Origin of the sequence: Nocardia sp. 2TAF39 (genome assembly GCF_052114905.1) — a bacterium.
Classification (GTDB): domain Bacteria; phylum Actinomycetota; class Actinomycetes; order Mycobacteriales; family Mycobacteriaceae; genus Nocardia.
In genome coordinates this window covers 1-57,671 of record NZ_JBFRFQ010000009.1, presented here as the reverse complement: position 1 = coordinate 57,671, position 57,671 = coordinate 1, and the positions used below count along the sequence as shown (strand labels likewise).

At 67.5% G+C, this 57,671-nt stretch carries 2 protein-coding genes (1 of these 2 running past the window's edge); both read right to left on the bottom strand.

From position 1 onward, the window contains the following. Nucleotides 1-53,268, bottom strand: the 5' portion of a protein-coding gene (locus AB4Z47_RS07600) for a LacI family DNA-binding transcriptional regulator (protein WP_441949028.1). 11,286 nt of this gene lie to the left of the window's left edge; 53,268 of the gene's 64,554 nt are visible here — the first part of the coding sequence; its start codon is at nt 53,266-53,268; the stop codon falls past the left edge of the window. Between the two features lie 476 nt (nt 53,269-53,744). Continuing rightward, entirely contained in the window at nt 53,745-57,599 is a 3,855-nt protein-coding gene (locus AB4Z47_RS07595) for a hypothetical protein (protein WP_441949026.1), read from the bottom strand. Between the last annotated feature and the right edge of the window lie 72 nt (nt 57,600-57,671).

Sequence of the window (57,671 nt, the reverse complement as noted above, 5' to 3'; positions counted from 1 at the left end):
GATGTCCGAGCCCGGGTTCAGCAGCTCCGGCACATCCTTCGCCGGCACAACGCCTTCCAACTCGCCGTGCATACGGCGCACATCCGCCTCGGCATTGCGCCGCATGGTGACCAACGGCTCCGGCAACTCGACGTTCGCCTCGGATCGGGTGCGGCGGAAGATCTTCCGCCGCAACCACTCCGGATCCGGCCGCGCACCGGCCGACGACAAGGACTCCGAACCGGTCGAGGACGACGAGTCCGGTGACCGAAGCTGCTCTGCCCGGCGCGATAGGGCATTCTGCTTGTTGCGCGCGGCGTCGAAACGGTCGGCGGTATCGACTAATTCGTCGATGAGGGGGGTCGCCTCGCCTGCCCGCGACAATGTGCGCAACTGGACGGTCAGTGCATCCAATTCCGCTTTCGACGTCACGTTTCGGAACTCCGGGAGCTGCGCAGCCTTGGCCGCGAACTCGGTCTGCAGCCGCAGGAGTTCGGTTCTCGCGTCGAGGTATTGCGGCCAGATTCGCTCGAGTTCGTCGCGCACCGCCTCGGTCAGCGAATCCTGCGCCGCGCCTTCGGCGTCGAAAACAACTCCCTCCCATTGGATCACCGACTCGGCGTCCGCTGGCGGGAAATCATGCAGCACGATCCCCCCGTCATCGGAATCGATCACCCGCGGCCGACCGTTGTCGTTGTAGACGACAAAGGTGTGACCATTGGGACCGTCATTGGAGGCCTCCTGGAAAATCGCGTTCACCACGATCAGGGCGCCGTCCCCCAGGGTTAGAAGCTCCTGTTCCACCTCATCGGGTCCCTCGAACCTACGGTGCCGCCCGCCGAGCGCGGCCTCGGCCATAAAGCGCACTGTCCCGCTGAGCGCGACATCCAGCCGTATCGGTCGAATGTTCGGATTGCCGGTGAGGGCCGCCGCCAGCAGAACAGACTGCGGCACACACGAATCGATTCCGAGCTTGCGTACCGCGAGGTTGTCTGGGAGCGGCCGCCGGGCCGCGAACTCGTCCGCCAGCGCGTCCGCGAGACGAAGGACCTCTGCTGCCGCCGCACGCGCCTGCGCCGGCGACGCGTGGTCCCGGTGAGCGACCACCTGCGCCCTGCAGAACTCCCGATAGAGCGCGCTCAGCCTGGTGATCTCGCCGGCAATTTGCTCTCGCCGCAGAAACTCGTCGACGAGCAGATTCGGATCTATCCCAGGCTGCCGCCCCAACGTTCGGACGGAGGCGTCGATGCGCGCGTGCTCGATCGAGGCAGCGTAGAGCCCCATCGTGGCCTTCAGCCAGTATTCCGAGACACCGTGTTCCACTGCGGAATCGACTGCCGCCGGGCCACCGGCATCCGTCGAGTGCTTCGCCGCGCCATCGGCGACGTCTCGGCCGCCGCGGCGGCTGTCGCGGGCACCCAGGTTGGGCGGCTGCGGGGGACGCTCTCGCCGGCTGCGCCAGTCCGACAGGTCGGTGACACCCGACGGCGATTTCGGGCGGGCGCCGTCGTCGGGGCCCGATGGCCGCTGGGATGGCTCGGGGTCCTCGCCGCTGTCGGAGGGCAGCAGGTAGCCGTAGACCCGGACCCGGCCGTTGGCGTCACGGAAGGCGCGGGTCACGACGAGGCGGGCGTCGCGGCCGAGCGCCAGCTCCGCGTTTGCAGCCTCCCGGGTCAGCGCGCCGGTCCACAGTGCCGGGGTGCCCGCGGGCACCCGCACGGTCAGGACAGCGCGTACGGTGCGCATTTTGTCGGTCGGCTCGTCGGCGAGCTGGGCGGCGAGGTAGTCGGGGATGGTGACGGTACGGCTCTGCAGGCCTTCCGGATTCGCCAGGTCCTTGTCGCTCAGCTCGATCTCGGTGGTCACGATGACATCGCTGTTCAAGGGGCTGGCCGCGAGCGCCTGGTCCACACGTCGAATCTGCATGGCTTCTGGATCATTCGAGGAGCGCTGGTCCTCCGGTAGGTTCAGGTAGTCGTTGGCGGCCCGGTATCCGCCGAAGGTGCCGCGGGCCCAGCGCAGCGCGTTCTTCAGCTCATCCCGGATGTGCTGGAAGCCCAGGTTCCACATCTGGACAAAACCGGCCCGCGCCGCGTCATCCGGCAATGACACTGCGCCGTCGCTGATTTCATCGAGTGCGACCTCGCACTTCACCACCGGGGGCAGTGCGGCGAACTCATTCGGCGACATGCTCAACCGCACCGGCGACGACGGCGCGGGATCGGGCTGCGCAGGCGGGAAGTCGGACTGGACCTGCGCGTCGAGGCGTTGCGCCCGCTCGTCGAGACTGGTGAAATCCTTGATGCTGTTGATCAATTCGCCCAGCGCCGAGTGCCGACGACGGATGGCGCGCTGTTCGGGGTTCAACTCACTGGCGGCGCGGCCCCGCAGCTCGAGCACCTGCGGTGTCAACTCTCGATGTTCGTTCTCCCAGCGTTCCAGCCCCGCCGGGTCGTCGGGATTCTCCGTCAGGTCCGCGGCCGCCTGGTCCCGCCGGACCCGGAACTGCTCGCGCTGTTCGTAGGCGCTGACCACCTCCGCGCGCTTGCGAATCTCCTCGTTCAACCTGGGCTTATCCAGGGCGGCTCCGGCGGCAGGCAGTTGATCTCGTCTGGTCACGGCATCGGCGTGCTCCCGGCGGGCCTGGTCCAACCGTTCCGGCCTGCTCCAATCCGGCTGCAGCGCACCGAGGTTCTTGCGTGGACCGTGTTCGGCCTGTTCGGCCTCGTCGAACGGGACGTGGTCTGGGTGTTCCTCATCGGCGACAGCCACATGCACATCGCCGCCGCTGCCCGCCCAGTCGATCCAGTCGTCCACCTGCTTGCCGCGCAGGATGACGCCGGGGGCGCCGATATCGCACACCACCACTTCGCCGACCTCGAGCTGCGGGTAGCGGGTGCGGAACTCCTCGGTCACCTTCACCACCGCGAACGCGTGCGCGCCGACTACCAGGTCGTGCCGATCCTCGATGCCCTGCCACTCGATGGCTCCGGCGAGCAGCTGCGGCCCGTCCTCGGCGCGCACCATCTCGACCGCGGCGCGCAGACCGACGGCTCCCGCTCCGACCGGGTCCGGCAGCCACCCCGCGTTCAATCCGCGCGCGAACTCCAGGCCGGATATTCCATTCGTCCGCACCATGTCGTCGAACAGCGCGGGCACCACATTGCGTCCTGCCACCGGACCCAACGCGTCCTTGACGATCCACTGCACCCAGGGACCGCAGGCATTCCTGCTGGTCGTCGGTGACGACTGGAGTTCGTTCAGCGGAGGAACCTCCGGCTCGCGCATCTCCAGGATCTGTTGGGTACGCTGCAACAGGTCGTCCATCTGCTGCTCGAGGTCGTCCAATGTCACGCTGAGCAATCCGAACTCGGGATCATCGGCCTGCAACAAGGTCGGATCCACGTCGGTCTGCCAGGCAAGCTCGTCGAGTCGGTCCTCCACCTCGACGAGGCGTCGGCGCGTTGTGCGCCACCGGGCGCGCACCTCATCGAGTCCGCTGCGCGCCGCACGCAGCAGGACCAGTCGTTCTCGCCACTGTTCGGACACCTCGCGCGCGGGCACCAACTGCGCCTGCGCTACCGGGTCGTGCGGAGCGAGGCCGAGGGTGGCGGCCTGCCTGGCGGCGTCCCACCGCGACTCATGCGCGCTGCGCAAGGCCTGTTCCAACCGGTCGAGCAACATGATCCGGTCCGTTGCCGCGAAGAACTCAGTGGTGAACTGGTACGCCTCGTCCAGACGTTGCACCGCTCGGAGGATGTTCATCTCTTCCGGACTGCGCCCGCCCTGTGCCAGCAGTTCCCGGACTCGACGAGGGGTGAGCTCCCCCACGCTGAGGCCGGTGCGGTCCAGCTGAACGAAGTGCTCGACCAACGGAACCCGATCGCTGTCCAGCCGCTCCAACTCACCGGAATTGTGGGGGTTGGCTCCGCGGGTCTGCATCTGGACGCTGCAGACGGCCAGCCAGGCAGCCTGCAAGTTCCGGAATACGACCAGCTCGGGGCCTAGGCCGGTGAAGACGGTGACGGACCGCTCGGCGGTGGACCAACGCTGCGCCGCGCCGGCCAGACCGTCATCCAGGGCGACCCTCAGGTCGAAGACGGCGACCTGCTCACGCAGCTCCACGAATTGCGCTGCCTGCACCTGGAGAATCGGGTCGTCGGGCAGCAGCTCGACCAACTGCTCGCGGGTCACCGTCTCCAGGTCGACTCCCTGCGGCAGGTCGGTGGCCATCAGTACTCCGGCCAACGCGAACCGTTCTCGCAGGGCTGCTTCGCTCTCGACATCGGGCACCTGACCGGACTGCGAAAGTCGATCCTGTATCTCGCGCAGCTCGTGCGCCACCCGGCCGAGCCGAGCCGCCTCCGTGGCCACCGACCGGAAGGTGTCGGCATGCTCGCCGCCCCGCCAAGACTCCGAATACGCCTCGAACAGCGCTGCTTCCAGTGCGGCGATCTGCCGCACCCGCTCGGTGTACCGGTCGGCCGCGGCGAACATGGCCACATCGCCGTGCAAGTCCATAAATTGCGCTGCGGCCGAGTCCGCTTCGCCCGAAAGAGATCCCTGCGTTTGCATTGTCGCCAGTTCCGCGATGAGCAGATGCGGGTCGGGGAAGCGCTGGCCCAGTCTCCGCTCCAGCCGCTCATGTGCCTGCTGGTACGCAAAGCCCAGTTCCAGTCGCGCCGGGGAGCTCGGGTTACCGAAATCCTCGATATCGAACGCCTGCAACAGGTTCGCCTGCAATTCCTCCGCCTGACGCTCGGCGGTGCGCCGCATGCCGATCAGCGTCGGGTGCACTCGACCCTCGGCGAACTCCGGTGAATCCTCCGGCTGCGGTGACGGCGGACCGTCTCCGGTACCGTCGCCTCTACCGCGACCGCCGGAATCCGGTGGCTGCCCGTCGCCGCCCCCGGCCGAGCCGTCGAATATTCCCGCAGGGGTGCGCGCCCCCGGACCGTCGCCGGAGACCGACGCCACCACCCGCCCCGCACCGTCGAGGTGAACGACATTGCCGTGCCGGTCGATCACCAGGACCTCACGCAGCCCCGCAATCGGATGACGGCGCAAGACCGCAGCCAATTCGTGCGGCCCGACGGCACTGTCGGCCAGGGTGAGCACTACCCGGTCCGCGCCGCGCCGCGCCACCCGGCTGTGGAGCGCCTCGACATCCGCGGTCATCGGCGCAAGATGCGCGAAAGTCTCTCCTTCGATCCGGAGGCCGGCGTCGTGGTGTTCCACCAGGAAACCGGCCTGCGCCAATCTCGTCGCCGCGACGATCCCCTGCCGCAGCCGCCACCGCCCGATCGCATCGAGATCGGCGGAGATACCCGCCGGAACCCCCTCGGGGACCGCGGCCTGGTTCGGTCGATTCGAGGCACGGGTGTGTTCCGCCGGGTCGGCCTCGGTGACCGCGTCCGGCCGTGCACCGAGGTTCTTGCGCGGGCCACGAGTCGCCTGTTCCTCGGCGCGGAACGGGACCTTCGCGGGATGGTCGTCGACGACAACGATGTGCACATCGCCCGCACCCTCGCCGGCCTTCTCGACCCAGGCGTCGACCTCCGCACCGCTGATCAGCCCGCCCGCGGCATTGTCGAACACCACCACGTCGCCGGGTCGAAGATTGTGTTCCGGGAAGAGGTCCCGGATCCGCTCGGTCACCCGAACCACCGCGAAGGCGTGCGCCCCGACGGTCGCCTCGTCATCGGCGATCATCCCGGGGAACTCCATGCCGCCCGCGACCACCGAAGGTCCGTTCGATGCGCGCACCATCTCCACCACGGCCCGCAGCGCCGCACTGCCCTGGCCGACCGGTTCCTCGAGCCAGCCGGCTTTCAACCGGCGCGCGAAATCGACCTTGTCCATCCCGACCAGACCGATGCCGACATCGTGCGGATCGGCCGGATTCACCTGGATCAGCGCGAACGGCCCCAGTACATGCTGGATGAACTTTTGCACCAGCGGACCACAGTTGGCCGGCCCGGACACCAGATGGGCCGACAGCGATCGGTCGCGTTCTTCCTCGGATTTCACCGCCTCGGAGCGACTATCCGAATCGGCGCCGTCCCCGACACCGGCTGGTACCGGCTCTTGGTTGCCGTCGCTGCCATTCCGGCCGACCGGGAACTGCTTCTCCACCAGTATCAGTGGCAGATTCGCCCAGCCGTCGAACCGGGCTGAATATCCGAATAGCCATTCCGGGAAGACCAAGTGTCGGAGCTTATGCACCACCCTTGCCCCGGCGCCGGTGGCAGTCTGGAGCCGGCCGCCGAGTACCGCGGTGATGACATCCGGCGCCACCCGGGTGCGCATGCCGATGGCGTGCATCGCGGCCGACATATCATTCCAACGCAGCAGCACCGCTGCGGTCAGGATCAGCGCCAGCTGCTCATGATCGGGATCCTTACCGGCCAGGACCTCGGCCACCTCGGTTTCCGATACGCCAGCGGCCGTGGCCACCACCTCGATGCCGGTGTGCAGCAGGGCATCTTCCGCTAGCGCTCGCCACGTCGGGTCCTGCAACTCCAGGTCGAGTCTGCGAGCAGCTACCCGGATCCGTTGCAGCGCATCACCATCGGCCAGCAGCCCGGCGGTGGCCGCCCGCACCGCCCGCACCGACACCTGTGCTTCCTCGGCAACCGCGACCCACACCGGCAGTTGCGGATGGCCAACCTCAGCAGAATCCGACTGCGCCTGGGCAGCAACGATGTCGGCCGTACCATCCCCGACTCCCTCGGGCGGCTCGGCCCGCTGCCCGCGATCGGTCGTAGCCGTCGGGTCGACGAGCGCGCCCGCCTCGACCGGGGCGGACTGCCGGTCTTCCCGTACCACAACAGAATCGAGCTGCACCGCAGGTACGCCGGCCAGCAATTGATTTGCCCGTTCCAGTACCTTCGGAAGCACCGGATCCGAAGCGGCCGGCCGTTGCGGCACCGCGGGGAATCCGGACTTCCGTGCTGCGTCTGTCGCCTGGCGGGATTCGGCGAGGATGCGAGTGAACTGCTGCCCCGTGACGACCGTGTCCCGGAATTCCTGTCGGTCCATCCCGGCCTGAGTGGCCGCACGCACCGGCTCGCTCAGCTGCCGGCCCAACTCGAGCAAGCTGCTGCGGCTGTCGTCGGGCAGCGGCAACCCGGATATGCCCTCCGGGCTGAGTACGAAGGCAGATAGTTTCCCGCGCAACGGGTCATACGGGATCGGCGGGAAGTCGCGCACGAGGATACCGTTGTTGTCGAGCACAATGTGATATCCGCCCAGCGAAACGATCACATAACCGTGACCGCCGATGCCGTAGCCTTCGGCTACACAGGTGATTCCGATGTCCGGCAGGGATTTCCGGAGTTCTTCGTAATTGTCGAACTCTTGCGGGAGGGCGCCCAGCGCTGCCATCAACTCGAAAGTGTAAGTACCCGACAGTGAGGTATCACGTTCCATCGGTATGATTTGCGAATTGCCGGTCAGCGCCAACGCTGCCCTGACCGTCATGGGACCACAGTAATTCTTGAACAGTTCTACCGAATCGGCTGCTCCGGGCTCTGGCGCGAGTCGGTCCAACCGCTCGTCCAACGCCTGGTCGGCGCTTTCCACATCCCGGCTCGCTTGGATGAGCGCATTCTGCAGCTTTTCCGGCTCGGCAAGCGACGGTGGCGTCGGCACCGCGGTTGCCGCCTCCACTCGGGCAGACACGATGTAGTGCACCAACACCGCCTGCGATCTGACTCGGTCGAGCTCGGTCAGCTCAGCAAGGTCGGCCGTGATCTGCTGATGCCGAACCAGCGCATCGCGCAGTTCCCGCATCCACCCGGCCCGCGGCTCATCCCCGTCGGGGAGCTTCGCCAGCGCGGCCAGAACCTCTTCGCTGTCCTCTGGGCGCAGCAGGTGCTGTCGCCACCCGAGTTTGTCGGCATGTTGCCGAGCCCGCTGCCATTCATTACCACGTTCGACATCGAGGGCATATATCCGTAGCGCCTGGGATACGCGCTCCGGAGGTACGACCGGTTCCAACGGGAACGGGAGGTTTCCGACCAGTTCGGCCGGGTGTAGTAGGGCCCCGCCGTCGCGCGCAACGATCCCGTACAACTGCGTGGTCCGCGGGCGATCCGGGAAATTCGGGTCGAATTCCTCGTAGACCCCGTCGGCGGGATCACACTTGATAATGATCCCCTTGTAATTGATGAGCGTGTAACGCTGCGGAAACCCGTAGCTCTTGTCCACAACGGCGATCGAAGAACCCGCGGGCAGCGCCTTCAGCAATGCGTCCATTTCGCCGTAGCCCGGCAAGTACACCATGCGACCACGCAGCCGAGCCTGCAAGCGCTCATCCTGGATAATCCTCCGCAGGTGATAATCCTGATCGAGCCCGGACCTGTCGCTATCCGGGAGACTGTTCTCGGCTGATTCCACTGCCGCGGGTCCGTACATATTCTTGAATGTGCGCACCACCGTGTAGGTGTTCAGCTCGTCGGCTGCTTCGCGATTGAACAGTTCCAGTTCGGCCAGGTCGACCAGACCTTCATCCAACGCCATCGCGACCCGATTCACCTCGGTGTCGGCCTCCCGCAAGTTTTCGACGAACCGATCCAGTTCGGCCAGCTCGGCGGATTTCTCCTGCCGCTGCACGGCATCCCAATCCCGGATTCCGTCCGCCAGCTGCTGCGCCAGCGTGACCTTCCGGCTCGCGGTTTCGGATTCGGTGTGGACATCGATGCCGAGTGCTCGGATTCTGTGTGCCAACGTGCTCGCCCAGTAGGTACGCGCCAGCACCGCATCGTGCAGCTCGGCACTCACCGCGTCCAACCAGGCGTGTGCCTGTTGCAGGTAGTGGTAGCGATGCACGGCCTCGATGTGAGCGCGGCGCTGCTCGCTGCGTACCTCGGCCGGATCACCCAGCGCGGCAACATGTTCGGCTACAGGACGGGTCGCGTCCAAGCGCAGCTTCGCCACCGCGTCCCGGAATTTCTCGGCCGCATCGAGCCGCCACTTGTCCGCGCCCCGCTGCAGATTCGCCAACCGGCGGAGGCTCCCGCTTCGGTAGTACCCGGTCCCGTACTGACCGTCTTCATCCGACGGCCAACCACGGGCAAAAGGTGCCGCGAGCTTCCGTTCGTAGTGACCACCGCGGCCCGGCAACTGTGACAATTGGATGTCCAGCCACTCGCGTATCCGCGGCAGCAAGGCCCCGAGGTCCTTGTCCGGGCCACGCTGTGCTGGAATCTGTCCCTTCGCCAATTGCTGAAGCGCTACACCGTCTTTATCGAACCCGGCCGCATGCAGGTGTTCCACCACTGCGCCGACATCGTGGCCCCACTGGTCCACCGCTGCGCGCCCGACCACAAAGCCGTGTTCGTCGGCACCGGAGTAGGCATTGTCGTACACCACCACCTGACCGCGGTACTTCTTCAGATGTGCATAGCGGTCGATCAGCTTCTGGTTCACCTCGACCACCAAGACCGCATGCCCCAGGGCGTGGTCGCCTTCCAACGCCAACGCCATCATGCCCACGCCACCGCTGCGGTCCCGCACCCGGGCAATCACCTCGGCCAGCCCCAACCGCCCCGGCCGCAGCGCCTCCGGCAACCAGTCCGCAGCCAACCCCTGCACGAACCTGGTGCCGGACATCCCGGCCCGTACCACATCCGGATCCTGGGGCGACACCGGATCCATCAGCGCCGCCTGCTCCGGCGCCACCCAGATCTCCGCCACCCCCTGCACCAGGGCCGCGCAGTTGTTCTCCTCCGGATGATTGTCGAAGTAGTCGTAGGCCGCCACACCAGGATCTACGTCGGGCACCTCTACCGCCGCAGGCTGGGCACCGCTGTCCGCCAGGCCCGCGCCCCAGGCAGCCTGGTTCCAGGGCGCCTGGTGCCTGGACTGGGGTTTGCGCACTGGATCTGGATCGCCCTCGCCGGTCGGGCGCGTTGCGGTGCCGTCGGCCTGCCCTTCCGCATCGGCGGCGTCCTCCGCCTCGCCCATACCGATGACCGTGCGATATTGCTCGATCAGTTCCGGAAGTGCCTGCAGTGCGGTTTCCTGCTGACGGAGTTTGCGCGAGCGCGTGCGACACACTCCGAGGTACCCCGTCGGCATGGGGTGCCCGGCCTTCTCGAGCTTCTCGAACCTGTCCACTGTCATGGGCTCTTTGACGCCATTGCGGTTCAGGACGCGCTCCCTGACGACATCGCGGTTCAGTTGGGCGCGTCGGGCGGACACCGATTTCGTTTGTGTCGCAATCGTGTCGCGCCATGTCTGCCCAGTCGGATCGCCGTTCAACATCTGCTGGTCTGTGATCCCGAGCAGCTCGGCCAGTTTCTCGATCTGCCGCACCAACTCGGCGACCATCCTGGGCATGAAGTCCGGTGTCGTGCTGTCCTGCGCGTGCCACTCTCTCGCGGCCAGCCGTTCCACCAGAGTGGCGTGCAGGGGACCGAGACCCAGGCGCTGGAACTCCGTCGTCAGGTCGATGCCGTGCTGCACGAATGCCGCTATGTCCGATTGCGGGATATTCCGCAGCCACTCTGCGATTTCGTCGGCGGGGACAGGCCCGTCGTTGAACGCCAGATCGGTGCCGACCACGTCGCCGTCGGCACTACGCAGCCACTCGCCGTGCAACCGGTGCCCGGGCGACCCCTGCCTTCCAATGTTGTGAATCAGCGCCACGAAGGCACGGAAACGCCGGCCGCTGGAGGACTCGACCAGAGCCGCCTGCTCGGCGAAAGACAGGTCGGACCCTGGTGTTCCCGGCACGCACTCGGTGTAGGTGTCACAGTCCCCATCCCGATGCACCTGCTGCGCCTTCACCCCGAAGGCGTCTGCGACTACCGGCACCACCGCCGCGTCGGCGGCGGCCTTGGGATTGAGGTACCGGCGGCGGATCAGGCGAGTGCCGTCGCGATAGATATCCTCGTGCGCCTCGACCTCCATGCCGGTCGGCCGCTGCGGCCTGGACCCGACCCGTCCGGATTTGATCGCCGCTTTCACGATCTCCGAGAACGACCGCGTTTCGGTGAGACCGTTCAGCAACGTGATCAGCCCAGTATCGGTGCTGAATTCACCTGTCTTCTCGAGCCATTCGCCTACGGCAGGTCCTTGCCCGCCGGATTCCGGCTGGAGTACCAGATCCTCGGCCGACTGTCGGCCGGCCTGATCGACCTTCACCTGTACGTGCCGGATCAGGACACCACTGTTCTCCGCCTCGGCGCGCAACCCTGGCAGTTTCGCGTCCAGCAGACCTCGCGGATCGTCGAGCGGCGACACAACCCAGATGGTGGACGGCTCGCCGAGCACGATCCCGACACCGTCCGCTATCGGCACCGCGCGGTTGGCAGCGAGCCAATCTCGTGCGGCCACTATGTTCGCCGCGACCAGGACATCGTCTGCGCGGTCGCGTGCGGCCACGAGGGCACTTATGATCGGCTCGATCACAGAGCTGTTGATCAACAGCCGCGTCAACTGGTCGAGCCTGGCGTTCACCTCATCGTCGACGACATTCTCGCTGCGGTTACGCTGGGCACCGAACCACAGCCGGGACCTCTCCGCCTCCATCCGCGCGCGCAATTCGCGCACGGCCTGTCTGATCTCGTACACACTCAGGCCGCCGTGCGCTACCCCGAGCGCCTCGAGCCGCTCGACGAGATAGCCGTGGATCTCCTCGGTGTGCTCGGCCGCCGCCTCGATCTGCTTGCGCACACTCGCCCGCGGCTCGCCCAGTGGAGTCTCGGGGTCCAGCTGCCACTGCCTCCAGGCCGGTTCGCTCCCCTCGTCGGGTCGGGTCGGGTCGGCCGGCAGCTCGAGCTCGGCTATGGCCGAGTCGGGGTTGTGGTTCAGCTGCTCCTGGCGCGATTCGAGGGACACCGCAGTCCGCGTCTCCACCTGCAGGCGGGTGGGTAAGACCGCTGATCCCTTCGGGGACGCTTTCGCAATCCGCGACACCAGCCGGTTGAGCTTTTCGTCTGACCAGCCACTGAACAATTCCGACACCACGAAGTCGACACTCTCGCTGCCCGCAGGGGGCTCGGCGACTTGAGGCCATTGAGGCAAACCCGGGGCGCCCGACCAAATCCAGACGGTCACCGGGATGCTGCCGATCCTGAGCTTGACACCCCTCGTGCCGATCGGACGGTCCGGTGCCGGCAAACGCCTCATACCGACCGAATCCGTGCGGCCGGAGAACAGCCCCCGCGCAACCTCCCATGGTCCGAGCGGGTCGTCGGTTTCCGGCATGTCACGTGCCATCGCGAGCACGACGGACTCCTTGAGGTCGCCGCGCTCGATTCCTTCGCGCCCCTTCACATCCCGCGCACGCCAGAAGGCGACATCGCCGAACTGCCTGAGCCACTTCTCGAAGCTCATTTTGGGCGGCAGCAACTCCAAACCGTTGAAGGTGGAGTATGTGCGGATCAGTGCGGCGCGCAGGTCCTCGGCAGCCGGCTCCGTGGATCGGGCGGCAACTGGCACAGTGACATCCGATTGCACCTCCCGATGAATGATGTCGAAGGGGCTGAGGTTCGCGTATTCCTTGTCCCTGGCCAAATCGAGCAATGCCAGACTGTGTCGGCCCGGCATCGCCACCACAACCAGCAGGTCCCGGCCGTCCGTACCGGCGCCGGGGACACGCACGACATGGTCGTTGACCGGCTTTGTGCCCGGACTCTGTGGCAGATACTCGTTGAGAACACCCTCGAGGGTCTGTTTCGACGCGGCGGCGTCGATGGCGCGGGCTTTCACCGCCGCGTCCTCGACGGTCTGTTGATGCAGACCGACAGCCTCGGAGAGCCGCGTGAGCTTCTCGTCCTGACGGCGCAGGTTGGTGCGCCGTACCTGCAATGCCCGCAGATTCTCCAATCCGTCCCACAGCGAGATCTCTTGCAATGTCAACGGATCGGCGGCGCGAAGGTCACCTGCCAGGGCCGTCCATTCGACGGCCAGCTCCCTGTGACGCTTCTCGATTTCCGCCCGCCACACCTCGGGATCCGCTGTGTCCGCAACGAAAACGAACAACTCCCTGGCCAGCCGGGCACGCTCCTGTTCCCGCTCGTGAACCGGCGCCACGGCAGCCCGCAGATCTTCCGCCGAGTTCTCACGAGCCGGCTGCCGGTCCACCGGCAGCGGTGCGCCGGCCTCTTCCGGCTGATCGCGGTGCCTGGTCGATTCCGTGCGTACGTCGCCGATTCGTTCCGGCACAATGCGATCCCCCGACCCCTGCCTGAGTGCCGCCGCCACCACAACCATCACCGCCGCGCGATGCCGCTCGACGACATCACGCAGCTCTTCGATGGCGGGTTCTCGCCCACTGATGTCGGTCAGGCGGTCTTGGAGCACGTGGTGGTACATCAACGGCAGCTCGAGTTGGGGTTGGGCGAGCTGTTCGGGATCGATGCGGAGTGTGGCGAGCTCCCCGAGCAGGGCAGTGCGATCCTTCGCCACCGAATCCGCCGCCGCCGCCAGCGCAACCTGCCACGCCTCCCCGGTCACGTCGTCGTCCAACACCCGCATATCCGTGATACCCAACCGTCCCGCCAGCTCGGCGCGGCGGCGTTCCAGCTGCGCCACACGCTCGGCGTGCAGTCCCGCCCGCCTCGTCGCGGCATCATTCGCAGCGAGCATGTCATCACCATCGGGCACCGAGGCGCTGGTTTCGGCTCGAATCCCCGACGGCACCAAGGTCGCATCGATCCGACTGTCGAGGGAGGCCACCCGCTCCGCGGCCGCATCGTCGACCCACCCCGGCGGCTGTTGCGCATGGTCCAGCACCGCATCCAGATGCTCCCGCCCCAGCGCCCGCAGCCGCTCGAGAACACGCTGTCGCCACTGCTCGTCGGACATCCACCCGAACGGTTCCCCAGGCCCTGGATCAGGGGGAATCTCGTCCATGCCGATGTTCACGGTCGGCAGCGGGTCGTTCTCCATCTCCGGTGTCAGTTCCTCCACCGGACGGCCGTTCCTGCCGAATTCCGCCGCCCATCTGCCGACCACGACACGGTCGGTGGCCGGTGGGTACGAGTGGTACCGGTTGCGGCCCGGGTCGAACACCATGACCTCGCCGCGCACATTCACCAACCGGAAAGCATGCGCCCCCACCCGTTTTCCGTCGACATCCTCGTGATGCTGTCCGGCGTATTCCTCGACGATCACCGCATGCGCGCCATCACCCGCATCCAGCAGCCGCTGTTTCACCGCCGCAAGCGGATCACCCGGATACGCCGAATCCGCGTCGACCTGAACCAGCCGGGCACCCAAAGCTTTCCGGAACACCTTCGGATCCACCCCGGCCAAGCCGACCTCACCCAGATCACCGACCCGCACCCCCGCTGCTTCCAACTGGGCCAACACCAAGACCGCGCACTGGTTACGCAGATGCTCCACCAACTGCGGCGGAATCCAGTCGGTGTCGCTGTCGCCAGTCGACGCGGCCGAGACCACCTGCGCCGGCTGGGTGTCCAGATGCGCCAGATCCGCCGCGACCACAGCCTCCCAAGCCAACGCGTCCAGGCGCTGGAATTCCTGGCTGTAGTAGTCCATCTGCTGCGCAGTCCGCGACACGGTCGCCGACTGCGGCGAGCGTGCCAGCTGCTGGACGGTGGCCGCGCCATCGCTGTCGACCGAAACATGGTGATAGGTCACCGCGACACCGAAACGCGCCAATTCCTCGCGGGTCATCCCAGTAGCGTTCTGCAGCAGCGTATCCAGGTTCGGAACCGGTGCGGCGACCACGATCCGCAGGAACCTGCCCGCCACCAGGCCGACGCCTTCAGCCAGCGGCACCGCACCCTCGGCAGCGAGCACATCCCGAGCCGCCAACACCCCTGCAGCCAACCGAGCTTCCGGATGATGCAGCCGAGCGGTAACAGCCTCCGGCCAGGCACGCCTACCCGCAGCCGGTTCCCATGCCGGCCGGGCCGGCGGCAGATCCACCATCCTATCTCGGTGCTCCGGAATATTTCCCGGCTCCCCGGGCCGTCGCGGCTCGATCTTCTCGTCGCGGTAGGCCAACCGGAGTTTCATGGCCGACTCACTGCTGATGTCCACGTCGAGCTTGACATGCACCACCTGATAGCGCGGGTTTTGTCCCCACACGTCCGCAAACTCCGGGTGGCCGGCGACCAGCTCGTCGAGTGCCACCTCGGGACGATCATCGGTCGTGAAGACCAGCAGCACATCACGTTCCGACTCGGCGGTGGCGACATACACGACATGGTCGTTCACCGTGCGAGCCCGCTCCGGGTCCAGACCGTAATGCGGGCCGATCTGGGCCGTGATCTTTCCGCCGAGGATCATGCGCCGCGACATCTCACGGTTGAACAGCTTCTGCTCGTGCTGACGTTTCGTGACCAGCCCGTCGAACCGACGGCGTTTCTGAATTTCCTCCCGCCGCTGCGCCAGATCCCGCAGCCGCAAGGCCAGCCGCGTGGACTGCACGGTCTCGTCGCCCGGAATGGTCTCCAGGTCGATATCGAGCAATACGGACGGATCGACCCACAATTCGGCGGCCAGGGCCGCCCAGTCGGCCCTGGCGCGACGACGCAACTCGACCAGCTGCTGCGGGCCCACCTCACTACTGACATTCATTTCCGGTGCCAGTAGTTGTATTTCGGTGGTCAGTTCATCGATCCGCCGCTTCAGCGACACGACACCCGGTGCCGGAGACACGTAGTCGATGGCCATTCCGGACAATTCCTGCGCCCGGTTCGACATCCTATTGACCGTGTCGACCATTTCGAAGTAGCGGCCAGAAGCCGCCGCGAAATCGTCGATAAACCGAGTCGACTTGCCTTCCCACGCAACGTCGCGCAACCGTTCGATCGCCGCGTACCATTCCGATTGCAAAGTCGTCTCCGCTTGCGCAGTCGCCAGGGAAGGTGGCAACTGGCGTAGAAACTCGTCCACCTCTGTCTTCCGCCGCGTATGTTCGGCGTCCGCTTCGAGGTATTGCGGCCAGAGCTGTTCCAGCTCGGCACGTGCCGCATCGGTCAACGGCGACACTGGGACGTCAGCGCCGAAAACAGTTCCCTCCCACGACGTCGCTTCCTGGTCGAGTTCCGACGGGAAGTCATACAGCACCGTACCGATGGTGAGGTCCACAGCATCGATCCCACGAATGCGGCCGTTGTCGTTGAATACGACAAAGACATGACCACTGCCATCGCGAAGTGTCCGGCTCGCCAACATCAGAGCACCGTCACCCAAGTCATCCAAGACTTGCGCTATCTCATCGGGCCCCGAAAACGGACGCAGTCGGCCACCGAGAGCAGCCGCGTCCACGAAAGGATGGGTTCCGGTGAGGCTGACATCCCGCTGGATCGGTCGAATATCGGGATTGCCAGTGAGTGCCGCCACCAACAGAATCGACTGCGGCGCGCAGAAGTCATACAGCACGCTGTCGAGGGCAAATTTGTCCGGCACCCGTCGGCGGGCTGCGAACCCTTCACGCAACACCTTTCCGAGGCGATGTACCTCTGTGGTCGCCCGCTGAACCTGATCCGCTGTCGCGTCATATCGGCGAGCCGCCATCTGCGCCCGGACATACTCCCGATATACCGCATTCAGCCAGGTAAGTTCCTCGGTGACCTGTTGCCGCAACGCAATCGCCTTGTCGAAATCGGCAACCAACTCTGTCACCGGCGAATCGGATCGTCGTATGTTGTTGGCGTCATCCAGTTGTTCTGCCAGCTGCTGGATATGGGCCTCGATCCGCCCCAGTTCGATCGAGGTGGTATAGAGCCGCACGGTAGAAAGCATCCACGGCGGCGAACCACCCTCCGTGCTATCCGAGCCGGTGTCCACATCGCTCGTATTCCGTACGACGCGGCCTTCCGACTGCGAGGGCTGCTCGTAGGGGCCAATGGCTGTTGACCGTTCCGGCTCGTCGGCGAACTCGAATTCCTCGAGTTCGTCGTACAGCTCCTGACTGCCCTCGGCTGGAGAGTAATCGGGCGCTACCGTCACGCTGGGCCCATACAGCGCATCGCCCGCCGCCAAATCAATGCTGCGAGCTACGTCCAATGCCGTGAGATAGTCCATGGCAGCACGTTCGAGCCGATCCAGACGCTCATGGCGCGCCAGATCGGTCGGCGATGATTCCCGCCGCAATTGTGCGACCTCGTCGGCCAGACTCGCTCCGGAAGCCAGCTCCACATCCGGATCGGATACCAGTCCCTCAGCCAGTCGGTTGCGCTCCTCCCGCGCAGCCCGCGCCTCTCGCAACACGCGGTCTCGCTGCGCGGCAAAATTTTCCAGCTCCGCACGCACAGCGTCGGCCATCGAGTGCAGCGCCGAACCGTTCACGAACGCAATGCCTTCGATCAGGGTTGTCTCACTCGCACCCCGTGGCGGGAAGTCATGGACCAGAGCGCCGTTCCAGTCGACGACCACGATCCGGCCCCGGTAGTTGGTGATGACATAGGGATGACCGCCATCGGTGCCGAGCACCACGATCGTGTCGCCGTGCGATACCAGCACCTGCGCCATCTCGTCGTGTCCGCCACGGAAATTCCGCGGTTGGGCACCGAGCGCAGCGGCGGTCAGGTAATGCTCGATGCCGGACATTGAGTCCACATCCCAGCCGGCCGGCCGAATATTCGGGTTGCCCGTCAACGCCGCGGCAGCCAACACCGCTGCCGGGGCAGCGAAGTCCCGCACCTCGCCCGCGCTGATCACCGCCGGATCGCGAGCGGCGAAACCGTCGGCCATCGCCTGGTCGAGGCTACGCACCTCGGCATCGCATTGCGCGACCCGGGCGGCAAGCTCGGCCAATTCCGTGATATTCAGACGCGCCACCTGCTCCAGGCTCAGCGCCGCCGGATTCAGTCCGAGAGTGGTGGCCAGTTCGGTGAATTCGGCGGTGGCGGCATGGTGGGCCACTATCGCCTGCACCCGTTCCGCGTTCACCGGGTTCAGCCCAGCGAGTTCGTCGGTGAGCTGTTGGTGGCGGCGCAGCAGCTCGGCAAGCTTGCCGAGCGCCGGGTCCATGTCAACCTGCTCCTGAGCCAGATCCAGCTGCTCCGGATCGACGCCGTGCTGCTGCGCCAACTCCATCGCCTCGGCGTGCACCCGATCCCGTTCGAATGCCGTGGCATACAGCTGCTGCGCCTGCTCGTACCGGTGGTCGGACACTTCCCCGGAGTCGAACCGCGGCACCAGTTGTGGCTCGACGTCGGCCGGGAAGACCTGGTCGACAAGCGTCTGCCGCGCCGCGAGCGCTTCGGAGCGCGGCAGCTCAGTGTCATCGGGTTGGAATCCCCACTCCGCCAAAGCATCCACCAGACGCGCCTTCAGCTGATCCACGGCGATCATGGCCTGGACGACGGCCTTGGCAGCTTCAGGCGATTCACCGGCCTTGCTCAGCTGGTAGTCGTATTCCAATAGCGCGACACAATATTGGCGAGCGAGGTCCCCCAGCCTGTCGTGCCACTGCTCTGCCGCACGGATTTCGGCCAGAATGGAGCGCGACGCACCTTTGGGCGCAGCGGACAACAGCTCCGCAGTCGACTGATCCCGATCGGCTTCCCACCCGAGACCGCGAAGTTCGTCGTACAGGGACCGCCGCAGCGAACCGTAATGGGTGTCGGCTACACCCAGCGCCTGCGCCAACGCAAAAGGGCGCCCTCCGTGGACCAAGGGGCCGCGGGCTCCTACCAATACCGGCGCATCCGCATCGGTATCGGCATACAGCGGCGCTGCATCCTGTCCCGACCCATACAACAGGTCGAAGCCCGCGGTGTCGAGCGAGTTCTGCGCGTTCACGGCCTCGATGTATGCGGCGGCCGCTGCCTCACATGTTCCGATCAGCTGCAGCCGCCGCGGATCGGTGGTGTCCTGGCGCAGCTGTGAGAAAACCGCGACAGTCGCTGTCGGGAATCCCAGGAAACTTTCGGGGGCGATGCCGAGCTCACCGGCCGCGGCTTCCGCCTCGGCTTGCGCATCCCGAGCCAGTCGTATCTGACGCTTATGCCGCCGCGTGATATCGGTGATCCGCGATCGTGTCCGCTCCGGCATCGGATGCATGGCAACATCGTCGACAAACACCAGAGCTTCGACGAACGGCGCTTTGGGGGTGTGATCCGGCAGCCAGTAGAAGTCGTGGACGTACGCGCCCGCCCAGTCCACCACCAGAATCCGGCCGCCACGGTTGATCGCCACATTGGTATGACCCGCAGTGTCACCGTCGCGGAAGAACATCTGCATCGAGGCACCGGGGCCGAGGTCGGTCAGAACCTGTTTCACCTCATCGAAACTGGTGAACCGGCGCGGATAGGCGCCTGCCGCGGCAGCGGACTCAAACTGCGCGGTGCCGATTTTCACCATATCCGCTTCAGTCGGCCGCATCCCGGTATTGCCGGTCAGGGCCGCCATCGACAACGCGGCCGAAGCCCCGCAGACGATGTCGTACAGATCGGCCGGATCTATCTCGGGCACCGGCAAATTCGCCAACCCATCGGCCAGTTCTCGGTCCAGCTCCGCCACCTGGGCAGCCAACGCCGTTACCCGGTCGACGGGGGCGGCCAATTCAATCACGCTGTCTTCCAGCGGCGGGCCCTGCGCCAGCTCACGCAGCCGCGCCAGGTGCGCCAAGCCTGGCAAGCCCGCTCGCGGATAGCTAGCCTCGTAGTAGTCCACCAACACCAGCAGCCGCCGCTGTACGAGGGCGTGCAGCCGCTGCAACTCGGCGTCTAGGTGACCGTACCGATCCAACTGGTCCACCGTGGCCGCGAACAATACCCGGTGCTGCTCATCTCGCATCTCCGACTTGGCTATCGGGAGAATCGGCGCCATCGGCCAGTCAGCATCGGCCGGATGCACCTGCGCGCCGTCGGCATACAGTGTCGCCTGGTAGGTCCGGGAAACATCCCGGACCGGGACGAATTCCTCGACCACACCGATGGTGCGGTCGATCCGCATGATCGTGCCGTCGTAATTGGTCAGCACATAGGCACTCGGACCGGTGTCGGTGAACTCTGTCACCGACGCCGTCGCACCCGGTCCCCGGTCAATCAGGTCAGCAACCAGCAGATCCGGTTCCGGATAAGGCAACTCACGCCCGGCGGCACCGTTGGATAAATCCTGAAGCATGGCGGAGAAGTTGTCGTATTCCGATCCCAGCACCGCCTCGTCACCGTGCAGGTCGGCGACCGTGACCAGCGCGGCGACCGTCTTGGGACTCACGCCCGCGACGGCTTCCTCGGGTCGAATATCCAACTCCGCCAATGCTTCGCCCAGCCTTCGGTCGGCCTCGGCCACCTGCGCCGCGGCCTGGGTCGTGTCCTCGCCACGGCCGGCCAGGCGCGCGTGCTCCAGCACCGCGGCCAGGTGTGCTCGACTGTCAGCCCGCATCCGCTTATGCCGCTGCTCATCCTCCTGAATTGCCTGCAACCGCGGGTCATCATCCTGCGCAAGCAGTTCCGCCGTGGACCGGTTCGGGTCCGCGTTCAGCTCGGTGAGCACCTCCCGGCGCTGCTGCCGCAGCCGGCCGCGGTCGAGGTCGGCGGCGTGCTGTGCTCGCGCCAGCTCCGCAAGCCGCGGGTCACCCTCGGCGGGAGTGTCCTCCGACATACCGATATTCGTCGACGGCAATGGAGCGTCGACATGCTCCTCGGTCAACCGGTTGACCGGGACCCCGAACTGGCGGAATTCGGCCGACCAGGAACCAACGACAACCCGATCAGACACCGGTGGGTACGGGTGGTACCGGTTACGGCCCGGATCGAACACCAGGATCTCGCCGTTTACGTTCACCAACCGGTAGGTGTGCGCACCCACCCGTTTCCCGTCGATCACCTCGTGCTCATGCTCGGCGTACTCGTCGACGATCACCGCCTGGGCACCGTTGCCCAATGCCAGCAGCCGACGCTTCACCGCGGCGTAGCGGTCCGTCGGCTCCTCTGGGTCCGTCGGGATCGGAACCAGCTGCGCCCGAAGGGCTTTCCGGAAGTCTTTCGGGTCGACACCGGCCAGACCGACGTTCTCCAGTTCACCGAACTGGAAATCGCTCCATGCCCGCAATTGTGCCAACACCTGTACCGCACACTGGTTGCGCAGGTGCTCCCCCAGCGGCGCGAGCCAGGCGGTGTCGCCGTTGTCGGTCACCACTACCGAATCCGGTTGTACTGGTTGGGTATCCAGATGCGCGAGGCCGGCCTCGAGTGCGGCGTCCCAGGACGACGCATACATCCGCTGGTAATGCGGCTCGTAATAGACAGCCGGCGCCTCGGAGCGACTACCTCCAGTCCGTGGGGGCCAGGGCAGCCGGGTCACAGTGCGCCGACCCTGCTCGTCGACGGTGACATGGAAGAAGGTCACGGGGACGCCGGCACGGGCCAGACCCGCCTGGTGCAGCACCGCATCCAGGTTCGCGACCGGGCCGGCGACCACAATCCGCCACGGTTTGCCCAGCACGATCCCGACGCCTTCGCCGACCGGGACCGCGCCTTCGGCGGCCAACACATCCCGAGCGGCCAGCACCCCGGCGGCCAGCCGGGCCTCGGGATGGCGCAATCGGCTGACGATGGCCTCAGGCAACTCCTGCGGGCCGGAGGCCACCGCCCACCTCTGCCAGGCCGTCGCCAGGCTGTCGACCTTTTCGGCGAACCGCTCCTGCCAAGCATCCTCAGGCAACTCATCCGGTAGCGATGCGGGGGCGATCTCCGTCGCCGGATCGAGCAGGGCCGCGGTGATGGTCTGGGCCAAGGCTTCCTCGTCGGCGCCGTGCCAGCCGTCGAACCGGGACGCCAACACCCTGGTAGGCCCGTTACCCGACGAGTCCTCCCCATAGTTGACCCAGCAGGTACCGTCCCAATCGCGGACGTATGCGATGTCGATCGGGAATCCGGCGACCTCGGTCCGAACCGAACCCCGCTGATGGTTCCTGCGCGGCGGAGCGTCGAAATGCAGGTGCTGGCCGCCGAGTTCACCGCGAACCAACCGGCGGGCCACGGCTCGGGCGGTGAACCGATCGCCCAGCTCGTCGACCTCGTCGGCCGGCACCCGACGGGCCAGGTCGCCGAGGGTGGTGTCGGCGGTGATCGGCCCTACCGAGGCCAGCCAGGTGTCGAATCCGACCCCGGGCAGCCGCCCATAGCTCAGATAGGCGTCGAGGAAGGCGGCCCGGATCTGCGCATTGCTGGGTTCTGCATACCGCGGCGCAACCTCTTCGATGGCGTCGACCGCGATCGCGGGCTCGCCGGGCCACCGCGTCGACAACTCGAACTCGTCCACGCCGAGCCGGACGAACACCACTCGGTAGGGCGGATTCGGTCCCAGGACATTCGCGAACTTCCGATGGTGGGCGACCAGATCGTCGAGTATCGCGTCGGGGCCACCGTCGGTGCCGAGGAGCACCAGCACATCGGGTTCGGACTCGGCCGTAGCCACATGCAGGACATGCCCACGCAGCGGTTCGGCGTGCCGCAAGTCCAGGCCGGTCCGCTCGGCGATATCCGCCGCCAGCTCCGCATCGTCCAACGCACGCCGCGATATTTCGGCATCGAGCATCATCCGGGCGTGCTCACGTTCGGTGACCAGCTCGACGAAGCGCAGCTGTCGCTGGATCTCCGTACGCCGATCGTCCCACTTCATCGCGCTCGTGATCAACGGTGTTCCCGCCCCGAAGGACTGCAGCCACTCCAGGTCGATATCGGCCACATCGGCCGGATCCACCTTCATCTCGGCGGCCAGCGTTGCCCACTCCCACTCGGCGCGCCTGCGCAGCTCGACCAGCGCCGGCGAGACCTCGCGTAGCTCGTCGACATCCTCGTCGATGCGAAGCCGCCCCGCCAAGGTGTCTATCTCGGTGGACAGGTCGTCGATACGCCGCTGCAGCAGAGAAAGTTTCGGGCGGGCGTTCTCGACCGGGCTGCTCTTACCGTGCCACCAGGCCGAGACCAGGAACTCCGACTGCCGCCGCACGCCGAGTTCCGCGGCGAGTTCTTCGTAACGGTCCTGTATCCGCGATAAACGCTTCAGGTCGTCGAGCATGGTGCGCAGTTCGCCGCGGTTGTCGAGGTCGCGCAGACGGGTACTACCGAACAAGGTGACATCGTCGAGTATGTCAACCGGAACCCCGAGGCTGGTCGCCAACGCGACCCGCTCGGTCGCGATATAGCGCAGCATCGAATCGATCGCCTCACGCACCGGAATCCGCGGCGACCCATCGTCCACGTGCATCCGCAGCGCGCGCACCTGCTCGTCGCGGCGGCGCTCCAGCTCCGCGAACTCGGGCGTATACGACGGCGGCTCGTTTCGGCCTGCGCCGTAGAGCAGATCGCGGACAGCGCCAGCGCTCCGCTCGAGCGCTTCCGTCGCCTCCAGATGCGTCAGCGCAGCCTGCTCGAAGCGTGTGACACGGCGCTGCTTCGGCTCGGTGTCGGCCCACTGTCGAAGCCGTCCAACGATATTCGCAATGTCCTCGCGAGATTCCAGGCGATATCCAGGCTCGAGTGGAAGGAGGTCGGCCAGTCCGTCGCGGAACTCGAGCGCCTTCCGGAGCGTATGCAAATCCCGGTCCTGTTGGGTGACCAGGCTTTCCAATTCCGCTCGTACCGCCTCCGGCAGCGGGTGCCGGGCCGAACCACCAGGCCTGAAAAGGAAACCGCCGGAGGCTACGGCATTGACGACAGCGCGGTGTCGGGAGCCGTAGACCTCGCCACTGGCCAAGTCGACGACCACGATCCGGCCGTCCCTGCTGGTCAACGCATAGGTGTGCGAAGGAGCACCCTCGTAGCTGTCGGTCACCACGATAACGGCGCCGTCCGTGAGCAGTTGCCGTATCTGGTCGTGCCCGCCCGGGAACTGCCAGTGCTGCGCCCCGAGCGCGGCCGACAGCGCATAATCCGGAGTACCGCCGACGTGATTCACATCCCAGGCGAGCTGCCCGATATCCGTGTTCTCGGTGAGGGCCGCAGCCGCCATCACCACCGCCGGTCCACAAGGGCCGCCGCGCCGACCGATGGCGGCCTTGGGCAGCTGCGCGACTCCGTCGGCGATCGCCAGATCCAGCCGTCGCACCTCGGCATCCGCCCGCACGACCGCGGCGACGACCCGGTTCAGTGCCGTCCGTCCGTCCTCCGCAATCGGTCGGCGCGACATCCGCTGTAGCTCGGAAAGCTGTTGCAGACCGAAGGTATCCGGATCGAACCCGAGCTCTGCCGTCAACTCGCGGTACTCCGCGGTGGCCACATGGTGGTCCACCATCGCCCGCACGCGCCCCGCATGCAGAGTGTGCAGTCTGGCTAGTTCGGCGTCGATCTGTCCCGTGCCGTTCAGCTGCGTGCGAGTGGCGGCATAGAGCCGGAAGGTTTCTTGTGCTCGCGTTCCCATCGCGATCAGGGCGTCGGTGGAATTCGCGGGCGGGGTCTGCGGCACGGTCTGCCATTCGCCGTCGACCGGGTGCACCGGCCCTTCGTCGGCATCGAAATGCACTGCTTCGACAATCCGGCCATCGCGACGTTCCGGAGCGAACTCCTCGACCACGCCCGAGTCTCGGTCGATCATCATGATCGTGCCGTCGATGTTGGTCAGCACATAGCGGCGCACCCCGGATCCGGTGTGGTCGATCAGCAAAGCCGTTGCGCCCGAGCCTCGATCGATCAGATCCTGCCGCACATACCACTGATCCGGATACCGCAGCACCCGCCCGCGGGTGGCCTCTGGCAGAGCCTCCGGTGACGCGCCGAATGCGACGGTATCCGGCCTGGCGACCACATCGTCGCCGAGCAAATCGGCCAGTGTCTGCACCGCCGCCACCACGTCGCCGTGCAGCACCCGCCCAATGGCGCCAGAGTGAATTCCCCACAGCGCCAACAGGTTCTCGATCTGCCGGTCCAGTTCGGCCACGCGCTCCGCAGCCGCATCCTTGGCCGGCCCCGGCACGCGCCGCGCGTGCTCCAACACCGCGAGCAGATGGCGGCGACCCAGATCCCGCAGCTGTTCGAACCGCTGCTCGTCCTGCGCGATACCCCGCAGCTCGTTCGACAGCTCGGTGTCCTCGGGCCCGCGTTGCACCAGCGTCGCACGCCGCTGACGCAACCGGCGGTACGCCAGATCCGCGGCATGTTGGGCTCGGGTCAACTCCGCCAAGCGTTGCGGTGAACCCCCGACCGGCTGGGCAGGTGTGCCGGCGACATGGACGTCACCACGAACATCACCCAGCTGGTCTTCCTTCGACACCAGCGGTTCGGCGTCGACGTCCAGGTCCGCGTCACCAGTCGCCGAGACCTCGACGGAATCCTGTTCCGGCAACGGCGGCCGATACTCGTCCGTGCCATCCGAAACCGAGCCGTCTGCAGAACTTTCGCTGTCGGCATCCAGCGTTTCAGTCTCGACGTTGTCGTGTGACATCCCCTCTGGGTCTGTCGTTACCGGCGCCGTCGGCTGCGCATCGTTCTGCAGCACCGTCCTGAGAGTGCGCTGCAGTGTGTCGTCCAAGTCCTGTTCGCGCTGCTGCAATTCGGTTTGCAGCGCGCGGTACTCGAGATCGTTGAGCCGGACCAGGTCCAATTCGGTCTCGGTCTGCTCGGCCTCCAGTTTCAGCCGAGCCTCGATGTCGCGGAGTCGCTGCTGCGCCATCCGTCGCCCCGCGACGACGTCGGTGAGCTCGGCACGCGCCTCGCGCAGCCGGATCAGTGTGCGGTTGTGGCGCTGCACCACTGCCTGTGCCTCGGCCTCGCGGCTGGTTCCGGCCGCGGCGGACCTGACGGTGCGGTTGTGGTCAACATGCGCCTGCAGGAGCGCGTTCTCCAGGATCTCGACGGCCCCGATTCGGGAATGTCGGCGTGCGGCAGTCCAGGCGTGGACCATCGCCTGGTCCTTGGCTAATACCTGCCCCAGCGCCGCAGTGGCCGGATCGTCCGCGGGCAGTTCCATGGCCAGCACTGCGGCCGCCAAGACGTCGAACTCCGCCGGGACATGGCCGTCGTACAACCGTTTGAATTGTTCGACCAGCTCGGGGCGCTCGCCCTGCAACCGGTTGTACTCGGTGTCCGGCGATGCCGGGTCGATACCGTGCTTTTTCAGTGTGGCGCGTTCCCTGTCGCGGCGCCGCACTTCCTCGACGTGGAATCCGGCCAGCTCGGCACCCAAGCCGACCGGGACATCGGCGACCGGTTCGGCTGCGGGCCACCGCTGCATCGCATCCGACAGTCCGTCGTCCAGCTGCGCGTGCAATCCCGCCAACGTTTCTTGGTCGTCGCGGATAAGCCGCATGGTGCGGGCCAACTCCTGCAGCTGAGCCGCTTCCACCACGAGCTTGTCGATCTGCAACCGCACCAGCGGATCCGCCTGATCCAACAGCTCCCGGAACTCCTCGCGGGACATCGACCCCGGGTCCTGACCCAAGATGTCGATCAGGTCCGTCACGGTGTTCATCGAACGCTGGAGCAGCTTCACTTCGGATTCGGCCGGATGCTCGGGATCCCACTCGGCGTAGTCGACCAGCTCGATATCCGCACCGGCCACCTGTTCCGGCTGCCGGGGGAACTGTTCGAGGGTGTGCGCCTGGTCGGCGATCCGGCCCAGACGTGCGGCCTCCTGCGCCAACTGCCGGAATTCGAACATAGCCAGGACATCTCGCCGGGCGCGCCGATATTGCTCATGCAGCGCCTGCGCCAGGGTGTCGATCTGCCGCATCCGGGTCTCGTGGTGATCGACTTCGGCGAATATGGCCATCCGATCGTGCAGCGACCGCAGGTACTTCTCGGCGGAGTCCACCTCCGACGACTTGTCCGCCTGCGCACGCAGGGTCTCCAACTCCTGTTCGAGCCGGGCCGGGTCATCGAGTGTCCCCTGCGGAAGTCCTTGCACCGACTCCAACAGCTCGACGGCCTGCGCATGTTCGGCTTCCAGGTCGGCCCGGGTACGCGCGGGGTCGGCCAAGTCGGCGACGTCATAGAACCGCAGCAGCCGCGCATGCAGCCTGTCCCGGTGCCGTTCTGCGGCATGCCGCAATTCATGCATGGCCAAGCGGAGTTCACCCTCGGAGAACTCCGGCGAATCCTCCGGCAGCGACAGCGCTCCTTCCGCGCCGTCACCATTACCGCCCCCCTGGCTGTCCGAGTCCGGCTGCGGTGGCTGAGCGGGTAGCTTCTGGTCAGCCGCGCTGTCCGAGGTCGAGTCCGCAGCCGAGGCGTCGCTGTCGGTGTCGGTGTCATCGAGGCCGACCGCGGTCACATCCGCCGAGCCGGTGCCCAGGTCATGCTGCGCCGTGCCGGCCGATTGGCCGGGTCGCGTCACCTTCACGGTTGTCCGCACCGCGGCGAGGGTGAGCTCCTTGTCGCGTTGCCGGCTTTCGATGCGCAGCATTCCGTATTCGGTGTTGCGGTAACGCGACTCGTTCAGGTCCGCACCGGTCTCGTCGGCCTGCTCGGCAAGCTGTTGCTCGAGTGCGACGAGTCGTTGCCGGGTTTTCCGCCAACGGACAACCACCTCGGTGAGCTCGGTGCGTGCCTGCCGCAGTGTCGCCAGCCGATCACGGCTGCGCTGTGCCTGCTGCTCGGCGGCGGCCTGCCGACTGCTGCCCTGGGCCGCGGCCGCGGCGCGCTCCGCCACCCGATGCTGCTCGTGCGCCTCCACCAGCGCCTGTTCCAGCAATGTCGCGACCGTGACCGAGTTCCTGGTGCGGGCACGGTCACCGAGCAGGGACAGTTTGATATCGACCGCACGCAGCTCGAGCACCGTCTCGGTCTCCGGCGTGCCGCCCGCACCAGGCGTCAGACCGGCGGCCTCCGCTTCGATCAGGTACGGCGTCAGTGTCACCGTTGTCGTGCCGCGCAACCGGGCGAGTTTGTCGGCCAGCCGGTTCCGGTCGCGTTCCAGGTCGGCGATCTCCTCGGGGTCGCCATCCGGGTCGAGAGCACGATCCACCAGTTGGACGCGTGCCGCTTGGTGCTGCAGCAACTCGATGCCACGGAGCCGGACCAGCATCGGCCCCAATCCGACCGGGGTATCGCTGACCGGCGCGGTCGTGGGCGATGCGTCCGCGGCCAGCGACAGAGCCTGGTCCAGATCGTCCCGCAGTCTCGGCAGCCCGGCCAGGCGTTGCTCCCGGGATTCGATCCGGTCGAGTGTGTCGAGCAGCTCCCGGATCTCCGCCCGCTGCTGGAACAGGTCTTCGAGCTTGAACCGACGCAGCGGATCACTCGCACCGTCCAGCAGCTCTTGGCGGCGCCGACCGGTCACCGCATCCGGATCCTCACCCGGGGACAGAAAATCGGCCAGCTCAATTCCGTTGATCACCAACCGTTCTTCCAGTCCCGTCCGGGTTTCCGCAGGCCGGCTGGGATTCCAGTCGTAAGTGATCAGGTCGATGTCGGCGCCGTTCACCCACTGCGGCCGCGGTGGATTCTCCATTTCGCGGAGTTCCACGGCCAGCTGACCGATCCAGGCGAAATTGTCGGCCATCCGCCGGAAAGCCTCGACGTGTCCCGGGTCGCGGCCGGCCCGCAGGAAGGACTCGTGCAGCGCCGCGTCCATGGTGTCGATCTGTCGCATCCGCTGCGCCATCCGGTCGGCTTCGGCGAAGCCCTGTACCCGGCGGTGCAGGCGACGCAGCTGCGCCTCGGCAGCGGCGAACTCGGTGGATTTGCCGTCCAGCTCCTGCAGGAACGCGAGCTCATGCAGCAGCGTGACCGGATTACTCAAAGTGCCCGGCAGCAGATCCCGCAGCCGTTCCATCACCGAACACACAGTGACGAAGTCGCGGAACAGCTCGCGCCGCGCCGCCGATTCCGGCAGCAGGTCGTCGGGCTCATAGTCCTGCAGCAGATCCGCCAGCAGCTGCTCGCGCCGTCGTTCCGCAGCGCGGCGCAGCTCACGAAGCGCCGGATTGATCTCGCCCGCAGTGAATTCCGATGGCTCCGGTTGCGTGGGGGTGCCCGCGACATCGGCGTCGCCGAGCCGGGAAGCCGTCGCCTCGTCCGGGACGGTGCCGATCTCGTGCGCCGGGTCGCCGAACTCGTCGAGTTCGATGAGGTGGCTCTCCTTGACCGTCCCGACCGCCATAGCCGGGTGGAATTCACCGATCACATTGCCGTGCAGATCGAGTTTGATCAGTTCGCCGCCCTCGTTCACCACGAGGTAGGCGTGCACCCGGTTACGTTTGCGTTTGCCGCCCCAGCCCGGCACATCGTCGTAGTAGGTGTCGATGACCAACGCCCCGTGGCCCTGCTTGGTGCGGCGCTGGTCCTCACTCGGACCGTCCTGCGGCTGCTTCGGCAGCGGGCGGCCTTCCGGCATCCCCAACAGCCGGCCCGCGATCAGCTCATGCCCGGCGGTCCCTTCGCCCGCGAAGTCGATGCGACCGCCGGCCAGCCAGCCCAACGCGGCGGCGGGGGCACCGTCCTTGTCCATCACGACATCCGGGATCGCCACCGCGCGAACCGGTTTGCCCTCTTCGCCCTCGGGCCGTGCCGCCTCGCGGGCCTTGCGCACCTCGTAGTAGTAGTCATTGGCCGTCAGCCCGGTCGTCGGCACACAGTTGCCGTCCTCGGGTGCGGGCCCGACCGCAGGGACCAGGAGGGACTCCGCGGGCTCACCGTTCTCCCGGGCCTGGCGCGCGAGTTTGATGCGCTCGGCCAGCGCGACGACCCGGATACGCATCTGCGCCGCACCGTCCTCGTCGGCCTCGTCGATCTTCGCATCGAGCCGATGGTGTTCGGCGACCAGGCCCGAAATGAGGGCGAGTGCGCTCTCATCAGACCCGTTCTCCCGCAACATATTCAGCGTTTTGTCCGGTTGCCGCAGCAGCGCGTCCACCGTCTCCAGCACCGGCAGCACCACCGGGTGGCGTTGGTTGCGCAGCCCCTCGGGCAGGGTGTCGCGGGCCTCCCGCACCGCCTTGGTCAATGCCTGGCGGACTGCGCCGCGGTCGATCTCCAGCTGCGGCCGCCTGCTGCGGGGATCGGCGGTGGGCGGCTGCCGGTCGACGAGATCGTCCACTATCGCTTCGATATCGTCACCGACATCACCCAGTCCGCCTGCGCTGTATGCGGTGACCGCCGCAGTGATCTCCCGCGCGAAGGCAACGAAGTCGGAGCCATCGAGCAGGATGGTGACTTTGAACAGCCCGAGCGTCAACAACTCTTCACAGGTGTTGATTTCGGTGCGAATCAAGAAGTAGTCGATGTCGTTGTCCCACAACTGTTTCCAGTCGACGCCCCGTTCTTTGGCCTCTTTGATCAGCCGGAGCTCGGTGAGGCCGCGTTGATACTGCGCCGCCCGCCGCCGCGTCACCAGCTCGGCGAGCTCATCGCGCAGCGCACGCAGCAGTTCGAGTCGATGCCGCCGGTACTCCACCTCCGCTTGGGCCAGCGCCTGCTCGGCCTCTGTTTCGGCGGCATCCAGGGTCCGGCCCGCCTCACGCAGCTGGGTGTACGCGTCATCGAGCGCGTCATCCAGGTTGCCGAGGGTAACTTCGCGCACCTCCGCTGTCACGTAGCGCTTGAACAGACCTCGGGCGGTATCGAGCTCACTCAGCCGCTGCAGGACCTCGACCGCTTCCGAGCCACCGCGACCCGGCTCCAACTGCCCGGTCAGTTTTAGCACCTCGGTGGCCGTCAGCCGTTCGACTTGCTGCGCCTGCTGCTCGGCGGTGAGCCCCGGATAATAGAGCGCGACGAATTCCTTGGCCAGGTCGGCGCGTTGCCGATCCAGACGATCGGACTCGGCCTCGTCCAATAAATCGACGTCCAGTGCGACCAGTTTCGCCCGCAGGTCATTACGCCACTGCTGTTCCTCGAGCTGCAGATCGACCAGCTCTGGTCCCAATCCGATCGAGCCCTCTGGAATCGCGCGCAGTTCATCGCCGACCGACCCTCGCAAACCGGCAGTCAGTTCGCTGTTCAGCTGCTCCAGCCGTTCATTGCGGCGCTCAATCCGACCGGCCATGTCGAGCAGCTCGTGGACTTCCGCCCGCTGCTGGACCAGCTGATGCGCCTCCCACACCCCGTCCCGGGCAGGTTCCCTGGTGATCAGCTCGTCGACCATCTCGGGAGTCACGGTGTCCGGATCCACATTCGGGAACAGCTCGCCCAGGTTCGCCCCATTGGCCAGCAACGCGAATTCCAGGTTCTGCCGGGACTCCGACAGGTTCATCGGATCCCAGCCGTGGGCCGACAGATCGATGTCGATGCCACGCACCGGCCGTGGCCGTGGAACATTCTGTTGCAGGTCGGTCAGCTCCGCGGCGATGCGACCGAGATCCGTGGCCTGGACGGCCAACTCCCGGAACACCACAAAATCGCGGCCTTCGCGGCTGAGGCGGCGGCGGCGATACCTGCCATATTCCGCGTACAGCGCCGCCGCCAGCGTGTCGATCAGCTTGACCCGCTCGTTGAGCCGATCAGCTTCGTCGAGCGTCCGGATCTGCTCGCTCAGCGTCCGCACCAGGGCAGTGGCGTGCGCTATTTCGGCCTGGTGCTCGACCTGGGCTTCCGGCGACAGGTCACCGAATTCCGCCAATGCCATCTGGTTCTCGTGAAGCCGCTGCTTCAGGTCTCGGCGCGCCGGCGAGTCGAACGGGCCCGAGAGTATGTCCTCGATGGGGTATTCCACCGACAGCGCCGCGAGGAGGCCATCCCGTCGCCGTTCCGCCGCGCGCCGCAGGGCGTGCAGCGCCGGATGCAGCCGTCCCTGGAACTCCGGCGAACCGTCGTCCGGCGGCAGCGACGGCGGCCCGTCCGCGCCGCCACCGTCACCCGCGCCACGACCACCCGAGTCGGGGCCCGCCGGGGTGCTGGTCCCGAACCTTGCCCATGCGGTCTTGAATACCCCGAGCAATCCCTTCGACCAGTCCGGGCCGCCCTGCAGCACCGCACGGTGCCGATCAACCACCAGGACCTCACGCACGCCGGGAATCGGGTTGCGATGCAATGCCGCGGCCAGCTCATGCGGCGAGACGGCGCTGTCGGCCAGCGAGACCACCACCCTGCCGGCCCCCTGATGCGCAAGCAGGGTGCGGATCGCCTCGGCGTCCCTGGCTGCCGGGGCGATGTGCGCGAAATCCCGTCCCTCGACCCGGAATCCGCCGTTCTGATGCTCGACCTGGAACCCGGCTCGGGCCAGCGCCGCCGCGGCCGTGATCTCGTGCCGCAGCTGCCGCCGCCCGATCGCGTCCAGCTCCGCGTGGATCCCTGTCGGAACACCGGCCGCGACCGCCGACGGGTCCTGGCGTCCCGACGGCTGGGTCTGTTCCTCCGGTCCAGCCCGTGGTTCGGCCAGGGCAGCCACGCCGCCGATCGGCACCGCCGGAGCGGCGCGGCCGATGACCTCGGCACGGTCGCGCTTCGGGTCGTACCGCGTCCAGGCCTGGCCGTCGTCGCCGATGACGATGCCGTACACCTCGTCGATGCCCCATTCGGCGCGTTCGGCCAGCCACTCGCCGATCTGCTGCGCCCCGGTCCAGGTGTATTCCACATCATCGATCGTTTCCCGGACCACGACGTCACCGGAGGCGGTGCGCTCGATCGAGAAGGCGTGCGCCCCCTTGTCACCGAATACCATTGCCCCGGCGACGAATCCGACCTCATTATCGAGGTCGGTGACCAGCGCGAGCGCCTCGCGCAGACCGGCGACACCGTAGCCGAGGCTGCCTTCCTCCCACTCCGCGTTCAGGGCCCGCACCAGTTCGACTTCCGCGACACCGTGCGTCCGGATGTCCCCCGTCTCGACCAATACCGGGAGATTCAGCTTCCGCCCGGATACCCGTTCGATATATGCCTGGCCGTCCCGTGCCACCGCGACCGCGCAATTCAACACCCGCCGCAGCTGTGGCGGGATCGTGCCCGGTTCCGGGCGGACCGACGGGAGCCCTTGTGCCAAAGCGGTGTCCAGCACCGCGTCGTGGTAGGCAAACGACGGGGTCTCCCGGGCGCGGCGGCGTGCTTCGGCGAGGGTTTCCAGCCGAGCGGCATGGCTGTCGAATTGGCCTAGTCGCGTCTGCCTGTGCTGGTGTTCGGCGGCGGCCTCGCTCAGCTCGACCAGGCTCCGCAAGCGTTGCGCCTCTGCGCTGTTCGCGTCGAGTGCGGCAGCCATTACCCGATACCGGTCGGCATCCATGGCCTGCAGCAGGTTCGGCAGTTCGTCGGTGTCGGCGGGGAAGCTCTGCAGGTGCTCGCGGTACCGGTCGTCGAACCGGCGCTGCGCCGTGATGTTCTCGGCATAGGCGGTCCGAGCTGCCACCAGCAGCGCGTCGATTCGGGCCACCTGGGCCGCATTGCCGGCAGCGGCAGCTTCGGCGCGCACCGTGGCCAGTTCGGCGCGCAGCTGCCGACGCGCACCCGCCCCGGTGTCCGGGCGTTGGTATCCGGTGTCGGCGGCGACCTGCTCCGTCGGCTGCGCTGCTATCAGCTCGGGCAATTCCGCTATGCCGTCGGCTAGTTCGCTGTGCAGGAGGTCTTTTCGTGCCTCGAGTTCCTCGATCTCGACATTCGCCTCGACCATGTCGCCGAGGATCCGTCGGCGTTCGCCGGACGCCTGGTCGCGCAGCTCGCGCAGGCCGGCCGAACGTTCCCGGTAGGAATCCCACGCCCCCATATCCACGTCGTCGAGTTGGACGGCCAGGCTGCCCAGGCGGCGCAGCGGGGCGTCGAACTTCTGCCAGAGCGAACCGCGTTCCGCGACCTTGGCGCTGAGGGTGTCTGCCGCCGAACGCAAGCGGCGGTAGCGCTCGTCCCAGTACCGATGGGCGACCTCGGCCGCATGCGTCTCGGGACCGGACTGGTCGCGCCGCGGGGTGCCGCCCCGCAGCATGGCCACCTGCCGGTGCCAATAGGCCTCGCGTAGCGCGGTTTCCAGCGCCTCGAGGTGCCGCACCTGGGCTTCGGTGTCGACGTACCTCTGCGCTGGTGCGAATACAGCGTCGAAGGATCGCAACGTCCTGGCTATGCGGGTCGCTTCGAGATTGTCGGCCGAAGGGAGATTGTCGCTGCGGGGCGACAATCTCAGCCAGCGCTGCTCGACCTCGGCCGGAGTCAAGTCGGCCGCTGTGACGTCCCCCAGTTGCGTGGCGAGTGCCTCGGCCAGCTTTTCCCGGAAGGTGCGCAGCCGCGCCACCTCAGCGGCAGTCATACCGTACGGATCGAACGTAATTTCCAGGTCGCGGTGCCGGAAATGGGTGACACCTATCCGCGCCAGATCGGCGTCTGCCTTGTCCCGCTGCTCGGCCGCCTCGTGGCGGACCAGCACCAGCGTGTCGGGCAGCGGGCTCCCGGGGCCCTCGAAATGATTGCCCGCAGCCTGCAAACCGAGCTTCAAACTGAAGTTCAGTCCCGCAAGGTCGTCGGAGGCGAGGGTGAATGTTGTTTCGGCGTAGCGGATCTGCCGGGCCAAGTCCTCCAGGCGTACGGCTTCGGCGAGCGTCTCGCGGTAGTGCGTCTCGGTGAGCGTTCCCTGCCGGTAGCGCTCATCGGCATAGCCGAGGGCCGCCACCAACCCGTCGATCTGGCGAATCCGCGTCAGCGCCACATCCCATTGCGAGACCAGCGTCAACAGGTCATAGAGATCACGGAATTTCTGCTCGGCCGCAGCCAGCAGCGGGTCCTTGTCGGTCCGCTCGGCCAGCATCTCGAACACTTGCTGCACCACGGGCTCGTCAGAGAGGTCGTACGCCCTCACCCCGGGAAAGTGAGCGGCCAGTTCCCGCTGGGCGGCGCGATAACGCTCGCGCCAGTCGCGGAGGGTCCCCGTGCGCTCGTCCAGCAGCTCGTCCACACTCACGCGCGACCCGAGCTTCTGCTCCAGTCCGCGCAACTTCTGCTCGAGTTCGGCCCGCAACCGCGGGGCCCGATCTGCGGCGTCGGCACGGATCTGCGCCAACGTCTCGCCCAGCTGCGGCGGGCTGCCCGCCGGCGGGATCGGCGGTCCGGGATCCTCGGGCCGCGAGGAATGCCCGACGGTGATGTCGAAGGTCGGTGCGGCGTCGACGGTTCCGGGCAGCTCGATGGCATTGCCGTGCCGGTCGAAGGCCATCAGCCAGACGTCGGTCAGGTCGGCCGGGTCGGTATTGTCCAGCTCGCCGCGGTACCGCTCGTTGATCCCCTTGCCCGGGTCCTGCCAGACGACTCGGCCGATGCCGTCCGGGCCACGGGTGTATCGCAACCGGAAGGTGTGACCACCCACGCCGTAGTCGTCGCCCACCTTGTGGCCGTAGACCATCAGCACCGACAGCCCCTCGGCCTGTTCGGCAGGCAGGCTGTCGCCCAACATGCGCAGCGCATCGACCGCCTGACGGGCGGGCGGGCGACCCGGCTCCCCTGGGAAGCCGCGCAACTCGCCGCCCGCCGCCGCGACGTAGCCCGACAGCAACATTCCTTCCGGGCCAACGTATTCCGGAACCAGGATGTCCGGATTGCCGGTTTCGGCCGCATGCAGCGCGAGAGCCCATTGCGCGCACTGGTTGATGTCGTCCTCGGTGACCGGCAGGCGGTAGGTGGTGACACCGTTCTCGTCCACGTGCTGGGTGACCGCGAGCAGTCCCTCCAGCCGGGAGTTGAAGGTGGTCTCCAGTCGCGGCAGCGTGTCCTGGTTGGCGCGCAGCGCGTCGATGTGGTCGAGAATCCGCCGCAGATCCTGGAATTCGGTGGCGTCCGCGGCGGCCTCGACCTTCACCGGGTCGAGACTGTCGGCCGCGATGCCCTGCTCCTGCAGCCACTGCTCGGCGCTCCAGTCCTCGGGCATCTCCCGTAGCCGCTGCGCGTAGTCCACACCATCCGGTGCCCCCGCCATCCACTGGATGTAGTTCCAGTGCTTCGACTTCTCCTGCAGCATCTCGCGCGCCAATTTCGGAAGCATGACCGGGTCCGGCGCCAGTCGGGTCAGCTCCGCATCGGACGCCGTCGCCAGATCCACCCCCGGCAGCCGCCGCGCCAACTGTTCCCGTGCCGCATCGAGTCGCGCCCGCAACCGGGCCTCGGTCTGCGCGTCCGGCGGCATCCGGTCGGGGTCCAGATCATAGTTCTTCAGCGGGATATCGCGGCCACGCACCTGCGGCAGCGTCAGGTCGCCGGCCGCGATCGCATGGATTCTCCCGGCCAGTTCCTCCAGGTCCGCCACTGTCGCGGACAGCCGCCGGAATTCCTCGCCCGATCGCGAATGCACTTCGTGCATCGCCTGTTCCAGCTCGGCGAGCTGTTCGGCTCGGCGGGTGAGGTTTTCGATCGCTTCGAAGCGCTTGAGTACCTCATAAGGCTGATTCAGCCGCCTCAGCACCGACGCGGGCACATTACCCCGAGCCAGCAGTTGGGCGGCTTCGTACTGCAACTGAGCGGCCGTGCGCAACCGTTCCGGCGGAATCCCGAGTCCCGCCATCGCCTCGCGTGCCTTCTCTTGGTTGATCATAAGCCGCATCAGGGCCGGCCCTGGCTCCAGTAGCGGCGCCATGACCGGGTCCGCCTCCAACTGCGCCGCCAGGCGCGCGTCGGTGCGCGCCATCCGGATCAATTCCGGCCCCAGATCCGCAGGATGCGATGGCTTAGCCCGCCTGGCCCGACGTTGCTCCGGCACGGCCGCCCGCCGCGGCATCGGCGACGGCTCCGGCGTCGGTGGGCCGGTCTGGGCCTGCAGATCGTCGACCGCGTCCTGGGTGACGCCGACCGCGAAGTCGTCGCCGGCCCGCGGCCGGGTATCGGCCCCTTCCCAGCCTGGCAGCGGCGCGGCATGCCCGGTGTTGTCCAAAAACAGCGCCTTCACACCCGGACCGCCCGGAGTGTCCGGTCCCGGCGCAAAATTGGCGCGCAGCTCACCCTTGCCGGGATCGCGCAGCTCGATGCGCACGGTGCCGTCCGGGTTCACCCGCCGCACCAGCCAGCGCACGTGCCCCATATCGCCGTTCGGACCCGGCTCGAACACCATGACCGCGACACCGTCGCCCTTGCCGCCCGGAATGCCTCGGTCCGGGTTCGAGCGGGACATCCCGCCGGGCTTCTGGGCGTCCAGCTGTGCGCCCCATTCCTTCAGCCGAGTGACCGCCTCGCCGATGCCACCCAGCCAGTCCGCCTGCCCGCCGATCTGCGCCTCGATCTCGGAAACCAGCATCCCCGCCAGCGGATCCGCCGGGCGCACCCGGACATCGGTGCGGTTGAAGACGGTCAGGATATCGGCGAGAACCAAAGGGCCACACTGGTTTTCCAGGTGCGGCCGGTCCGCTGCAACGTAGCCGGCCAGTCCGTCCTCCACAAGCGGGATCGGCTCTGAAACCGAACCCGACTGCCCGAGCAACGCTTTCACCTTCCCCCACCAACGCTGTCGCAACCCCTCCGCGTTGGCCGGCTCGGGCGCGAACAGGGCCTGATGTAACGCTGCTCGCTGCTTCAGCCAGGACACATAGATCTGTGCCGCCTCGACTCCATTGCCGGTAACAGCGTGCCAGGCCGCTATCCGAGCCGGATCGGTCAATGCCGTCAGTGCGGAAAGTCCCGATACCGCTCCCTCCGGGAAAGCCTCCCCCGGCCTCAGCTGTCCCCACCGGTTGGAGCCATGGAACCCATAGGGAGACAGTTGTCCTCGCCAACGGAGGAACGCGAGCGATTCACGCCACCGCGAAAGCTCGCCGGACATCGGGAGAGCGCCTTCTTCCCGATAGGTTTCGAAGGACTGTCGCAACGCTTCTGGGAACGTGCCCGCAGGAAGTCTCTTGCGCGCGCCATCACCGACATGCTCGAGTTCGTGCCGCAGAACCCTGCGGACATACGGCGACGGCATGTGCACATCCCCGAGTGCCTGCCGCTCTGCTTCCTCCATTCCGATGACCCACGCACGGTTGGTGACCGTCCTCCGGTCGATAACAACAGCCCGGTGCCCGTCATGGAATGTGACGCCCGAAGCCAATACGACTCTCGTTCCGCCGAAATGGCCGGCCATATCGGCGAAAATGATCTCCCGAAGGTCGTATCGGCCGTTATGTGTGGCTATCCAGTCTCGGATCTCCTGATCGGCGGCTTCCAGGTATTCGAGATCGGCGTCCTCCCAACCGTGCAACCGGATGTGGTGGTCGTCGTACAAGGCATGTACCAGACGGATCCGGGCCGCATCGGTAGGATCCATTGTCGAAGTGGCCATATCGGCGCTCGGCTCGACCGACGGCACCGCAGGACGCGGTTCGGTGAAATCAGCCCAAACTTCCAGCCACGGTTCCGTAGCCCACCGAATGCCCGACCCCTCCAACCGGGCCGCCAGCTGCGAATCCGCCATCACACCGGAGTCAACCGGGCTTTCGTTATCGAAGTAGGGTTCCCCGTTCTTGAAAACTTCGACCGAGACATGCAGCGTTCGGAAACCGGCCTCGTCGGTGGACAACCGCAGCATGGCTTTCACCGTCAACACATCGTCACGCAGATCCGGTTCTGCCGACTCCAGATAGCGCAACGCCTTCGTCGTGGCCTGGTGCACCATTGCAGTCGCCGCATCGACCTGCGCCTGATCACGCCACTCCAACGCCCGCAGCTGGTCACCGAGCGCACGAACGGCGGCGCCCACATGCTCGACCTGACCTGGCAGGAACTCCAACCGCAGATCCGGAGCGGTCAGCCTGGGCTGCGCCTGCAGATTCCGAATACCGGTGACCAGATCGGTCGGCTGTGCAAGACCGTGGACACTGAACTGTTCCGCGGTCGGACCCACCTGGTGGGCAGTGAGCCGCTGTTCCAGCTCCTGAACAGTGGCCCTGGCGTGTTGATGCCGCCAGGTCAGCTTCCGCAGTTCCTTGTCCTGCCGCTGTGGATCAACCCAATCCAGTTCCGCCGCATATCGATTCGAAAACAGCTCGGTCAGATCCGCTGTTCGCGTCGACAGGGCCGACCGCAACTGTTGAGCGGTGGCAGTCCATACCCGGGCCGCGTCGGCGACTCGCAGCAGCAACCGATACTGCTCGCGCGCAGTGTCCGGTTCGGCGAAAACCAACTCAGCAGCCTGGCCGATCATCCTCTCGATCGCGTGATAGCGCTCCACCACCTCACGCAGCAACAGCCCGTTTCGGGACCTGGCTCCCGCCCACGGCCCCCGCTCGAACCGCTGCAGCGCGGCCTCGTACCGTTCCGGCGACCACAGGTCGGCCTCATGCACCGGCAACCGCCGCGCCAGCGCCTCGACATCCGCTGCGGCGGAGTCTCGTTCGGCGATCAGAGTGGAATAGCCTCTGGCCGAGAAGGCATTCGGGTCCAGCACCGCGCCCGGTGGGCTGCGGCCGGGAAACCCGCGAATGAAGCCTTCCGGGGCGTCGCCGCGGCCGATGACCGCGGCGGGGACGCGGGATTCCTTGAACGGGATTTCCGGACGGCCGCGTTCGTCGAAGACGATGCCGAAGACGTCCATTACACCCTGGCTCGCCCGCCTGCGCACCCATTCGCGCACCTCGATGTCGCCGGTGTAGGTGCGGGGCACCCCGTGCTCGTCGACTTCCCGAACTACCACCGCACCTGCGGCATTTCGGCGAACCCCGAAGGCGTGTCCGCCGACGCCGCCGAAGCTCATCACGCCCGCCACGGCCCCACCGTTGTCGTGCACGTGGCCGATCACATCCCACAGCGAATCGAATCCGCCGGGATGCCAGTCACCGCCGACCGCGCGGGCGATCTCGCCCTCGGTGCGGCCCTGGATCCGCGCCGAGCCTTTGTCCACCAACGGCGGCGCGGTCGCCGGACGTCCGGTAACCTCGGCGATGAATTCCCGGATGAAGTCGACCACCGGCGGGGCGCAGTTGCCTTGCAAGACGTCCGGGATATCGAGCATCAGCGGTTCCCCGGCCAGCAGCGTGGGCAGCTCGGCCAACAGGACATCGAAATTCGGCCCGACATTGAGGTGTTCGGCCGAGGATCGGGGGGCGGGCGCTGCGTCGCGGGCCAGGATCTCCAGCGCTTCGGTGAGTTGGTCGAGCCGACCCGTCCAGTGCTGCCAACGGTGGTGTTCGACCTCTGCCTCGGTGTGCCGGCGGCGATCGGATTCCAGCCGACGGACCCGCATCCGGTTGCGGTGCTGGGCCAGTGCCACCCTGCGCAGCGCGGCAGCCAGCGTGTCGATCCCATCGATCCGGCTGTTGGCGACGAACAACGAGCTCGTATCGGCAATCACCTGGTCGAGGTCGAACAATTCCGCGGCAGCCAATATGGTCGCATCCGACCGAAGCATCCATTGCCCGGTCAGGTCCGCGATGAACAGCGGGGTCAACTGTTCCTCGGTGACCCGCAGGTCGAGCTCCAGGGAATTGATCAGGTCGACCAGTGCCGCGGCCTTCTCGGTGCGCAGCATCCGCAACCGAATGCCGGTGTGTGGTCCCACGCTATCGGGGTGAACACCGAACGGCCCGCCCAGCTCGATCAGCCTGCTCCGGTAGATATGCAGGCCTGCTGCCGTTTCGTTCTGCAGCCGCAGCAGCATCGAGCTCAGCTCACCGGTGGTGCTCGGCCGGGCCGTCTCACCGCCGTAGTTCCGCGGTTTTCCGGCGGTGGCCTGCGCCAGCACCTGCGCCACCCGGTTGTCGAATTCGTCAGTCAGCCTCGGCAACTCGCCGTCGCGCTGGTCGAGTACCTCGGCCAGCTGGGCCAGATCCACCAGCTCCCGGAACCGCCGCACCAGGTTCTCCGGCGCCCCGGTCCGCGCCGCCCGCCCCTGCAAGTCGTCGACGGAGCTCAGTGTGTGGGGATCGACCCCTAGATGGCCTGCCAGCTCCCCGCTGACGGTGGCCAGCTGCTGCTGCAACCGCTCACGGGCCGGTATCCCCAGGTGCGGGGCGAACGGGTGCAGATCGTGTCGCCGGACATCGATCTCGCCGCTGTCGGTCAGATAACCCCACGCGTCGACCCAGCCGAGGTGCCGCGCCTGCTCATCGAGTTGCGCCAGCGCCGCCCGCAGCTGCCGTCGCTGGTTCTTCGGCAGCGTTGGACCGTCGAGAACCGCCTCTTCCAGCATGCTGAGTTGCTGAATGCGCTGCTCGAGCCGCTCGACTTCCTCGAGCATCCGCCCCTGGGAGAAGTAGTGCTCGAAATTACGTGCCACTGCCCGCATGTCATTGGACTGGCCGAACTGCTCGCGCATCACATCGAGGATGAACTGGCCGCGGGCATCGCCCTGCAGATCCTCCGGAGCCAACCCGTAGGCCGATGCCACGATTTCCCGTGCCGTGCTGCGACCAGCGATCACCGCGTTCCAGATATCCGATCCGCGCCCCACCGGCCCCGGCCCGTGTTCCCTGTGCAGCACGGCCCGCAGTCGCGCCAACCGGATTTCGGCGTGCCGGCGCAGCCGCAGCACGTCGGCGCCCGGTTCCGCCACAGCGCTGCGTCCGACACGGAGTTCGGCCGGGACACGCTCGTACTCGGCGTCCCTCGGGCCGGGGAACCGCAGCGCTTTGCCCCGCTTGTCGAGGTACAGCCCCCATAGCGCGCCCCCGGCCAGTTCATGGACCGGGTCGTCCGGGTCTTCCGGGTTGAACGGCCGGAAAATACCCCGGCCCGGGTCGCGGAATTCGATCCACGAGGTGCCGTCGCTGCGGACATGACGCACCAGCCAGAAGGCGTGGCCGAGATCCCCGTGCGGGCCTTCCCCAGTGACAGTCGGGTCGAACACCATCACCGACATGCCGTCACCGCTGCCGGGCTCCACCGCGTGCCGCGCGGCACCCCAGTTGTCCAGAATCCGGGCCACCTGCCCGACACCGCCGCCGAAAAGCCGCGACTGGCCGCCGATCAGATCCTCGATATCCCGGACCAACATGCCCGCCGACCCGGTATTCGCCGGAATCGGCAGGTCCCGGCCGGTCAACCCCCGGAAATCCGCCAACAGCCACTGCCCACACAGGTTGAGTTCGTGTGCGTACGGCAGTGATTCGTAGGGAACCACCGAATCATTCAGCGGCGCAACAGCTTCCATGGCACGGATATGCTGTAGCAGCTGTCGGCCGCGGGCGAAGAGGCCCGCGATCGGGACCCGCAGCTCACCAACCGGACCAGACGGACCGGCCTGCGAGCCAGGAATGCGCTGGTGCAGTTCACGAATGCGTTCGGTCGCCACACGGTGACCGTCGATGACGGCACGCAGTTCGGGGGTGCGCCGATCCGGGTCGATCAGGCCCTCTTCGCGGAGACCTTCCAGCTTCCACAGCACCTCGCGCAAGGGCTGGGCCAACGCCAACTCCGCCGCGGTGGCCTCGGTCTCACCGCCGACCGAGGCGATCCGCCGCTGCGCCGCGGCCCATTGCATTGCCGCGTAGGCATAGTCCGCCAACACGCCGTCCGACCGTGAAGCAGCCAACTCCAAGTAGCCCCGGGCGATCCGGTTGGCCTCGTGGTAGCGCAATGTCGTGGCCCACAACGCGGCGTCATCGCGGACCATCTCCGCCAGCGGCTGCAAGGGCCGAGCGCGCCTCTCCAGCCCGCGAAGCTCATCCAGGTACTTCTCGGTACCCAGGCGGTCCAAGTCGCTCAGGTGTACCGGCAGCTGCCGCTCGGTGACCAAGGCGGCCATCTCCGCGGCCGCGATATCCCGCTCGGCGATCACCGCATCGAAACCGGAGCGCGACTCCGCCGGGATCAGCGCCACCCGCGGATCGGAGTCTGATACCGCCGCAGCTTTCGGTGGCTCGGGCACAATGAACGGTTGCATCCCGTCGAACCGGCGGTCGAGCTCTTTCAGCTGTGCCACCGCCGAGCGGTACTCGTAGTCCGCCTCGTTCTGCGCCGGGTCTCGGCGATCCCTGGGTGGCAAGGCAAGGTCGCGGATGCCATTTCGCATCGTGTCGACCCCTATGGAGGGGTACGCCATCTCCAACTCCGCCACCGCGGCCACTGTCTCGTCGACCGCCACAGCCAACCCGCGCCGCGCCGCGATCCACTTCCGCGCCCTGGCGGCGTAATCCCGCGCCAGCCCCTCCACCTGCGACAGCTTGTATGGATCCTGTTCGGCAACAGCAATATTGACCAGCCGCTCAGCTATCCGCTCGGCCTGCTGATACCGCAACACCGCGCCCCACAACGCGAACTCGTCGCGTTTTCGCTCCGGGCCAGGACGACCCACAATAAAATCAACGTTGGCCCCCAACCTCCACAGCTCATCCTCATAGCGATCCGACTGCAATCGCGCAGGATCCACCGGCAGCTGCCGGTCCACGACCAACGTAACTATCTCCGCTGCCGCAGCATTCCGCTCCGCGAGCACATCGACATAGTCCGACCGCAATTCCGCCGGAATCGCCGCAGCCGGGACGACATTCCCCTCGTAGTCGGCTCCCGGCGAGTCATCACCGCCTTTCGGGCGGGCTCCGACCATGACGCGCTCGTCGCCCAGATATGGGCGGTCTTCGAACGTCACCAGCCGCTTGCCGTCGGCCCCGATTTCGACGCCGTCGATCTGGCCGGCGTCGACGGCAGCACGGTCCAGCCAGGGGTCCACCTCGTCCGGGTCGATCCAACCCCGGCTCGCGCCGCCTTCGGCCGTCGCAGCGCGCACCAGGCCCGAAGAAGGCGTGGTGTGTCGGGCGACCGGGTCTGCGTTGTCGTACACCACCACTCGGCCCAACCACTGCTGCGGCAGGTGATGTTGGTCGATCAGGTCTTGGGTGACCCGGATGACCGCGAAAGCGTGGTGGCCCACGTTGTTTTCCAGCTGGATCACACCACCGACCGCTATCCGGCCGCCGTGGCGCACCGCGTGCACCGCCGCGGCGAGACCGCGACGACCATGGCCGAACGGCCTATCCCGCCATCCGCCCTTCAGGCCGCGCGCGAACTGTTCGTCGGTGATCCCCTCCAGCTCCACCTCGCCGTCGACGACCACCGGCTCGATGTCGGCACCCACATCACCCAAGGCGTCCTTGATCCGCTGCTGCACTTCGGGACCGCAGATCTTCCGCTGTTCGTTGCCGAACAGGTGCTCGCGCAGGTGACCGATCTCGGGTGGCGCGGCAGGCGGCTCGACTGTGGCGGCTTCGGCCAATGACGGCCCCGTGGCCCTCACGACCGGCGCGGCGCTGCCGTCCACGACGCCGACGGCGGAGGTGGATCCGTAGAACCGGGTATCGGACAGCAGGCTTTGCCCGGCCGCATTTCTGGCAACCTCGTCGATCACCCGCTGCCGAGTGGGCGATGCCAACGCCTGGTCCAGCTGATTGTCGAAGTAATCGATGTGGTCGGCGATCTGCTCGGATTCGTGCGCGGCAATGACCATGTGCCGCAGCCGTGCAACGCGCAGCGCCAACGCCTCGGTCACCGGGTCCGACTCCGACTGCGCATCCCCCAGCCGCGCCAGTTGGGTTTTCGCGTCGTCGAGCAGGGTGCTCAACCGCTGTCGCCGATGTTCGGGTGCGCCGAGATCGTCCATGGCGACACCGGCCTGCTCGGCCAGCGCGCGCAATCGAGCCTCGATGTTCAAGCGTTGCCCCGCCAGTCGCAGACGTTCTCCCGCGACACTGTCGAGCTGCCCGGACTGTACCGACAGATGCTCGGCTACCCGGTTCCAATACCCGTATTCCGTGGCCACCGCGGCCAGCTGACGCAACGAACGTCGCCGCAGGTCCGGGACGCCTATCGTCGCGGCCGGCAGCCGTCGAGAATAACTGAGATAGGGTCGGGCGAGCACCTGGTTCACTTGACCCGCCGCAGGGTCGTGCGGCAGGTCCATGTCCGACGGGAACGACCTGATGTGCGCATCGCGCATTTTCCGGTAACGCTCGTACGCTGCGGTCCGCTCCCCGGAGGCTTGCCGCAACGCCCCCTCCACCGCGTCGATACCCCGAGCCCAGGTTTCCGTCCGCCACAGTTGATTCGCGACGTCCATCGCATGCTGGTAGCGCAGGCACGACTGCGCGATGGTGCGTTCCGTGCCGCCCAGGTCCGGTACATCTGCCAGGATGCCGATCTGGGTCATGCTCAGTTGTAGCGGGTTCAGGTCCAACAATTCGGCCAAGGCGGCGACCCTGGTGTCCCGACCGTCGCGCAGCAGGTCGATATCGGCAGCACTCAGTCCGTCCGGGTGTATCCCGAACTCCTGTCCCGCCGCCGCCAGCGAGGCGCGCAGAGCGGTGCGCTGCACACCAACGTTGCCGGCGAACCGGGACAGTTCACTGCCCAGTCGGATATCGGCCGCCGTGTGCAGCGGACCGACCGGCACGGCTAGGGCGGTGTCGAACGCATCCATGGTTTCCTGGGCGAGGGCCGCCCAGGTTGCCCGCAGCGGGTCGGTCGCGGCGACGGCCCGACGGATGAGTTCGCGGCTTTCGGCCTTGTCGATCGGGTGCTGCTTCAGGTGCGCGTCGCGGACCGCGTCCAGCGCGGTGCTCCACGCGGGGAGTGCGGTGGCGAAGCGCCCGGCCGCAGCCAACCATTGTGGCGAGTGCACGTCCCTGGTCATCTCGGCCAGCAATACCGTGACCTGATCGGCCATGTCGGCCAGTTCGTGGTAGTGGTTGGTGTGCGCGGCCAAGACCTGCCACCCGGACGGCTGGGTGTGTGACGAGTCGAGTACCTGGTTCGGCAGCGGCCTCGGGACGGCGGGCGACTCGGGTGATGGACCCGCCAACCGGTTGAGTTCGGTGAGGAATCCCTTCGAGCGCAGCCTATTCCGCGAGTCCTGGTCCGCACGTTCCGCGCGTGTCGGGTTCAACTCGTTGAATTTGTCAGCCGCGTTGTCCATTTCGCGGAGGGCGGCATCTCGTTGGGTGGTGAGGGTGTGGAGTGTGTGTTGGAGTTGGGTGGTGGTTTGGTCGGGTGTGAGTGGCGGTGGGGGGGTGGGTGGTCGTTCGGCCAGGCCGAGGGCTGCGGCGCCGAGGCCGGGGTTTTCGGGGAGGGCGCCGATGTTGGCGATGGGGTAGGCGATACCGGCGGTGGGTGGGGTGCGGCCCTGGTGGTCGAGGGGGTGGACGGCGGTGGCGTCGGGGTTGATCGCGATACCGTGCAGGCCTGCCACGGTGGTGGGCAGGCTGTGTCGCCATTGTTCGAAGGGGATCGGGGGGCGGTCGGTGTCTTGGACGATGAGTTGATGGTTTTCCCAGTGCAGTTCGACGGCGTGCGCGCCAGCCACACCGCGGTGTTGGAAGCCGGGGAAGGCGACCGCGGCGATCATCACACCGTCTTGCGGGACCGCGGCGGCCAGCGCGTCGAAATCGGTGAACCCGTCGGGGTTCCAGCCCGCGCCGGCGAGATGCGCACCGAAAACGCCGTCGACTCCGTTGTCGGGAACCCCGTACATGTCGATCAGCTGTATCCGGTGTCGCAGCTCGGCGAGCACGGCCGGGTCGGTGTGGGGGTCGCGGCGCAGTCGGGTCAGGATCCTGGACAGCCCGCTGCGGGCGGCTTGCGGGAAACAGTTGTTGGCCACCCCGTGCAGGTGATGCGACGGCTCCCACGCCGTGATCCCCGGGTCGGGGGCGTCGATGTCGATGCGGTCCTGGTGGGCGGCCAACGCCTCGTCGTCGAAGGCGTGTAGCACCAGGTCCGGGTCGGCGTGCGGCCGTGCGTGGGTCTGCTGGTGTGTCGGGGCGAGGTCGTCGTGGCCGACCAACACCACCTGCGGGAGCGGCTGGTCGGTGTCGGCCCGGGTTTGCAGCATCGTGGCCACCGTGCGCGCCAACCCGGCACCGTCGGCCCCCAACCACACCACCGCCGCCGTCGGGCGGGCGGCGGTCGCGACGTCGTCCACCGCCGCCGCGGTGGCCTGCATCAAGGTCGCCACCCCGGCCTGGGAACGTTGATCGACCGCGTGGTAGCGGACTTCCTCGGCGGCGTCCAGGTCACCGATCACCAGCATCGCCCCGGATTCACCGACCATCTGCACTGCCGGATGCCCGGGCACCTGCGCCGCCCACTGCTGCGCCGCCGACAGCAACTCGACCTGCAGGTTCGTCCACTGCTGGCGGCGGGGGTCGCTGTCGGTCTGCTGGCGTGCCCGGCGCAGCTTGAGCCGCATCGCCTCGTCACGGACCTGCAGCGGCAGCCCCTCGGCTGGGGCGAGTAGTTCCGGGACCGCGGTGATCAACGCCCGCCGGGTCCCGGAATCGGTGATCGCCCACAGCGTCGCGAGGTCCGCGGGCGACGGGGTGCCGTCCGCGGTGGGGGCGGCGAACCATTGGATGGTCTGCCAGCGCCGCCGCGCCCGCTCACGCTGCGCCGCGCTCACCCCGGGGTCGTCGGCGGGCAGGGTCGGGCGCGGGGTGGCGGCCATGGTGTCGCGTCCGTCGCCGTGCTCACGAATGCGCTGCTGCAGACGCAGGATCCGGCCCTCGGCGCGGTGACAGCGCTGCGTGAGGTCCTGGACCCATCCGATCCGGGCCACCAGCTCCTCGGAAGCGGCCAGCTGCGCGGTGACCTGCCGTAGCTGGTCGGGGTCCGCGGCGACCTCGCTCGCCAACTGCCGCAACACGTCCTGCTCGGCGGTCGCTTCGCCCACCAGCTCCCGCAACGCTGCCAACGCGCTGTGATGACCGTTACCGGTCAGATCCGCGATCGTGACCGGCAGCGAACCCAGCATCCCGGCCAACCGGCGCCGCGCGTCGCGGCTCTCGGCGAGCAGCATCCGGTAGCCGCGCGCCAGCCCGGGCGGGATCTGCAGGCTCCCGTCGCGGGAGCTGGTGGCACCCAACCGCATCCCACTACGGGCCAGGATTCGTCCCGCCTCGGTGTAGTCGGCGGCCGCGGCCGCTACCGCCGGATCACCCAGCAGCGCAGCGACATCGATCCCGGCATCGTTGTCCAGTAGCCGCGGCAAATCCGCCAGCAGCCGCGCCGCCTGCCCGCGGCCGCGGGCCAGTAACTCCTCGGCCGCGTCCACCACCGCCGTCTGCAGCCCGCGCCGCGACACCGCCCAATTCGACAACGCCAACAGGTAATCGGCGTCGTCATCGGACCATTCCCACGCCGGGCGGGCATCCGGCCGGGTCAGCCACCGCCCCCATCGACGCGCCTGGGCGTCGATGTCCTGGAAATGCTTCGCCGCCAACTCCACCCGCAGCCACACACCCCGCACCAGCCCCGCATCCGCCATTTGTTCGGCGACCGCAGCCAACCCCTGCGGGGTCACCAACCCCTCCGGGTCCACCCCCACCTCCGCGGCCACCCGCCACAACTCGTCGCGGGCGAGACCGTATTCCTCCGACAACACCCGATACGACCGACGCAACCAGACCGGGATCGTCGCGGCAGGCGGGGGCAGTCGCCGCGGCGTCGTCTCCACGGTGGCCGCCGACACCAACGCCACCGTGACATTGCCCGCAGCACCCAGCAGCGCCCGACGCACCAACCGGGTACCCATATCGCGCAGGTCACGGTTGTGCCCGTCATCGAGCACGACATCCATCTCACCCGCCTCGGGATGGCCGGCCCACAACCCGCGGGTGGCCACCACCACCACATCCGTCGCCGCCAACTCACCGGTATGCACATAATCCCCGTGCAGCGGATCATCCCGCTCCCGCGGACCCTCACCACGACCCAACACGTTCGGGTCCTCATCGGTCACCGTCTCCGACTCCCCACGCGCCCGCAACACCTGCACCCGGGTATCACCGACACTGCCCGCGGCATACCGCGACGGTTGCCCGTCCCGACCCGCCGACACCACCACCGCCGCGATCGTCGTCTTCGGGGGATGCGGATCCTGGCCGTAGTCACGCTCGGTCAACGCCACCACCGCCGCCTGCGCGGCATCGATAGCCTCACGCACCGCCCGCCGCGCCTGCTCCGGAGTGAACTCGCCCTGCTCGTCGGAAGCGAAACCGGCCAAACGCTCCCGCGCTACCTGCGCGGCCACCCGCGCGGCCCGGAACCCACCACTGCTGGCCTCATCACCATGACACACCACCGAAACCCGGACCGGCCCGGCCGGGGTCGCCACCACCTCACAATCCACCCAATCCTGATTGACCGGCCGCGCCGGATCCGTCCCCTGATCACTGACCCCGAAAACCTCACCCAGATCAGTATCGAAATACGCCACCGGCCCCTCCCCACCATCGGCGACAGCCACACCATCGGCGACAGCGGCGCCAACATCGAACTCGACTCGGCCCCAGCCACCATCCATCCCCGCGACCGGACGCAACACCGGATCGGCAGCCAACCGCGCCGCGGCAGCATGCACCGCCTGGGTGGCCTCCTCCCGCAGCCGGGCCGTCGCCTCGTCCACCGGATCCGCGGCCCGCAACGCGGCATCAGCCCCATTCCACCGCGCCACCACCGCACCGAAATCCCGCAACCGCTGCCGCTGCTGCAGCGAAAGCCCCACACCCACACCGGTGCCGGCACCGACACTCAGTGTCTCGACCAGCGCATCGATCCGGGTCTGCGTCTGTGCCAGCCGGCGCGCGGCCCGCCGAACGACGGTACGCGCCTGCCGCTCCAGCGGCCCCAACCCATCCACCGGCCGATGCCCGGCTTCCCGATCCAGTCGGCGGGCCTGCCGCAACCCCTCGGCCGCCTCGTTCAGTTCTTGCCGCGCCAGGTGATACCCGGCCAGATCCGCCACCCCGGCCCGCAACACCGCATCAGCCACCCGCCCCGGCGCGGGCCCCGATTCCGATTCCGGTTGCGGTTGCGGTGTGGTGGGCGGGTGCAGTTCGGTCGCAGCGCACGACACCGCGACCCCGGCCAGGGCCCGGTCTTCCGGAGAGTTGTCGACCAGTGCGGTCATCGCCTCCGACAGGCCCCGCCCGGTGGTGAACTCCCCCGCCAGCGACGCCGTCGACCGTGTCGTGCCACCCAGCCCCGCGGTATGCGCCAACAACACCTGGGACCCGGTGACCGCGCCACTGCTGATGTAATGCCCCGGATCCGTCGGCGGCCCACCCGCAGAAACAACGCCGGTGCCGCCGGTGCCGGTGCCGGTGCCGTGAGTGTTGTCGGTGCCGGTGCTGTCGGTGCTGTGGGTATCGGAGCTGTCGGTGTCGGAGCTGTGGGTGCTGTCGGTGTCGGTGCTGTCGGTGTCGGTGCTGTCGGTGCTGTGGGTGTGGGTGATGCTGAGTCCGAGGGTATGGTCGCGTCCGGAACCCTCGACCGTGACCGGGCGGGAGTCGTCCGGGTTGTCCGGGTCCAGGAGCACGACCCGGTCCCCGCCTATCGAGCCCGCGGTGAATCCTCCCGGCTCGCCATCGATCCCGGCATCCAATATCACCACCGCGATACTGGCTTGCGGTGGCGCGGCACCGGCGAGTAGTTCGGTGTCGATCTGTTGGCGCACCCGCGCACGGATCTCGGCTTGGGCTTGTTCGCTGAGCGGGTCGGCGTCGGGCCCCAGCGCGGCCTGCGCCGCGGCGAGGGCCTCGCTGATGCGGCGGGCCTGGTCCTGGCGGGTCAAGCGCACCACCGCGGCGTGGGCGGCATCGATCGCCTCACGCACCATCTGCACCCGGTCGGCTTCGGTGACCGGTGTCTGGGGATCATGCTCCTGCAACGAGGTCCGCACACTGTCACGCGCCGCCGCGGCCGCGACCGGCGCCGCCCGATACCCCTCGGCACTGCCCGCCACCCCCGCCGAGGTGACAGCCAACCGGAACGGGCGACCCGCCACCATGACGACCTCACCGATCATCACCCCCCGGTCGGCGTCACGCTGCTGATTCGCCTCGGTGACACCGACCACCGAACCCGCATCGAGCTCTTCACGCGCCAGCGTCTGCCACGAATCCCCCAACGCATCAGAGCAATCGAACACCCGACGGATCAGCCGACCCATCTCCGCCTCCGAAACCCGACCACCCCAACCCCGCGGCTCGGCAACCGCATCTACGTCAGGCCCGGTGACCGCGTCAGGCCCGGTGACCGCGTCAGGCCCGGTGACCGCGTCAGGCCCGGTGACCGCGTCAGGCCCGGTGACCGCGTCAGGCCCGGTGACCGCGTCAGGCCCGGTGACCGCGTCAGGCCCGGTGAGCGCGTCAGGCGCGGTGAGCGTGTCGGGGTCGGTGACCGTGTCGGCTGCTGGGGTGGGGGTGGGTGGTTGGGGTAGTTGTGCGGTCAGCTCGTCGATCTGGCGTGTGAGTTCATCGATCTGTTGCTGGGGTTCGGATTCTTCCAGTGCGCGTCGTTGCTCGGTCAGTCGCTGTCTGGAGGCGGCGAAGGCATCGCGCTCCCGTGTCAGCTGGTGTTGCTTGTCCTGCAGCGCCCGCTGTTGCTGGTCCAGCTCCCCCTCCTGGCGGGCCAGTTCTTCCTGCGTCAACGGTGGCCCCTCCCGCCACCGGGGCCCTTCTCCTTGCGCCAACCGCCGCTGGGCCTCCCAGCGGCGGCGGTCCAGCTCGTCGTGGTCGGACTCCAGCGCGCGCAGGTCCGATTCCCGCTGCGCGATCTGTGCGTCATCCCGCGCGATCACGGTGTCCAGCCGCTGCTGCTGCGCCTGCAACTGCGCGGCCGCCTGGCCCTGCAGCTGGCGCAACCGCGCTATCTCGGCGCGGACCTCGCCCGGGGTGCGGGCCGGCGCGTGCGGGTCGGGCGCATCCTCCGGGCGGGTTGTCTGCGGGCCCGGGTGCGGGTCTGGTTGGGGTCGACCGTAGGTTGTCGCGTCATGCGCCTGTTGGGCTGCGGTGGCCCACGCCAGCGCGTTCCTCGCATGGGTGATGGTGTCGTCGAGCCATTGCCGGGAGTGCGTAGCGCGGTCGTTGATCCGGGCCCGCAGCCTCGCGCACTGGTCGACGACGGTGGAAAGCTCGTGGTAGTAGTGCGCGTTCGCCGACACCACCCGCCACCTCGGTGAGGAATCGGGCCTTCGGGCCAACTCGCCCTCGAATCCCGTGGTCAGCAACACCGCACGAGCGTCGGCATCCAGGCCCGCCGCTGTGGCCGCGGTGTGCAATTGCCCACGAGCCGCCTCCAACTGCTGGTCCAACCGTGCCAGCACAAAACCCAGCTCCTGGCGTGCCTGTAGCTGCGCCCCCGCCGCGGCCCCCCCGGCCGGCGTGGTGGTGAACCGCGCCAGCAACTCGCGGGCGGCCTGCAGGTCCTCGGCCACCGCCGGCGCGCGCCGCACCACCGCCGCCAACCTGCGCAGCGGCTCACCCGCGGCGGCGTCCGCACTGTCACTCAGCCGCGCCAGCTCCGCGTCGAAGTCCCCGCCCAGCAACCGGTGCAGCCGCGCGCGCTCCACCCCCGCGGCCAGGACCCGGATATCGTCCAAGGCCCCGACCCAGTCGCTCACCGCCCCCAGCAGTCCCAGAACCCGCTGCTGGTAGGCCATCTGCTGCAGCGGGGTCAACGTGAGATCCGGCGGCTGCGCCAACGCCTCTTGCAGCATCCGCATCGTCTGCTCGATCTTGTGCAGGTGAGCGACGTTGTCACGCAACCGCTCCCGCGCCGCGAGTAGCCGCGCCTGATCCTCGGCCGTCATCGTGTCGGTGACCACAGGCGCCGGCAGGCCGTCCAGCACCTGCGCGTAGCGATCCGGGTCACGCAACCCATCGAGCACCTGCGGGTCGGACACCCCCGCCGCCCACACAGCATCATCGAATTGTGCACGGGTGTCGCGATGCTCGGCCCGCAACCGGTCCAACGCGTGATCGCGTTGCCGCTGCAACCGGTCTCGCTCGTCCGCGTCGAGGAAACGCCGCACCCGACGGCGTTCGTCCTCATCGTCATCGTTGGCGACGTTGACGGTGTAGGGAGTCAGTTTCGAACCGTCGAACCGGATCCCGGTAACCCAGATCTTGTTCGTCACCCCCGGAATCGAGTCCGGGGTGAAAACCTTCTTCAACCCCGTCGACGGGTCGAAGATCATCACCACACCATGCTCGAACGTCAAATGCACGACATGCCCGCCGACATCGTTACCGCCCGAGGTATCGAACGCGAACACCGTGACCAAAGTGCCGCCCTCACCCAGAATCATCGTCTGATGCTCGAGCTGCTCGAACCGCGACATCCCCCGCCACCGCTGCACAGTCATCTGCCCGGCATCCGAAGACAGCTTCAGCAGCCGGTCTCGTTCCGCATCAGCCTTGGTCTCCAACTCGTGTTCACGCTCTTGGGTCCGCTGCGCCTCGACCCGCCTACGGTTGGCGGCACGCTCTTCCAGATTCCCGATACGCGCCTCCAGCACCTGCTGCGTGGTCTGGCCCGTGCGGGCGCTCACCCGATCCAGCTGCGCCTGCAAACCCGCATCAATAGGCTGCCCCTCGCGCAACCGCCCCAGCGCCGCCTCCAACCGGGCCTGGGTCCGACCCACCCGCCTCGTGCGCTTCTTCTGCCGCGCACGCTGCTCGGCCTTCACCCCCTCAGCCTGCTCACGCAACCGGCCACGCTCAGCCGCAGCCTCACTGTAGAGACGTTTCGCCTCCAACGACGGACTCGCCGCCAGATTGCTCCCCGACAGGATCAACTCCGCACCGATCTGCCGCTGAAACACATCAGAACCCAAACCAGCAGGATCCGACGACGCCCCCACCGGCCGAATACCCGCAGACGGATACTGCCCAGCCAACACATTCGTCGACCGAGCAGCACACTGACCCGTCAAATCGACCTTGTCGGCTCCCGGACCCCGGGCAGACGCATCATCACCCCGAACACTCGCATCCGACTCACCCACCCCCACCGGGCCTTGCCGGGCCCCACCATCGACACCATCACCCGACCGGGTCCGCCCCTCACCATCCAGACCATCCGGCCGCGCATCATCCGACGTACTCGAATCCGAATCACCCACTACCGCCGGATCATTCGAACTCTCCCCATCCGACCGAGGATCACCACCAGTGCCCGAACCAGCCCGAGACCCACCCTCGGACCCCGACTCCGGACCGACCACACCCTCGGGCTTCGGGGTGGCCGCGCCGTCGGGCTGGGCGGTCACGCCGGTGTCATCTGGACGGGTCCGGGCCTGTCGAGCATCGGTCACCGACCCGTGGGCCTCGCCCGTATCCGACTGGGGGGTGGGTGTCTGGCCTGGTGAAGTGTCGCTGGAATCCGCGTGTGCCGCGGCCGAGTCGGGTGAGAAGCCCGACGCCCGGGAATCGGAGCCACTATCGGCGGTATCGCCGGGTGGGGTGGCCGAGGGATCGGCCGGGTCGGAGAGGCTGGCCGGTTCGGCGTGGGCGGTGGTGGTTTCGTCGGCTCCGTGACCGATCCGGGGGGAAGCCGGCATCGCTGCGCTACCACGACCGACCCGACTCGCTCCACCCGCCATCGGTCCGGTAGCAGAAGGTCCGGTAGCGGTAGGTCCGGTAGCAGAAGGTGTGGCGCCGGTGACCGGCGCGCCGGGGGCAGGCGCACTGGGCGCACCAGGGGTGGGTTCGCTGTTCCCGGTGGCGGGTGGGGTGTCGGTGTTCGTCGTGGCGTCCGCGGCGGCTGGGGCCGATTGTCCTGCCGCGTTGTCGGCGGGTGCGGCACTCGTTGCTGCTTGGCCGGGCTGTGTCCCGGCGGCCAGCGCCCCGTCGTGTGCGGCCCCACCCGCCGCATTGCCCGCCGGTGCGGCACCGGTCTCGGCGGGCCCGGCCGTGGGGGGTGGGGTCGAGGCCGGTGCCGGCGAGATATCCGAACTGCGGGCCTGGGCGGTGTTCGGTGCCGCCGCCGAAGCATCCGCGTCGTTGCCTGCGCTGTTGGCTGTGGTGTTGCCGTCGGTTCCGGTGGTAGGTCGGCCGGTCGGGGTGGGGGTGGTGGCGCGTGTCTGGTCGGTGGTGGTGTTGGGGACCCCTCGCCGGCCAGGATGCGCCGTACTCGGGCACCGGCCACGGCGACCGACGGCGTATTCGCGACCGGCGCGGGCGTATCGGTGCGGGTGGTGGCGGTGATCGCTTGTGTTTGGGCGTCCAGGGCGGCTGCCAGGGTTTGCACCGCCGCGATCTGGGTGGAGTATTCGGCGATGAGTTCGTGGTCGGTGCCCGCCGTGCCGGGGTGGGCCAGCATGTAGGCCAGCGAGTCCTTTTTCCGTTCCTGCGCCCGCTGGGCTTGTTTACGCGCCAACCACACCCGGGCCGCGCGGGCTCGGTCCCGGTAGGGCAGGCCATCGGCGGTCAGGACGTATTCGGTATGCCGCGCGGTGAGGTATTTCTGTGGTGTGAGGCCCAACCGCCGCCACAACCGGCCCCGGTCGATCAGATCAACCTTGTTCGTGCTCTGCTGGAAATCTTCCAGCCGGATATCGTCGGCCGCCAAGATCTCCGCGATCAACGCATCGATGTCGGCTTCGGTCCGCGGATCGATGACCGGATCGGCGGGCGGGGGCGGGCTGTCGGCGGGCTCGTCGTGGAGGAGGTCGCCGAAGACGGTGGTGAGGCTGAAGGTGGCGGCGAGGTCGGCGAGACGGGCGGCGAGACGGGCCGCGATCTTCTCCACCCCGGCGATCTGGCGTGCCAAGCTCGCGAGGCGCTCGCTGTCGGCTTCGGACGTACCCGGATCGGCGTGGCGAAACTCCGGATCGGTCAACTCCTGGCGCGTAGCCAATTCGGCCCGCGCCCACGCCAACCACAGCTGGCACGCCTCGGCGCGCACATCATCCGGCAGCGCCTGCTCGGCCAACACGATATTCGAATGCAGCTTCACCATCGCCGCCTGCTCACGCTCGGTCAGCTGCGGCCACAGCCGGGTGAGCAGGCCGCCACCGGAGCGGGCGTCGGCGAGCAGGTCTTCGGGGTCCACCGACACCCGCGCCAACGCCTGGGCGAGGATCTTGCGGTTACGTTGCGCCACCACCTGTTCGGCGAACCGCGCCGCGGTGTCCTCGACCATGGCGATCTGGTCGCGCAGCAGCGTGATCGGGGCGGTGTGCGGGCTGGGCGCACCAGGGCGTGTCGCCTGGAATGCCGTGTCGCGGGCCTGCAACTGCGCCARCACTTCCCGCGCYTGAGCCAACCACGTCCCACACTCGCCAGCGTGCACTGCCGGATCGAGSCCCTGGGCCSYCATCACCACAATCAGGCGCTCGGCCAGGAACAGTTGCTGCTCGAACCTCGTCAGCTTCGGCCACAGTTGCGTGATCTGGTGACCACCGTGGTGTGCGTCCTCGGTCAGCTCCTCGAGCGACACACCCTCCCGCCGCAGCGCCAGAGCCACAATCCGTTGCCGCCCCACCTCTCCCAGCAGCTCGTAGGCTGTTGCGCGCGCATCGTCCGGGAGGGCCTGTTGTGTAGCCACGATGTCCGGATGCAGCTTCATCAGCGCCGCCTGCTCACGCTCGGTCAGCTCCGGCCACAGCTGCGCGAGCAGGCCACCACCGGAGTCGGCGTCGGCGGCCAGGTCTTCGGGGTCCACCGACCACCACGCCAACGCGCGGGCCAAAGTGARYYYCGCCGCGATGTTCTCCACCATGGCGATCTGGCTGCGCAACAGTATGGTTCGCCCGGACATCGGGGCGGGTGCGCCCGGCCCGGTGGCCTGAGATGTCGMGTCGTGTTGTCCGGCGGCGGCCAACTCTTCACGCGCTCGGGTCAACCACTTCTCGCACTCGACAGCCCGTATTCCCGGGTCCAGYCCCTCGGCCCGAATCACCAGCAGCGGATGCGATTGCAGCAACGCCTGCTGCTCGAGCGTCCTCAGCCTCGACCACAATCGGGCGAACTGCCGCCCACCGCTATCCACATCCGCGGTCAGCTCCTCGACCGTCACCCCCTCCCGCGCCAGCGCGAGGGTCACRATCCGCTGCCGCTGGACACCTCCCAGCAGTGCGGCGGAACCGTCGTCGGTGGTATCCGCAGGCGGCGCCGCCACGACTTTCCGGTACCACGCCTTGCCGTCCCAATCGACGATGCATTGGGTGGTTTCGACCTGGTAGCGGGCCTTCATCCACGGCGCCAGGCCCTCACCGAACGAGTTCTGGGTCGCCTCCTCGACCATCCGGTCCGGTTGTGCCCCGACAACCAGCACCGTTTTCTCCTCGACGAGCAACCCCACCCCGTCGCCGAGCGGCATCGCCACCGCCTGGTCGACCAGCGAGTCCAGCAACTGCGCCGACGCYGCCTGCGTCATCCGCCATCTCAGCTCATCGGCCTGGCGCTGAGCCGCCGGAACACCGGCTGTTTCCCGACCGAATTCGGTCAGGTCCGCAGCCAATTGCGCGGCCGCCACATCCGCCGCCAACACCTCGCCCGATTCCACCTCGCCCCGCGCGGTCGCTTCAGCACGCGCGAGCCTGATCCGCAACACAGCATGCTGCAACATTTTCTTGTCCTGGCGCACACGCCGCTCCCACCGACCCGACTCGAGCGGCGTCGCTGTCGGCTGCGCCGCAACCCAGCCCGCCGACAAACCCGGAAACCACGGCTGAGGTCGCGCCAGCGAACCCGCCCGGGCCACTTCACCCTCAACATCCACCGCGGCAGTGGCCTGACCGGCAACGGAATCCGACACCTCCACCGGCAAAACCAGCTGGACGGCGTTCGAATCGATCCCCACCAACCCACCATCGGACACCGGCACCCGCGCGCCGGTCGAAGAATCAACCGACCTCCCCTCCCCAACCGAAGCCCCCTCCCCAACCGAAGCCCCTTCCCCAACCGAAGCCCCTTCCTCGACCGAAGCCCCTTCCTCGACCGACGTCCCTTCCTCGACCGACGTCCCTTCCTCGACCGAAGTCCCTTCCTCGACCGTGGACGCGGGCGGCTGCCCGACGCCGTTACCGGTATCAGCCGACGGCTGCGAGTTCTCCTCGACCAGGGTGAAGGCACCGTCCAGATCGCCCGGCGCCGGCTCGGAGTCCGACCGCTGCCCGGCCGCAGGCCCTGCCGGATCAGAAGCGTTCGACTCCGCCCGCACACCCCGGCCCTCACCTGCGTCCCGGGCACCCCGCTCCCCGCTCGAAGGCGTTGCGGGCGAACCGGTCTGCGA